Source organism: Arthrobacter sp. B6 (genome assembly GCF_001663775.1).
Lineage (GTDB): Bacteria > Actinomycetota > Actinomycetes > Actinomycetales > Micrococcaceae > Arthrobacter.
Genome location: NZ_KV467169.1, coordinates 589,569 through 635,000, shown reverse-complemented (window position 1 = coordinate 635,000; position 45,432 = coordinate 589,569). Strand labels below are relative to the sequence as shown.

The window sequence follows — 45,432 nt, the reverse complement described above, 5'->3', positions numbered from 1 at the left end:
AGGTATCCGTCGGTGCGCATGCCGTCTCCGGCGTAGAACCAGAGGCTTCCGTCGGCCTTTCGGCCTACGAGGTCGGCCTTTCCGTCGCTGTTGTTGTCTCCCGCGCCGACGATCTGGTCATAGATGGTCCAGCCGGTGCCGATCTGGCGTGCGGTGCGGTAGGTTCCGTTGCCCTCTCCGGCGTAGAACCAGAGGCTGCCGTGGGGGTGCCGTGCCAGGAGGTCGGGTTTGCCGTCGGAGTCGAAGTCACCGGTGCTGACGAACTGGTCGTAGATTTGCCAGCCTGTACCTATTTTTTGTCCCGTCTTGTAGCCGCCGGTTCCATCGCCGGCGTAGGACCACAGGCCGCCGTCGGGGTGGCGTGTCACCAGGTCCGGGACGCCGTCGCTGTTGGAGTCTCCGGCGCTGACGATGTGGTCGAAGATCTGCCATCCGCTGCCGACCTGGCGTGCGGATTCGTAGTTGCCTCTTCCGTCGCCGGCATAGAACCACAGGGTGCCGTCGGTGCGCCGGGCGAGGAGGTCCCTGCGTCCGTCGCGGTTGGAGTCGCCCACCCCGACGATCCTGTCGTAGATGTTCCAGCCGGTGCCGATGACGCGGCCTGTTTGGTAGCCGCCCGCACCGTTTCCGGCGTAGAACCACAAGGAACCGTCCGAGCGGTGGGTCACCAGATCCGGCTTGCCGTCACCGTCCGAGTCCCCTATCCAGGAAACTTTGAACGTCGATGACAGTGCCGGGGGCAGTACGGGCCTACTTGTGGCAAACGCCTTCAGCTGCGAATAGTCTCCATTCCATACATTCGAGTCGCCGGCGAATGGTCCGGTGCTGCTGTATTGCCAAATGCTGTAGGTGCTCCAGCTCCCAGTTGGAACCGAGCCTGCGTTGTTCGTCGGTGAACTGGGGTACGCCGCGACCCAGAGGGGGTAGTCGCCGAAGCCCGAAGGATTGCCCAGGCACTGATTCCACCAGTTGGTGTTGGTATAGATAACGGGAAGCCGGCCGGTCATCGACAGCATCGTGTTGCCGAAATCCCTTACCCAGGAGCCCAATTGTGCAGGAGACATGTTGTAGCACGTATTGCCGAAGTAGAAGCCGTTGATGGTGCGGCCCTCATAGGGGTTGAACTCGAAGTCCAATACCGGCGGCATCGTGTATCCGTCGGCTGACCAGCCCCCACCGTTTTGAACGAAGTACCGTGCCTGATCAGCGCCCGAAGACCAGTTGGGGATGGCGAAGTGATATGCGCCGCGGATCATACCGACGTTTCGCGAACCCTGGTACTGCGAGCTGTAGGACGGGTTGGTGTAGTAGTTGCCCTCGCTGGCCTTTACATATGCGAACCTGGCACCCATGTTCCACTGATGCTGCCAGTCGACGCTCGGCTGGTGGCCGCTCACGTCGAGCCCTTGAATCCCAAACGTCGGCATCCAGTTGCCTTCCGACGTGAGGGCTTCTGAGCTGAGCTTCTTGAAGCTGGTGCTTGAGGATGACGCAGCTACGCGAGCGGACCGTTGGCCCATTTCCGCCCCACCCACACCAACTGCCTCGGCCATGGATTCGTTGATGCTGGTTGGTACGGGACCGGCAGCGGGAGTCGCCGCCGCAGTCGGCGGGGCAGCGGTCGGAGGCGTAGAGGCAACGGGCGACGTTGTTTGCGTCGGAGCCGAACCGGGAACAGGTGTGGACGTCGCGGGGGAGGAACTCGAAGCAGGAGTCGAGTCAGGCGCCGGCCTGGGTTCGTCAGCGAAGGCGACCACTGCCAGCCCCGGACCGGCCACAAGGGCGGCAGCCAGGGCTGCTGCCCCCAAGGCTCGGAGGACTGGGCGACGGTGAGACTGGTTCCGCTTCATTTTGGCTCCGGAGACAAATGGTGCGCTCCCCAGCGAACACCATTAGGGTTGCAGTTCCCCGGGATCTGCACTGGAACCGGGGAACTAAGAATTTCGAGACTTAATGCGCTCACCCTAACACCGGCATGCTGGTGATACCAGTGGTTCTCTTGTTGCCAAAGTGAAAGATGCTTCACCGTTATCCACACCTGCGGCGATATGACTTGGCGGCATGGTGTACGGTCCTTAGGCTGTATCCCAGTTGCACTGCCTCCGCCGGGGGCGGCAGTTGTATGGGGGAACATATGGACGCTGTGCAAATCGTCGAGGACGAAGTCCGCGAGCTGATCCGACGCCGTGGCCTGGACCCCGCCCGCCAGGCAGGAGAGGTCCGGCGGCTGGTTGAAGCCGCCGTCAGCGACTACGACGAGCGGGCGCTCATGGGGCCGCTTCCTCCGATCGGTCCGCTTGAGGCCGCGCGCAGGTTTGTCTTCGACGCCGTCGCCGGTTTCGGTGTTCTTCAGCCATTGCTGGACGATCCAACGATCGAGGAAGTCTGGATCAACGCCCCGAGCGAGATCTACGTTGCCCGGAATGGGGAATCCGAACTCACGTCCCTGAGCCTTACCGAGCAACACGTCCGTGACCTGGTGGAACGGATGCTGAAGAGCTCTGGCCGTCGCCTGGACATGTCCTCGCCCTTTGTCGACGCCGCCTTGCCGGATGGATCAAGGCTTCACGTCGTCATTCCGGATGTCACGCGCCGGCATTGGGCTGTGAATATTCGGAAATTCGTTGTGAAGGCGAGCAGGCTCGAGCATCTGGTGGAGCTCGGCACGTTGACGCCGCAGTCTGCCCGGTTCCTGGGCGCGGCCGTTGCCAGCGGACTGAACATTCTGGTGTCAGGCGCAACCCAGGCCGGGAAGACCACGATGCTGAACTGCCTGGCCGCCAGTATCGGCAGCCGGGAACGGGTGATCACCGTAGAGGAGATCTTTGAACTGCAGTTTCCGTTGCGGGACGTAGTAGGCCTTCAATGCCGCCAACCCAATCTGGAAGGGGAGGGTGAAATCCCGTTGCGCCGGCTGGTAAAGGAAGCGCTCCGGATGCGGCCGGACCGCCTGGTGGTAGGGGAGGTCCGGGAAGCTGAGAGCCTGGACATGCTGATCGCCTTGAATTCCGGACTTCCCGGGATGTGTACGGTCCACGCAAACTCGGCCCATGACGCCGTGACCAAGATCTGCACGCTACCCCTGCTCGCCGGCGAGAACATCTCTTCAGCCTTCGTCGTACCTACGGTCGCCTCCTGCATCGACCTGGTAGTCCACTGCAGCCGCCAGGCCAACGGGCGCCGGCAGGTCACCGAGGTGCTTTCACTGGGGCGGAGAGTCGAGAATGGCATCATCGAGTCGTCGATGGTTTTCGCCGTGGAGGACGGGACACTGCAACCCCGCGCCAACTCCATGCCGGCTGCCGAAAAATTCGCGCGCGCCGGTTACGACGTCGCGGCGCTGCTGGAGCCGCGCTGATGGCACCGCTGATGGGGGTACTTGCGGGCACCGGGTTCTTCCTTATCTGGTGGTCTTGTTGGGAGAATCCCCAACCGGTCGACCGCCCGGTGCGGGAAAATTGGCTGGAAGACCTGCTGGCCTCCGCCGGGATAGAGAAGGTCTCGGCGGCAGGCCTCATTGCCAGTTGCCTGGGGCTTGGTCTCTTTGTGACACTCGTGTTCTTCGCGGTCAGCCGGTCGTGGCCGATGGCGGCATGCTTCGGCATCTTCGGTGCCTGGCTTCCTGTCAGTGTGGTCCGGTGGCGCGCCAGGAAGAGAACCTCGCTGCTTCGCCAGCTGTGGCCGGACGTCGTGGACCATCTCAGGTCCGCCATCCGTGCGGGCTTGTCGCTGCCGGAGGCACTTATCCAGCTGGGGGAAAAAGGGCCGGAGGAACTGCGGCATGTGTTCCGGGACTTCGGCTCGGACTATCGCGCTGGAGGCCAATTTGATGCCTCGCTGAACAAGCTAAAGGATCGGCTGGCCGATCCAGTGGCCGACCGGATAGTGGAAGCACTGAGGCTGACACGCGAAGTCGGAGGCTCGGACTTGGGAAAACTGCTGGGCACGCTCGCGGAGTTTTTGCGCGAAAATGCCCGCACGCGAAGCGAGCTTGAGGCCCGCCAGTCATGGACCATCAACGCAGCCAGGCTTGCCGTCGCCGCCCCCTGGATCGTCATGGTCCTTCTTGCAACGAGGCCGGAAGCGGTCCAGGCCTATAACACTGCGGTGGGCGCCGCTGTCTTGCTGGGCGGTCTGGTTCTGTCCCTCGTCTGCTACTCGGTAATGCTGCGGATCGGCGCCCTTCCCCCGGACGAAAGGGTACTCCGGTGACGGGTATGCATGCCGCAGCCGCTATCTGTGGGATTGTCCTCGGAGCCGGCCTCTGGCTGATCCTCGTCCGCTTACCCATGATGCGCGCCACCACCCTTGCCGAGCGCATCGAACCACAGCTGAAGTCACAGAACCTTGAGTCCAGGCTGTTGCGGGCAGGTGGCGCCCAGAACATCACGCCGTTCGGTCCGCTGGAACGCATTTTGAGGCCGATGATCCGCGACGGCCTCGCGGCCTTGGGCAGGTTGAACCTGGGATCCAAAGGCCTGGCGCGCAGGCTTGCCCAGGCCGGCATCCACAAGTCTCCGCTCGACTTCCGGGCGGAGCAGCTGCTCTGGGCCGCGGCGGCCTTCGCCGTCTCGTTGGCTTTTGTGGTCCTCGGCGCCCTTGCCGGCCGCTTCAGTCCATTGCTGGCCGTCATTGCAGTAATCGGTAGTGCCTTGGGCGGGTTCCTGTTCCGCGATTACTGGCTGAGTGCCCAGATCAGGAAACGGGAAGCCCGGATGATGGCTGAGTTTCCGAGCCTGGCTGAGCTGATGGCGCTTGCGGTCGGTGCCGGAGAAAGTGCCACGGGCGCGCTGGACCGCGTCTGCCGCAGTGCGCGGGGGGAACTGGCCAAAGAATTCTCACGGATCCTGGCCGAAACCAGGGCCGGCAAACCGCTCGTGGAGGCCCTTCAGGGTTTCTCCGCCCGGACAGACCTGGGCCCGCTGGTCCGGTTCGTTGACGGCATCATCGTCGCAGTGGAGCGGGGCACACCGCTGGCGGATGTGCTCCGGGCACAAGCCCAGGATGTCCGGGATACTGCCAAACGCAACCTGATGGAGTCAGCCGGCAGAAAAGAGATAGGGATGATGGTGCCGCTTGTCTTCGGTGTCCTCCCCTTGACGGTGGTCTTCGCTGTTTACCCGGGCATTGCAGCAATCAGCCTTGGCTTATAGCCGAAGGCGCGGCAACCACAACCAGCCGCACGGCAGACATCCAGAACGTGACTATAGATTGGGGACGGAAAATGAAGAACCTGGGAATACGCAGCGCTGTGCAGCTCTTGGGCCTGATCGCAGGCATCTGGTCAATCGCTGGGGGAAGCCAACGGCTCCAGGCCGCGCTGAGTGCCCGGCAGGGCAGCCAGGCTGCGGATCATCCGGAGCGGGGCGATGTTCCCGGCTGGGTCATGATCACCCTGATGTCGGCCGTCCTCGTGGCCGCTTTGCTGGCTTTGGCAGGCCCGGCGCTGGAGTCGATGTTCAACCAGGCCATGGACAAGGTCGGAAGCTGATCATGCCCCGGCGTCGCTGGCTGCGTGGCCTTCGCTACCGCAATCCCCGCGCTGTCAGAGGCCGCGTGACGGGCGCAGAAGCCGGGGAAGGCGGTTCGGCCGTGGTTGACTTCGTCATGGTGGGAAGCCTGGTCACCCTGTTCTTCCTGGCCGTAATCCAACTCCCCCTCGTTCTCCACGTCCGAAATACGCTGATCGACGCCGCCGCATCGGGTGCCCGCTACGGCACGTTGGCTGACCGGAGTGCTGCGGACGCCGAGCACCGCGCCGCGGCGCTGATCGGAATGGCACTCAACGCGGAGTTCGCCCAGGACATCAGCTCATCCGAAGTGACCTTCGAAGGACTCCGAACGTTGGAAGTGACCATCAGGGCGCCCATGCCGGTTATCGGGCTGATCGGGCCGCGGGACACGCTGGAGGTTAAAGGTCATGCCGCAGTCCAGCCGTGACGCCATTCAGGCGGCAATAGTCAGCAGGTACAGGGACGCTCTCTCCCTCCCGGCCGCGACGTCCCCGGCGCGGGATGAAAGCACTCCGGCCGTCCGGGAGCAGGGGAGCGCCGTGGTGGAATTTACGTTCCTCGCCCTGCTTCTGATGGTTCCCCTGGTCTATTTCATCATCACCATGGGCCAGATACAGGGCGGGTCCTTTGCCGTCGTAGGGGCGGCCGACCAGGCCGCGAAAGTATATGTCGCCCAGGTGGATGCGGAGTCTGCACACCGCGCGGCTGAGCAAGCGGCCCTTGTTGCGCTCGCGGATTACGGGCATCCTGCCGGCAACGCGCACATATCAATGAGTTGTGATCCGTCTGACTGCCAGTCGGCGGGCACGGCAGTGACGGTGACCGTCAGTCTGAGAGTGCTCTTGCCGTTCACACCCTTCGCCGACGGGTTCATGCTCAACGCCAGCGAAGTTGAGGCGTCTTCCACCCAGTTGGTTGGCAGGTTCCGGTGAAACCAGGAAAAGCTGAGGAGGATGGGCAGATGATTGTCCTGATCGTCGGCTACGTCCTGCTGGCGCTCCTGGTGGCCACTGTTGTCGTCGGCATTTCTAGCTTTTACCTTGAGCACAAGCGGCTCCTGTCCCTGGCAGACGGGGCGTCGCTGGCCGCAGCCGACAGCTTCACGTTGGGTGATGTGGGTTCCGACGGCGGCAGTCCCGCAGCAGTCCTCGGTTCCGAACGCGTCAGGAACGTTGCCAGCGACTTCATACGCAGGAATCCGGGAGCCCAGCGCTTCGACAGCCTGGAAGTCTCTACGGTGACAGGCAGTCCCGACGGCTCCACCGCCGTCGTTGTCCTCACAGCCGCGGTCCATCCACCCGTGGTGAACTTCCTGGTGCCCGACGGAATCAGGATCGAAGCCTCTTCGACGGCCCGTTCCCGGCTCACGCGGTGACCGCCGGGTGGGGAGTCGGGGCCTCCGGCCGGATAGCGTAGGCTTAAACAACCATGGCCAATATTGACTTTTCCGCAGAAATCCGCGCCCTCCGCGCCACCTACATCTCGATCGAGCAAGTCAGCGATGTTGAGGCACTGAAGGAGGACATCGCTGAACTCAGCGAGCGGGCGGGCGAGCCTAACCTGTGGGACGACCCCGCCGCTGCGCAGAAAATCACGTCGAGGCTGTCCCACCGCCAGTCGGAACTGGAGCGGCTCAATACCTTGGCCGCGCGGATTGACGACCTCGAAGTCCTGGTGGAGCTCGGCCAGGATGAGGACGACGCCGATTCCATGGGGGAAGCCGCCGCGGAACTGGAGTCCATCAGGGAGGCGCTGAAGCAGCTCGAAATTGTCACCCTGCTCTCCGGTGAATACGACGAACGTGAAGCAGTGGTGTCCATCCGTGCTGGTGCCGGCGGTGTTGACGCCGCCGACTTCGCCGAGATGCTGATGCGGATGTACCTGCGCTGGGCGGAACGACACGGTTACCCGACCACCGTCATGGACACCTCCTACGCCGAGGAAGCCGGCCTGAAATCCGCCACTTTTGAGGTCAAAGCGCCGTACGCTTTTGGAACGCTGAGCGTGGAAGCCGGCACGCATCGCCTCGTCCGGATCAGCCCTTTCGACAACCAGGGCCGGCGCCAAACCTCTTTCGCCGCCGTCGAAGTGATTCCGCTAATCGAACAGACGGACTCAATCGACATTCCTGACAACGAGATCCGCGTGGACGTATTCCGGTCGTCGGGCCCTGGCGGGCAGTCGGTCAACACTACGGACTCCGCCGTCCGCCTGACGCACATTCCCACCGGCACCGTGGTGTCGATGCAGAATGAGAAGTCCCAGCTGCAGAACCGCGCCGCGGCCATGCGGGTTCTCCAGTCCCGGCTCCTGCTCCTGAAGAAGGAGCAGGAGGACGCCGAAAAGAAGGCATTTGCCGGCGATGTAAAGGCATCCTGGGGCGACCAGATGCGCTCGTACGTCCTGAACCCCTACCAGATGGTCAAGGACCTGCGGACCGACCACGAAGTCGGCAACACCTCAGCGGTTTTCGACGGCGAGATCGATGACTTCATCGACGCCGGCATCCGCTGGCGGACTGACAACCGCAACGCCGACAAATAGCTGTCTGGAAGTTCCCGCGGGGACTGATCCCGCGACACGCCCCCGGAAGCTCATGTATACGGCATAGGCCCTGCGTATAGTCGAGGAGCCGGCGCTCTACTTCCCCCAAACAGAAGCCCGCGCACCGGCTGCAGATCTGGGCTGCGTAACGATCAGTCGTGCCTGCAGGGTACTTAGGGTCATGATCCGATTCGAAAATGTCACCAAGGTCTACGACCAGCAGGCACGGCCAGCGCTGGACGCTGTCAACCTTGAGATCGACCGTGGCGAGTTCGCCTTCCTCGTAGGCGCTTCCGGATCCGGAAAGTCGACCTTCCTGCGGCTCGTGCTGAAAGAGGACCGTGCATCATCCGGTACCGTCTACGTGGCCGGCCAGAACGTCGCCAAGATCTCCAGTTGGCGTGTGCCCCGGCTTCGCCGCGGCATCGGCGTGGTCTTCCAGGATTTCCGGCTCCTGCCGCAGAAAAACGTCTTCGCCAACGTCGCTTTCGCCATGCAGGTCATCGGCAAGAGCCGAAGCGTCATCCGCGACACAGTGCCCGAGGTGCTCAAGACGGTAGGGCTCGAAGGCAAGGAAAACCGGCTGCCGCACGAACTCTCCGGCGGTGAGCAGCAGCGTGTGGCCATTGCCCGCGCGGTGGTCAACCGGCCCGGCATCCTCCTGGCCGACGAACCGACGGGAAACCTGGATCCCACAACGTCTATGGGCATCATGGGTGTGCTGGACAAGATCAACCAGAATGGCACCACCGTTGTGATGGCCACCCACGATGACGACATCGTCAATGAAATGCGCAAGCGCGTGGTGGAGCTGAAGAACGGCGTGGTCATCCGCGACGAAGCCAAGGCCCTCTACACCTCCATGATTCCGATTGTTGGCCAGTCGCGGCGCCTCAAGGACGCCAGCGGCCGGGAGGAGATACCGCCTCCCAGCCCGGCAGCCTACAGCGATGATGCAGGGGAGGAGCAGCGATGAGGCTCGCTTTTATCCTCAGTGAGATCGGCAGTGGCCTGCGGCGGAATGTGACGATGGTCATTTCTGTCATCCTGGTGACCTTTGTGTCCCTGACCTTTGTTGGTGCCGCCGGGATGCTCCAGCTGCAGATTAACCAGATGAAGGGCTACTGGTACGACAAAGTCCAGGTAGCGATCTTCCTCTGCAGCGACGGCTCTACGGCGTCCGGGTGTGCAACCGGCCCGGTCACGCCGGAGCAGCAGGACAACCTGCAACGCCTCCTCGAATCACCGGCCGTGGCCCAGTACATCAACGACTTCCAGTTCGAGTCCAAGGATGAGGCCTACAAGCACTTCAAGGACCAGTTCTCCAATTCACCGATTGTTGACTCCGTCACGCCGGACCAGCTCCCGGCCTCCTTCAGGATCAACATGAAGGACCCGGAAAAGTACCAGATCATCAGTGAGACGTTTTCATCGCAGCCCGGCGTCGAAACCGTGATTGACCAGCGCCAGCTGCTGGAGCGGCTGTTCTCCGCCATGAACGCCGCTTCCCTCGTGGCTGTCAGCGTCGCCGGCGTCATGATTGTCTGTGCCATCCTCCTGATCGCAACCACGATCCGGCTCTCAGCGTTCAGCCGCCGACGGGAAACCGGCATCATGCGCCTTGTGGGCGCCTCCAAAACCGTCATTCAGCTGCCGTTCATCCTGGAAGGTGTCATTGCCGCTGTGGTCGGTGCGGCGCTCGCCTCCGGCACTCTGTGGGCAGTGGCGCATTTCTTCCTGGGTGAATACCTGTCCAAGCAGTACCCGGACACGGCCTTTATCTCGCCTGGGCAGACGCTCATTCTTGCGCCTGCCTTGCTAATCCTTGGCGGATCTTTGGCAGGAATTTCGTCGCTCTTGACCTTACGCAGATATCTGAGGGTCTAGGCTGTGCAGACCGAACAAGGAAAGCTTATGACTGGCATGAACCGAACTTCCCGCGTGCCCCGCAAAATCGGCAACCACCAGCCGCGCCGCGCGGGCATCATCAGCGGTGTCCTGGCCCTCGTCCTCGCGGCCAGCCTCTGCGCGTCGACGCCGGCGGCATTTGCCGATGAACTGGAAGACAAGCAGGCCGCCCTCGAAGCCGAGGCGGCCCGCGTCCAGCAGTCGCTCGAATTTGTGGATTCGAGGATTGCCAAAGCCGCCGGTGACCTGGTGATTTACCAGGGCCAGCTTCCCGGAGCCCAGCAGGCACTGCTGGAAGCCCAAGGCAGGGTTGCCAGTGCGGTCAAGGAAGTAGAGGCTCTGTCGGCGCGGGTGGACCTGGCGCAGCAGAACAAAGCAAAGATCACCCAGCAGCTGGAAACCGACCAGCAGAAGATCGCGGACACAAAGAAGCTGATCGGCCAGATCGCCACACAGGCATACAAATCCGGCGGTGTCCCCTCCAACCTGACGCTCTTTTTTGGATCCAACGCAGGTGGCAGCCTCACCGACACGATGGACCTCGCCGACCAGGCAATGCGCAGCCAGAACTCGGCCATGGACAAGCTGACGCAGCAGAACGCCACCAACGTCAACTCCCAGGCGCGGCTGGCGGCAGTTGAAGCGGAGATCCAGGACCTGAAAGCCAAGGCAGATGCTGCCCTCGAGCGTGAAAAGGCGGCCCGCGACGAAGCCGCCGCAAAGAAGGCGCAGGTTGACCAGCTGATCGCCGACACCACCCGCCTGGACGCCGAACTCCAGGCCGCGCGCCCAGGTATCCAGAGCCAGCTGGCAGCCGTTGAAGCCAGCCAAAATGCTGTCGCCAACGAGATCGCCGAGCGTGACCGCAGACTTCGCGAGGCATGGGAAGCAGAACAGCGGCGCCTTGCCGAGGCTGCGGCCGCAGCTGCCGCCGCTGCGGCGGCAGCCAGGGGCCAGGCCCCGCCGCCGCAGGCGCCCTACGTTCCTTCCACCGGATCGCCGTCGGCATTTGGCTTGCGGCACCCCTTTGACGGCAGCGTCCCGATCACCTCGGGCTTCGGCTGGCGGGCCACTCCGCCGGGGACCATCGACTTCTACGGCCAGGGCGGTTACCTGCACACGGGCATCGACTTCGGAGCAGCGTGCGGCACCCCCGTTTACGCCGCTGCTGCCGGTGAGGTTTTCTCCTCCGGCTGGAACTCTGCAGACGGCGGCGGGTTCCGGGTCAAGCTTTCCCATGGAGTGGTGCAGGGCAACTCGCTGACCACCATCTATTACCACAACGCCAGCATCGTCGTAGCCAACGGCCAAAGGGTCTCCCAAGGGCAACTGATCGCTTACTCCGGAAGCACCGGCAACTCCACCGGCTGCCATTCTCACTTCGAAACCTGGCTCAACGGCGCAGCGGTTGATCCGATGCGGCTGCTGTAACGCCGCTCCGCGCCTGCCGTACACTGGTATGACTTCGCGCCGGAACGGGCGGAGCCACTGACGATCCAAGAACCGAGGAGTTCCACCGTGCCCAAAGAAAGTGGCCGAAAAGTGGTGGCCACCAACCGTAAGGCCCGGCATGACTACCACGTGCTGGACACCTATGAGGCCGGCATCGCCCTCATGGGAACAGAGGTCAAATCGCTCCGCGAGGGCCACGCGTCCATGGTGGATGGCTTCTGCACCTTCTACAACGACGAGTTGTGGATGGAGGGCATCCATATCCCGGAGTACAACCAGGGAAGCTGGACAAACCATGCCGCCCGCAGGCGGCGGAAGCTGCTCCTCCACCGTGAGGAACTGATCAAGATCTCCCACAAGATCAGGGAATCCGGGTTCACCATTGTCCCGCTCCAGTTGTACTTCGTCGACGGCCGGGCCAAGGTGGAGATCGGCGTCGCCCGGGGTAAGCGGGAGTACGACAAGCGCCAGAGCCTGCGTGAGCAGCAGGACAACCGTGAGGCATTGCGCGAGATCCGGGAACGCAACCGGAGGTAGCGGACCGCGGGGGTGGAATGATTTCCGCCGGCCATGCGTTATGATTGGTAGTCCGGCAGGCGTGGGAGATCGAAAGCCTCTTCTGCCGGGTTTGATAACAAAATACGGGGATGATCGGTTTCGACGATGTTAGTCGCGACAGGTGAAGCGGGCCGAGGATGCAGAATTATCTCGTAAACGCTGTCTGCAAACCAATAAGTGCCGAATCTAAGCGCACTGACTTCGCTCTTGCTGCCTAAGCAGTAAGACAGTCCGTCAGCCCGAGGTTGCTATTGCCCCGGAACCTGGCGTCATTTAGATAGCCACTGCTGTTTGCCTCCGTCATCGGGGCAAACGGGACTCTTAGATGACTGGGCCCGGATCAGCCAGCTGTTTGCAGCATGGCTGGGGCCGAGAAAGTCCGACGCAAACTGCGCCCGGAGAAGCCCTGACAACACGACATCGGACGGGGGTTCAATTCCCCCCATCTCCACATTTTGCAGTGCCGCGAGGCACGCAGAACGGCCCGGACCACTGGTCCGGGCCGTTCTGTTTTAAAACTCTCCAGCAGCTGACGCCTCCATTCGTACTGTTCACCCACGGCGTAGCCTCCGGGGGAGTAGGACGGCTGGCGGAATGGTTGGTACAGATAAGGACCAGCAGCCAGTCCCTGGCCGGCAGGCTGCTACAGCACCAGGAGGTGGGGCATGGACCCGATGCGCAAGCCCGGTTCACCAGCGTCCGACGACGGGCCTCTGGACTCGTACTCGGAGACGGTCATGCGTGTGGCTGAGACGGTCACCCCGCACGTTGCCGCCATTGAAATGACAGGAAACCGCCGGAACGGACGTTTCCGTGTGGGCGCCGGATCGGCTGTGCTGTTTACGGGGGATGGCTACCTGCTGACAAACTCCCATGTGGTGGCGGGCACGCGCCGCGGCCACGCTGTCTTCGCAGACGGCAGCCGCACCGACCTGGAACTGGTGGGCGCTGATGCGCTCTCTGACCTTGCCGTCGTCCGCGGCCGTGCCCCGAAAGTTCCGCCTGCCGAATTTGGTGACGCGGAGTCCCTGCGCGTCGGTCAGCTCGTCGTCGCAGTCGGGAACCCGCTTGGGCTGGCCGGGTCGGTGACAGCCGGCGTGGTCAGCGGCCTGGGCAGGGCCATCCCGGTATGGGCCGGGGGTAACCGGCGTGTGATCGAGGATGTCATTCAGACCGATGCTGCCCTGAACGCCGGGAGCTCCGGCGGCGCGCTGGCGGATACCCACGGCCGGATTGTCGGCATCAATACGGCGGTTGCCGGGGCCGGGCTGGGGCTGGCGGTGCCCATTAACGCAACCACCCGGAGGATCATCGCCGCGCTGCTTGCTGACGGGCGCGTCCGCCGGGCCTACCTTGGCGTTGTCAGCACACCCATCCGCCTGAACGCGAGTGCCGTGGTCCGGACAGGCCAACGGGACGGTCTGCGCGTGGTGGAAGTCCTGGCAGGTTCGCCCGCGGACCGCGCAGGCCTGGTGGCAGGAGACATCATCCTGACGGCAGGAAGCCGTCCCGTCAGCAACGCCGAGAGCCTGCAAAAGCTGCTGTTTGCCGATGCTATCGGCCAGCCCCTGCGGATTGCGGTGCTGAGGGACGGCACAGAAACTGACCTTGTGGCCGTGCCTGAAGAAATGGCGACTAACGGGTGATGCCCGCTACCTGCGCTTCTTCAGGTGCGAAACAGGATCCGGTGCTCCGTCAACCGGGCCCTTGGCCTTCTTTTCGGCGCGCTTCTCCTTGATGGTTTTGACCGGCTTCTTGGACAGATTCTGGTGAGGTGATTTGTCAGGCATGGCGGGCTCCCTTATTAAGCGGGACGGCTTGCGTCCCACCTCGTAAATTACGCCTTATTCGCCCTTAATGTAATGCCCGGTCTCAGTCCGGAACAGCTACGTCCGCTATGCCCACAAAACGTGTCCCGACGCCGTCGAACTCGCTTCGGACAAAGCCCGGACGCGGGGGCGGCAGCTCACCGGGAGCATGGTGGCCGCAGCTGACATAGGTAAAGTCGGGCCACCATTTCTTGGGCCGCGCCGCTTCCTCATAGCCGCAGACAGCGCATTCCAAATGAACCCACACGGGACGCTTCCCCGTGCGGTTTGCCCGCGACTGCACGAGCCACGGCGGGGGGTTGTCCAGGATTTCGCCGAGGTCGGCTTCCGTCAGCCACTTGGGGATGCCGTGGCGTTGCGCCATTTCCAGGGGTACATCAAGGGCAATTGCCGCGTCACGTCTGCTAATCATCACAGTCAACGATACGGGACTGCGTCATGGGCCGCGCCCGCGGGGACGCCCGGGATCCGCTGGGGCACCCGAAACAGCATGACATGCGCGGGCCTAGGTCATGAGGGCGATGCCTGCCGCTGCGGCGGCAAATCCCGTGAGCAAGTTGACGGCCACGTTCAGGGCTGCCGCGGCAAACCGTGATTCGCTCAGCAGCCTGACCGTGGCGGTAGTCCATGAACTGAACGTGGTGAGGCCGCCGGCAAGGCCGGTGGCGACGGCGGTGTGCAGGTCCTCGGGGAGCCCGAGCCGTCCGGTGATCCCGACGGACAGGCCGATGATCAGGCACCCGATGGCGTTGACCAGCAGCGTGGCCCACGGCCAGTGTCGTGGCGCGCCGCGGGAGGCGCCGCGGACGACGCGCGGGCGGGAGATGGCGGCGGCTGACCGGTGTGCGAACCAACTGTCGACGGCGAAGCGCAGAAGCGCTCCGGCCACGCCGAAGACGCCCACCAGGACAGCGGCGTTCACGAGGCGGCTTCGGAACGGTCGGCCAGTATTTTGCCCGTTCTCCAACCGGCGGCCGCGGCGCCCAGTCCCAGCAGCAGAGACAGGCCAAGATAGGCGACCGACATCATATGGACGTTGGCCCGCCATGACTGTTCCACCGAGAACACCACCGCGGAAAACGTGGTGAAGGAACCCAGGAGCCCCGGGCCGAGCCCCGCCCGAAGCCAGAAAGCCGTATGCGGCCGCGCGATCCAGAGTGTGGTCAGGGCGGCGAGGACAAAGCTTCCCACGACGTTGATGCACAGCGTCGTCCAGGGCACCATTCCCGCAGCCTCAGGGAAAGCCAGGCCAAGGCCGTACCGCAGTTCCGACCCAACGAGTCCGCCGGCAGCCACCGCCACCCAGGCGCGCCAGTCCAGTGCCCCGGGCTTCGCCATTCATTCGCTTCCGAGGACGCAGCCGGTGTGCGGAGTGTCGCTGTGTACCCACAGGGCCGAGGTGACCTCATCAGCGAGGTCGTACTCCCGGGTCTTCCCTGCGGAACGGACCCGCACCACGAGGGCCCCGCCGAAGGGCTTGCGGCCCACCACTTCCACCTCGGAGTCGAGGTCGATTTCCTGGGCGGACAAGTATCGGAGCAAGTCAGGGTTCTCATCACTGATTCTTGTGATCCGGCCGGTGTGCCCCTGATCCAGTTCATTCATCAGGTGGGCGTGCGGCATCCGGACCGTGCCGTCGGCGCCGGGGATGGGGTCACCATGCGGATCCCGGAGCGGATTTCCCAGTTTTGCCGCCATCCGTTCAATGAAGGTGTCCGAGACGGCGTGTTCCAGCTGTTCGGCCTCATCATGGACCTCGTCCCAGCTGTAGCCAAGCTGCTGGACCAGGTAGGTTTCGATGAGTCGGTGCCGCCTGACCATGGAGAGTGCAAGCCGCACGCCGTCCCCGGTGAGGGTGATGGCGCTGTACGGCTTGTGGTCCACCAGTCCTTGGTCCTTGAGCTTGCGGACCATCTCCGATACGGATGAGTTGGCCACTCCCAGCCGCTGGGCCAGTTGGGAGGAAGTGATGGGTTTGTCCTGCCACTCCGTGAAGGAGTAGATGACCTTGACGTAGTCCTCGATAGAGGAGGAGGGCGCGCTGGTCTTCACGACATTAAGCCTACCCGGTGAGCGGAGGGCATCATGCCTTTACAGCCCGCCACGTCAGGGTCAGGTAGGGCAGCCCAACGCTGGCACCGGGGGTGTATCTCAGATGCTCATGAAGGTACCAGTCCAGGTTGGTGAGGACCTTGGCCCGGGTGGTTTCACCGGAACGCAGGTAGTAGCTCCGCGACTTGGCAAGCTCCATGATTTCTGCAGTGGTGAGCGTGTCTTCCCAGTGCGTTACGTGGCTTTCCAGCCCCTGGAACTCCGGTCCCAGGGGCGGCCGGAAGTGCGGCCGGTAGACGTCCCCCGCGTGCATGATGCGCGAAAGCCGATGAACCCATGGAACGGAAGTATCCAACTGGTTCCAGATCAGCCCCAGTATTCCACCGGGGCGGAGGACCCGTGCAAGCTCCGTACTTGCGGCCAGGGAATCGCACCAGTGCCACGCCTGGGCCACGCTGACGACGTCGAAGGAGGAGTCACCGAAACCCGTCGCCTCGGCCGTCCCAACAGTTGCTGAAACGCCGGGGTGCAGGCTCCGCAGCTGGTCGAGCATGTCCGCGGAAGGGTCGACCGCGGACACGGCCAACCCCCGGTCGATCAGCAGGGCGGTGAACTTACCGGTGCCGGCACCCACATCCAGGGCATCGCGGGCCCCGGCGGGAATAAGCCAGTCAGCTGAATCGTCAGGGTACCCGGGACGAACGCGTTCATAGTGTTCGCCGCCATCCTGAAAGCTTTGTCCAAGCTCCTGACGGCGCCGGTGGTCAAGTCTGGGGCCACCCCGTGCCACGTTCGGTCTCCTTCGCCAGATGCCCTTGGGTATCCTTCGAATTTACCGCATGGGCCGGGTCACCGGGATCAGTCGTCGACGCAGGGGGCAGCGCCGGCAGTGCCCGGCGTATTGGGTGCCCAATCCGGATAGATCCGGGTGTCGTTGGCGGGAACCCAGCGGCCAGAGTCCACCACATAGTCCCAGCCCAAGCCTGTGCGGCGGAGTTCCTCGATGCCGGCCAGGAGCCGCTGTGCGTCCTCGAGCCGGGAGCCCAGGCCGAAGCTCGCCCGCAGGGAGCCCGACGGAAGGCCCAGCCGCTTCAGCAGCGGATGGGCGCAGAAACGGCCGTCGCGAAGGCCCACGCCGTGTTCGGCTGACAGGTAGGCGGCCACCAGCCCGGCGTCGTAGCCCTCGACGGAGAAGTTCACTACGCCGATGGTGTCGGTGTCCGGATCAGTGTCTTTGAAGATCTGGTGTACGGTGACGCCGTCGATCTTCTGCAGCCCCTCCACAAGGAAAGAACGGATGGCCGACTCGTGGGCGTGCCAGCGCTCCTGGTCCAGCGCGGCGATGACCTGGGTGGCGCGGGCCAGCGTGGCCGCACCCAGGACATTGGGCGAGCCGCCCTCGTGCCGGGCAGGACCGGTGGCCCAGCTGACGCCGTCGAGCCTGGCCTCCCGGACTGCCCCGCCGCCGGCAAGGTGCGGTGTGCCGGCGTCGAGCCAGTCCGCCCGGCCTACCAGGACTCCGGCGCCGAAAGGCGCATACAGCTTGTGGCCGGAGAACGCGAGGTAGTCGACGTCGTCGGCGCCGATGTTGATGCGGCGGTGCGGCGCGAGCTGCGCGGCATCGACGACGATTCGGGCGCCGTGCTCGTGTGCCAGGGCGGCGAGGGCGCGGACGGGCAGGATCTCGCCGGTCACGTTGGAAGCACCCGTGACGGCGAGCAGGCTGACTCCACCCTGTTCCAGTTCGGCTCGGAGGGCCTCAATGGTGCCGGACAGCGTGTCGGCGGCGACCACGCTGCGGTGCGGAACGCCCTGCCACGGCAGGAGGTTCGCGTGGTGCTCGATGTCGAGGTACAGAACGTCCCCGGCGGGGCGGCCGTTCGCGGACGGAAGGCAGCCAGCGAGGAGGTTAAGGGAGTCCGTGGTGTTCCTTGTGAAAATAACGGAGTCGCTGGCCCGTCCGCCCACAAAGTCACGCACGATGTTACGAGCGTTCTCGTAGACGGAGGTGCTGATCTGGGATGCGTAACCTGCGCCGCGGTGGACGCTGGCATAGAACGGCAGGATCTCGTTGAGGTAGGCGGAGACAACCGAGAGGGCCGGGGTTGAGGCGCCGTAGTCCAGGTTGGCGTAGCGCGCGTGGCCGCCCTGGATCAGCGGGGCCTGGATTTCAGCACCGGTGACGGCGGACAGGGGCCGGCCGGCAACGGCAAGCCGCTCGCTGAACAGGGCCGCGCCTGCAGCCTGCGGGCGGACTGCGGTGTTGGGGGAGACGGTGGCTGTTGTCACAGAGACCTCACTTCAGGGGGACTCCCTGTCCCGGGAATCCGCGCTTGCCGGGTCCGTTCCGGACCGGCCTGGTCGTCACCCGGGGCACCCCACCGCGAATGGAGGGTTGCCGGCCAGCAAACCGGGGTTTCGCGCTGGCACTCGTGACCTGTTAAAAGCGTAGAACATGGGCGGGGCGGGCACGAAGCCGGTCCAAATGTTAAGGCTTTTATTACGGCGGGGTTGGAGAAGTGCTGTTTATCCGAAGATACGACGGCGGACGCCCCCTTTTGAAGGCGTCCGTCGTGGATAATTCGGTCCTCGTCCTGTCAGAGCAGGTCGTCCAGGTCGGGGTTGAGCCGTTTGAGGACTTCCGAATGCAGGATGGAGTTGGTGGCCAGCGCGTTGCCGCCGAAGGGGCCGTCCTCTCCTTCGAGGGACGTGAACCGGCCGCCTGCCTCCACCACGATCGGGACAAGCGCCGCCATGTCGTAGAGATTGAGTTCCGGTTCGCAGGCGATGTCCACGGAGCCCTCGGCCACCATGCAGTAGGACCAAAAATCGCCGTAGGCGCGTGTGCGCCAGACGTCCTCCGTCAGGCCGAGGAAGTCATCCAGGTTTCCGCGATCCTTCCACCCGCTGAGGCTGGAGTAGGAGAGGGACGCGTCCGAGAGCTTTGACACATCGGAGACCTTCAGCCGGGTGGCGGCGGCGAGCGACCGGCCCATGTACGCGCCGGCACCTTTGGCGGCCCACCAGCGTTTGCCCAGAGCGGGGGCGCTGACCACGCCGACCACGGGCTCGCCTTCATCAACGAGGGCAATCAGTGTTGCCCAGACCGGTACTCCACGGACAAAATTCTTTGTGCCGTCGATGGGGTCGATAATCCAGCGGCGGGAGCCATGGCCTGAACTGCCGAATTCCTCACCCAGGACGGCGTCGCGGGGGCGGGAACGGGACAGTTGGCCGCGAATGGCTTCCTCTGCAGCCTTGTCCGCGTCGGTGACCGGCGTCAGGTCCGGCTTGGTCTCGATATGAAGGTCCAGGGCCTTGAAGCGGCTCATGGTCTGGTCGTCCACGGAATCCGCCAGCACGTGGGCCAGGCGCAGGTCATCGTTGTAGCTCGAAGCGGGTTGGATCATGGTTCCAAACTACCGTCTAAGCCCCGTGTGGTTGGGGACCCCGGCATTTTGCGAACCGTCCCGAATGGGACAGCCGCTGTTACAACACGCCGGGAACCCGTCAATTCACGTTGCCCAGTTCCTTGGTCTCCTGCCCCTCCATCCGCGGATCAGTGCCCAGGAGGCGCCGCAGGGATCCGAGCCTTGCGGCTCCGGTTGGTCCCGCGTGGCCTTCAGCCACCCAGGAGTCGAGGCCGCAGTTGACTGCGCTGGAAGTGTGTTTGCAGCCGCGCTCGCAGGCATCCGTGCCCGGTTCCAAGTCCGGGAAGGAACGAAGGATGCGGTCGGGGTCGACATGCGCCAGGCCGAAGGACCGGATGCCGGGGGTGTCGATGATCCAGCTTCCTGCCGGGGCATCGGCCAGTTTCAGGGCGAGGGCCGAGGATGACGTGTGGCGTCCCCGGCCGGTCACCGCGTTGACGCCACCCGTGGCCCGCTCGGCGCCCGTCAGGGCGTTTACCATGGTGGACTTACCCACTCCCGAGTGTCCCAACATGACTGTCACCTTGCCGTCGAGGTACGCCCGGAGTTGGGCGACCGCGTCGCCGTCCAGGCGGGCCGAGAGCCCGTCGTCGGAGCGGGCGTCGATGCCGGAGGCCGCAGAGTCGGCAGTCCGGCTGATGATGACCGGGAAATCAAGGTGCTCATAGTTCGACAGGAGGTCGGCAGGGTCCTTGACGTCCGCCTTGGTGACCAAAAGGATCGGCTCAATGCCGGCGTCGTATGCGGCCACGAGCGCGCGGTCGATGAAGCCGGTGCGTGGCTCGGGGTTGGCGGCAGCAACCACCACAACCAGCTGGTCCGCGTTGGCTACGACGGCCCGCTCCACCGGGTCGGTGTCGTCCGCGCTGCGCCGCAGGAGCGTCCGGCGGTCCTGGATCCGGACCAGCCGGGCCAGTGTGTCCGGTTCTCCGGAGACGTCGCCCACCAGCGAGACGAAGTCGCCGGCGACTACGGGGGAGCGGCGGAGTTCCCGTGCCCTTGCGGCGATGATGATGCGTTCTTCGCCCGAGTCTTCGCCAACAACGGCCGTGTACCGGCCGCGGTCCACGGTGATGATCCGCCCCGTCACTGCGTCGTCGTGGCTGGGACGGTCTTTGGTGCGGGGGCGGGAGCCCTTCTTGCTGGGGCGGATCCGGACGTCGGATTCATCCCAGGAATCAGTGCTGCGTGCCACTATGCGGCACCAGCGGGTTCATGGGTAGCGGGTTCCTGGCCCTGTGCGATCATGTCTGCCCACAGCCCTGGAAAATCCGGGATGGTCTTGGCGGTTGTGGCGATGTCCTCCACTTCGATGCCTTCCACTGCCAGGCCCAGGATTGCGCCCGCCGTTGCCATCCGGTGGTCCGCGTAGCTGCGGACGACGCCGGCGTGCAGCTTAGCCGGGCGGATCACCAGTCCGTCGCTGGTTTCCTCGGCGTCGCCGCCCAGCCGGTTGATCTCGGTGACCAGGGCGGCAAGCCGGTCAGTCTCGTGGCCGCGAAGGTGGGCAATACCGCTGAGCCGGGAGGGCCCGCTGGCGAGGGCGCAGAGTGCAGCAACAGTGGGGGCGAGCTCGCTGGTTTCAGCAAAGTCGCCACCTTTGATCTCCGCCCCGCCGGTGACCGTGAGGACGCCGTCGGCCAGGCTGACCATGGCGCCCATGTCCGCAAGGATGGTGCGCCAGAGGTCACCGACCTGGGTGGTCTCGGTGGGCCAGCCCGGAATCCGGACCGTTCCGCCGGACGCGAGGGCGGCGGCGAGGAAGGGGCCGGCGTTGGACAGGTCCTGCTCGATGCGCTGGTCGAACGCCTGGATGGTTCCCGGCTCCACGACCCAGTGGTTGGGGACGGAATCGTCCACCGAGACCCCCACGTCGCGAAGGACGGCCACTGTCATGTTGATGTGGTCAAGGCTTGGTACCGGCTTTCCCACATGCTCCAGGTGGAGCCCCTCCGTGAACCGTGCACCCACCAGCAGCAACGCGGAGACGAACTGCGACGATGCGCTGGCATCGATGACCAGATGACCGCCCCGGACCTCCCCCGTTCCGGAAACCTCAAACGGGAGGGACGCAGGGGTGCCACCGTCCTCCGCCGTAACCGCCACCCCGAGCGCCTTCAGCGACTCGATGATGGTCCCCATGGGACGCTTCCTGGCGTGCGGATCGCCGTCGAAAACGCTGATGCCGTTCCGGAGCGCAGCCAGCGGGGGAACAAAGCGCATGACCGTTCCGGCAAGGCCGCAATCGATCCGGGCCAGCGACGCCGGCGAGTCCTGCGGGAGCGGGACGACTTCAAGGTCAGGACCGAATGCACCGTCGCCGGGAACTTCAGTGATGGCCGCACCCAGTTGCCGCAGAGCCTCGATCATCAGGGCGGAGTCCCTGGAATGCAGCGGAGCGCGTAGTCGGGATGGGCCGTCAGCCAGCGCCGCCAGGACAAGGAACCGGTTGGTCAGGGATTTCGAACCCGGCACGGTGACGGTGGCATTGATGGGCCGGGTGGCGAACGGTGCGGGCCAGTGCGGGAGTGCTTCGGCCGCGTCAGGCTGCGAAACGGCTGTGGGGGATCCGGTCATGCGTCCTTAGGCCCCTTTTGCCTGGTCCACCGCACGCCGCACGGCTTTGTCGGCCTTGTGGAGTTTCTTGCCGGTGGTCTTGCGGGCGTCCGCCGCCAGGTGTGAAGCGCCCTTCCGGGCGTCGGCGGCAAGGTGTTCCGCCCGCCAGGCCAATCCGGGCTTGCCTACGGTGTCCACCGAAGCGAGCAGGGCCCCGCCGGCCAAGGAGAGGTTCTTCAGGAGCTGGTTACGCCGTGCCACGCGTGCTTCTTTGGTGCTGATGTCGGCGCTGCGCCACTCCACGAACGTATTCAGAGCAGAAATGACGGTGAGGAGCGTTGCCGAGAACCGCGCGAACTTGCCGAGGCCGAACAGCACTCCGGCGCCCACCTGCACTCCGCCGATGACCCGCGCCAGTGTCTTCTCCTCCGTACGGAAAGGCAGTGAGGCGGTGGCTTTGCGCAGGAGCGGCGACAGCTGCTGGGCAGTGTCATCCGCGTTCTTGAGCTTCTCCACCCCAGCGAGTACGAAGCTGGATGCCAGCATGGGCCGGGCGAGAGTACGGACAAAGGACATGGATTTCCTCCTGGGTGGACGAACCGCGTCGAATGCGGCGGAGTCGGTTCTAGTCTTGCACTTTTGGGGAATATTTGCCCGCCGCGAAAGGTTATGGATTGCGGGTCCGGCAGTATCGGACGAATGCGGCGCACAGCGCGCCACCCATGCACAGCGGGCGGGATGCAGGTCCGTGTGCGTGGAACGGTACAGGGAACGGAGTTGGCCTTTGGGGTTGGTGAAGGACGGTATGGACGTGACAGGCCCCGTGGCGATGGAAGCCTTGGGATCCGCCGCCCCGGAGTATGGGTCGCCGCGTGCCCGGGGCGTCGCAGTAGACTTGAGGGCAATGAGCACCCTGGATCCGGCCCTCGAGGCCATGTATGAGGCCTCCGGACGCGAAGCCAAGACCGCCGACGGGCAACTGGACTCAGGCGGCACGCTTGCTTCCGGGCCGGTGCCGACTGAGTCTACGGGCGCAGAAGCCGAAGCCGCAGGCCAGGCAGTGGACGTTGCCACGGAAAGCACGGAGGAGCGCCGGATCCGCTTTGAGCGCGATGCCATGCAATATGTGGACCAGCTCTACTCAGCGGCCATGCGGATGGCGCGGAACCCTGCTGATGCCGAAGACCTTGTGCAGGAGGCCTACACCAAGGCGTTTTCGGCATTTCACCAGTACAAGCCCGGGACCAACCTCAAAGCGTGGCTTTACCGCATCCTGACCAATACGTACATCAACCTGTACCGCAAGCGGCAGCGCGAGCCGCTGCAGTCCAATTCGGACACCATCGAGGACTGGCAACTCGCCAGGGCAGAGTCCCATACGTCCAGCGGGCTAAGGTCGGCCGAAGCAGAGGCGTTGGACCACCTCCCTGACACTGACGTCAAGAGGGCGCTGCAGGCCATTCCCGAAGAGTTCCGGCTCGCCGTGTATTTCGCGGACGTGGAGGGCTTCGCCTACAAGGAGATCTCAGACATCATGAACACGCCCATCGGCACCGTGATGTCCCGGCTACACCGCGGCCGGAAAATGTTGCGGGACATGCTGGCGGAGTATGCCGCCGACCGGGGATTCAAAACCGCCGTCGATCCTCAGGACACGGCCGGAAGCACACAACAGGAGAACAGGAAATGAGCGACTGCCAGGGATTGGGCGACTGCGACGACGCCCGGATGCAACGCATCTACGAATATCTTGATGGGGCATTGACCCGTGAAGACATCACAGACATTAAGGATCACCTTGACGACTGCCCGGAATGCTCCCAGCAGTACGACCTGGAGTGCGTCATCCGCAACATGGTCAAGCGCTCCTGTACTGAAGCTGCTCCGGAGAACCTGAAAAACGCCATCCTGGACCGCATCCACTCGATCCGTCCAGTCGAGGCCTGAGGGCAACCGGCACCAGCCACTCGCCGTAAGAGACGAAGAACCCCGGAAGCCATGTGACTTCCGGGGTTCTTCGCTTGAACCGTCATACCAAGCTTTTGCTTAGGTGTTGGGGCGCTTGCCGTGGTTCGCGCCGCCACGCTTACGGTCACGACGTTTACGTGCACGCTTGCTCATAGCTGGCCTCCTTAATGTTGGTACTCAAAAGAGCTGCCCTCAAGTCTCCCACATGATGGCACAGGCCGCGAACCGGAACCGACCGTGAAGCAGCGCCTCAGCCGGGCAGGGAATTCCGGATGGAAATGCGGGCTTGGTCCAGTACCGTGCGGACCGTTTCAAGCGCTTCAGGGCTCAGCGGCTGCCTGCTGGCCTGCAGCCGCAGCTCGACGCGAAGGTCGTCCCGGAACGCCTGAAGCAGCATCTCGGCTTCCTTGAGCGTGCGTTGTCCCTCTGGGGAGTGCCGCGTTGCCGCTGCAGTGAAATCACCGGTGCGGACCGAGGCCCTCGCTGCCTCGGCCGTTGCGGCCAGGTCTGCCCTCAGCCCACGCATGTTGGCACGGATATCGTCGCGGAGATTGTCCGCCAACCGCCGGACGGAGGCTGAGATGTCATTTTCGACGCCGGCAAGCTCGTCCCTGCGTGTGTTCAGCTCAGCGAGGCCCGCAGCCGTGATGTGGTAATTGGTGCGGCGGCCTTCTGATTCCGTGGCGACAAGCCCCTCCTCTTCGAGCTTCCCCAGCCGCGGGTAAATCGTGCCCGCGCTGGGGGAATAGGTGCCGCCGAACCGTTCATTGAGCGCCTTAATGAGCTCATATCCGTGCTTCGGGCCGGACTCCAGGAGGGCAAGGAGGTAGAGCCGCAGCGCTCCGTGGGCGAAGACAGGAGGCATCAGAGCCCTGTTTCCGGGGTCCCGGCTGGCTGGCTGTGGAAGATCGACGTCTTGCCGGAGACGGAGTTCGTACGGACAATCATGAGCTTGCCGTCCGGGCCTGCGATTGTTTCCACTTTGCCACCCGGCTGGGAGTACTGCTGGTTGTCGATGACCAGGGTGCCGCTGGCCGACTTGGCCACGATGTCCACACCGACGTCGTGCGGAAGGCGGATGGTCAGGTCTCCGGAGACCGAGTTGGCACCAAAGTCCTGCGTGAACCCCAGGAGGTCGAAGCTCATGTCGCCGCTGACTGTGTTTGCCCGGATGTGGCTGAATTTGCCCGATGCGGTGACTTCGCCGGACACGCTCTTGGCGGTCAGGACGCCGTCGTGGTGGCGTGCGATGACTTCGCCGCTGACGGTGTTGACGTGGAGGTCACCAGCAGTTTCATCCGCCATGACCGAGCCCGACACGGTGTTCAGCCTGGTGTGTCCGCTGATCCCGGACACCAGCCCGTCACCGCTGACGGTGCCGGCCTCGACGGCAACTCCATCCGGCAGGGCGATGCTGATGACAGCGGAATTGTTGCTGTTGTGGTTGATCGTTCCCATGAGGTTCTTGAACCACCCCTGCGGCCCGTCGAGCTGGTGCCGGACCTCCAGCCGGCCGTCCACGAGGCTGATGGCTACGGGGTCGCCCTGGACCTCTGAAACCTCAATGCGCGCGACGGCGTCGGCGTGGGAAACGATGTCGAACCGTCCGCTGACCATGCCCAGCTTCAGCGACGTGACTCCGTCCACATCGATGGTCCGGGGGTCGGTGACGGTCCAGCTGGTCTCTGCCATGGATCCTCCAAGATCGCGATATATCGTGATTGATACTTCACGGTATACCCGGCCGGGAGGCCAGGTCAAGATATATCGCGAATTGGCGGAGGTGGACTATGCCGGGGCGTCCATTCCCAGCCACTGGAACCAGCCACGGTGCAGGACCAGCCACGCCATGAGGCCGTAGCCGGACTGACCAGGTGTCCCGCCGTTCGCGGCAAGATCCTGGCGCCACTGTTCGTGGTTCAGCAACGGCGAGAAGGTGTCCACGTAAAGGTGCTTACGCCGGGTGGTGACATCGGCGAAGGCGGTGTTGAGCTCACCCAGCCGGCGGTTCTGGCCGGGATCCAGTGTTGGTGGCGGGCCGACGACAAAAACCTCGATCCGGTTCTGCGACGCTGAATCCAGGATGTTGGCCAGGTTCAGCCGGCTGCGGGCGGTGGAGAGGCCGAACTCAATGTCGCGGCCGGAGAGACCGATGACCAGCCGGTTTTCATGGAGGTCGCTGAAACGCCGGCCGGCTTCCTCCAGCCAGCGTGCGGCCAGCCCTTCGGTTCCTTCCTGCGGGCAGGGGAGGGCATAACTTTCCAGTGCCATGCCGTCCTGCGGAGTGCGGGCCAGAACGCGGCCCAGCCAGCCGAGGGCCCTGGGGTCGCCCAGCCCGGCCAGCAGTTCATCTCCAACAGCTGCGATGCGCAGCTTCCTGTCTTCCACAAGTTCCTCTTTACTTCCGTACTGAATGGCGCCCGCGCCGGCAGCGCGGGGACGGGCCGGGCAGACGCACCCTTTGCTGCCCTTGCACCCCATTAAACAGAACTGCCCGGCCGGAGTCTGGTATTTCGACGTCCGGCCGGGCAGCCACCGTATTTACTTACGTGCAAATGCCTGCTTCAGGAGAGTGTCCTGCTCGGCTGCGTGCCGCTTCATGGAGCCGGCGGCCGTGGACGCCGACGCCGGGCGGGACACGAGACGGACCTTGCGGTCGAGCGCGCCCGGGAGGTGGAGGCCCATAAACGGCCACGGTCCCTGGTTGGCGGGCTCATCCTGCGCCCAGACAACCTCGGCATTGGGGTATTTGGCCAGCTCCGCGGAAATTTCCGCCTCGGGCAGCGGGTAGAGCTGCTCAACACGGACGATTGCCGTCGTCTTGTCCTCGGTCTTCTGTCGCGTTGACAGGAGGTCGTAGTACAGCCGGCCGGACACCAAGAGCACGCGTTCGACGGCGTCCGCCGCCAGCTGCTCGTGGTCCCCGATGACCGGGCGGAAGCTGCCCGTGGTGAAGTCCTCGACCGACGACGCGGCTCCCTTGAGGCGGAGCAGCTGCTTCGGGGTGAAGATGATCAGCGGCTTACGCGGCCGGCTGTAGGCCTGCCGGCGCAGCAAGTGGAAGTGCGATGCGGCCGTCGTGGGGTTGGCAACAATCATGTTTTCTTCCGCGCACATTTGCAGGAAACGTTCGATGCGGGCTGAAGAGTGGTCCGGCCCCTGGCCTTCGTAGCCGTGCGGCAGCATCAGCACGAGGGATGAACGCTGGCCCCACTTCTGCTCAGCCGAGGAAATGAACTCGTCAATGATGGTCTGCGCGCCGTTGACGAAGTCGCCGAACTGCGCTTCCCACAGAACGAGGGCGTCCGGACGCTCCACGGAGTAGCCGTATTCGAAGCCCATGGCCGCGTATTCGGACAGCAGGGAGTCGTAGATCCACAGCTTCGCCTGCTTGTCCGAGAGGTTCCCCAGCGGCAGCCACTCGTTTCCGTTGGAGCGGTCGTGGAACACGGCATGGCGCTGCACAAAGGTTCCACGGCGCGAATCCTGGCCGGCGAGGCGGACGGGAACGCCTTCCATGATGAGTGAGCCGAAGGCTGCGATCTCACCGAAGCCCCAGTCGATGCCGCCTTCGCGGGACATCTGCTCGCGCTTCTCAAGCAGCTGCTTGAGCTTGGAGTGGACGGTGAAACCCTCGGGAATTTCGATGTGCGCCTTGCCGATCCGGGCCAGGGTCTCCGGGGAGATGGCCGTGGACGCCGGGGCGTTGGTGCCGAAATCGGACTGCTGTGCGATGGGACGCTCGATGTCCGAGACCGCGGCGGAGTCCGCCGTGATGATCGGGATCGGGGAGGTTTGGGCGGCGTGAGTCTCCGCGAAGACCCGCTCCAGGCGCTCCTGGTAGTCGCGAAGCAGCTGCTCTGCTTCTTCCTCGGTGATGTCCCCGCGGCCGATCAGCGACTCGGTGTACAGCTTGCGGACGGAGCGCTTGGCTTCGATCAGGTTGTACATCAGCGGCTGGGTCATCGAGGGATCGTCGCCCTCGTTGTGGCCGCGGCGGCGGTAGCACACCATGTCGATCACAACGTCCTTGTGGAAACGCTGGCGGAACTCATAGGCGAGCTGGCCGACGCGGACCACAGCCTCAGGGTCGTCACCGTTCACATGGAACACGGGGGCCTGGATCATCTTGGCAACATCCGTGGAGTACGTGGATGAGCGCGAGGACGACGGAGCCGTGGTGAAGCCAACCTGGTTGTTGACCACAACGTGGATGGTGCCACCGGTACGGTAGCCACGGAGCTGAGACAGGTTCAGGGTCTCAGCGACCACACCCTGGCCCGCGAAGGCGGCGTCGCCATGGACCATGATGGGGAGGACGGGGAAGGCCTCGCCCTGGTCCAGACGGTCCTGCTTGGCGCGGACGATGCCTTCCAGCACGGAGTCCACGGCTTCAAGGTGGGAGGGGTTGGCAGCGAGGTAGACCTTGGTCTCGTTGCCGTTGTCCGAGGTAAAGGTGCCTTCCGTGCCAAGGTGGTACTTCACGTCGCCGGAGCCCTGCACGGAGCGGGGGTCCTGGGTGCCTTCAAACTCCCGGAAAACCTGGGCATAAGTCTTGCCGGCGATGTTCGTCAGCACGTTCAGGCGGCCACGGTGGGCCATGCCGATGGCTACCTCGTCCAGGCCGTCATCAGCGGCGTCGGACATGATGGCATCGAGCAGCGGGATGAGGGACTCGCCGCCTTCCAGGGAGAAGCGCTTCTGGCCCACGAATTTGGTCTGCAGGAACGTCTCAAAGGCCTCGGCGGCATTCAGCTTGGAAACGATGCGCAGCTGTTCTTCACGGGTGGGCTTTGAGTAGGGGTGCTCCAGCTGGTCCTGGAACCACTTGCGCTCCTCCGGTTCCTGGATGTGCATGTATTCGATGCCCGTGGTGCGGCAGTACGCGTCACGGAGCACTGCCAGGATGTCGCGGAACTTGAGCTGGGGCTTGCCGCCGAAACCGCCGGTGGGCCACTCACGGTCCAGGTCCCACAGGGTCAGGCCATAGGTCAGGACGTCAAGGTCCGGGTGCTTGCGCTGGACATACTCAAGGGGGTCCGTGTCAGCCATGAGGTGGCCGCGCACACGGTAGGAGTGGATCAGCTGCTGGATCCGCGCAACCTTGTTGATCTGGTCTGACGGGTCAACCTGCAGGTCGGGGCTCCAGCGCACGGGCTCGTACGGGATGCGCAGGGCCTCGAAGATTTCGTCGTAGAAGTTCTGGGCACCGAGCAGGAGCTGGTGGACCAGCTTCAGGAACTCGCCGCTGCCGGCGCCCTGGATGACACGGTGGTCATACGTGGAGGTAAGCGTCAGTACCTTGCTGATCGCGTTGTGCGCGATGATTTTTTCGCTCGCACCCTGGAACTCGGCGGGGTAGTCCAGTGCGCCGACGCCGATGATGGCGGCCTGGCCCTTGGAAAGACGCGGCACGGAGTGGACCGTGCCGATCCCGCCGGGGTTGGTCAGGGAAACGGTGGTGCCTTGGTGGTCGTCAGCAGTCAGCTTGCCGCTTCGGGCACGCTTGATGAGGTCCTCGTAGGTGTGCCAGAACTCGGAGAAGTTGAGTGTCTCCGCCTTCTTGATGTTCGGAACCATGAGCAGGCGGGTTCCGTCGGGCTTGGGCATGTCGATGGCGATGCCGAAGTTCACGTGGGCCGGCTGGACAGCAACGGGCTTGCCGTCCACCTCGTCGTAGTACACGTTCATGGACGGGAACTGCGACAGGGCCCGGATGACGGCGTAGCCGATCAGGTGCGTGAAGGAGACCTTCCCGCCGCGGGCACGTGCCAGGTTGGAGTTGATGACCACGCGGTTGTCGATCAGGAGCTTGGCCGGGATCGCGCGGACGCTTGTGGCGGTGGGAACCTCAAGGCTCGTCACCATGTTGGTGGCTATGGCCTTGGCCGGGCCGCGAAGGACGGAGATGACGTCTTCCTCGGGCGCTGTGGGTGCCTTGACATTCTTGGGGAGCTGGGCAGGGATCGGTTGGGATCCGGTGCCCGGCTCGGTCTTCTTCGCGCCGTCGCGCGCCACAGTGGCTGGTGCTTTCTTACCGGACGCGGGCGCCGCTGGAGCAGCGGGGGCGGGTGCGGGTGCAGGTGCAGCCCGCTGCGCTTCCGGCGACGGTGCCGGAGTTGCGGGGGCCGGGGTCTGCCCTACAACGGGCATTTCGCGGGTTGCGGGATGGGCGACGGCAAGGGCCGAGTTCCCGTTGGAGGAAGAACCGCTGCCCGAGTCGAAGGATTCGAACAGGGGCCACCACTTGGCATCCACTGCGTTTTTGTCCTTCTGGTACTGCTCGTACAGTTCGTCAACGAGCCACTCATTTCCGCCAAATTCCTCTGGTAGACGGTGGCTAGGCTGCTCTGGCACTTGAAATACGCCTCTTCCATGAGTTTGATTTCTCTCTGGCCGCCACGGTGCCTCAGCACAACATCCGAACCAGTCTCTGCGTCCTCTGAACCCAGACCTTTGCCAGTCTAATGAGCATTCTGTATTAACTGCCAATAAGGGTGACCCAAATCATGAAGTGACGCGGAGATTGGCAAATATGGCGGCGGCGGACCATCCGAGGCCGGCGCCGGGGTCCGGCTGGGGACCCTTCAGAACGCTTCAAAACGCGGGGATTTGCTCCTGTAGACTGAGATTCTTATGGACAGTAAATCTAGGTGCCGGCCTGGGGGCTGTCAGCGGAGCATGAAGAACAGCACCGCGCAGCTGACCCGCCGAGCCGGCAAACCCCGAACACGAGCCCATCATTCTTCGTCGCTCCGCGCCTCCGGAGCCATCAAGGAGCCAGCGTCCGCTTCGGCGGACCATCCTCCTCCGGGCAGTTTTTTCCGGACCCATCCTGCAACAGTTACCTACGCCGCCCCGCCCCAGCGTCACCGGGCGGGATGCTGAATGGAATGGTTGCTCCTCGCGGCAGGACTCCTGCTGATCGCCGGCACCGGGTTCTTCGTCGCCGTCGAATTTTCCCTTATTGCGCTGGACCAGGCGACTGTCCAGCGCGCGATCGACAATGGTGACACCCGGGCCGTTCCGCTGCTCAAGTGCCTGAAGTCCCTTTCCACCCAGCTCTCCAGCTGCCAGCTCGGCATCACACTGACCACCCTCCTGACCGGTTACGTAATGGAACCGTCGGTCGGGAAACTCCTCGAGGGGCCCCTCACCGCCGTCGGGATTCCAGAGGTCGCGGCCGCGTCCGTGTCCCTGGTCATCGCGATGGTGCTCGCCACCCTGTTGTCCATGCTGCTGGGTGAACTGGTGCCCAAGAACATGGCGATCGCCCTGTCCTTTCCGGTAGGCCGCGCCCTTGCGAGGCCGCAGCTGATGTTCACGGCCATCTTCAAGCCGGCCATCATGGTCCTTAACGGGTTCTCCAACAAGGTGCTCAACGTCTTCGGCCTCGAAGCCAAGGAAGAGATTTCGGGCGCCCGGACCCCTGCCGAGCTCGCATCCCTCGTGCGGCGATCAGCTGCCATGGGAACGCTCGACGCCGGCACTGCCAACTTCGTGGCCCGGACGCTGAACTTCTCGGCCCGGACGGCAGCTGACGTGATGACGCCGCGGATCCGGGTCGAAACCATCGACGCCGATCAGCCCGTCTCGGACATCGTGGATGCGGCGCGCCGCACGGGATACTCCCGGTTCCCGGTCATCGGGGAGTCAGCCGATGACATCAGGGGCCTGGTGCACGTCAAGAAGGCGGTGGCCGTTCCTTCGGAGCGCCGCCCCAACCTCGAAGCCGGTGCCATCATGACCGACGTCCTTCGGGTCCCTGAGACCATCCACCTGGATGCCCTCCTGGCGGAACTGCGCGAAGGAAACCTCCAGCTTGCCGTTGTCCTCGATGAGTACGGTGGCACCGCCGGAATCGCCACGCTGGAAGACCTCGTGGAGGAAATCGTGGGTGAGGTGGCAGACGAACATGACAAAGTCAGGCCCGGGCTGCTCCAGAGCGCGTCGGGTGACTGGTACTTCCCCGGGCTGCTGCGTCCGGATGAACTTTCCGAACAGATTCCAGGCCTGACGGTTCCCGACGAGGCGGCCTACGAGACAGTGGGGGGCTATGTCATGAGTGAACTGGGCCGGATCGCTGCAGTCGGAGATACCGTGGCGGTGGGCGGTGGAACGTTGAGCGTGACCAGGATGGACGGGCGCAGGATCGACAGGATCTGCTTCCGGCCGGTGCTGCCTGACGTGGAACCTGCCCAACCAGACAGGACCGAACGATGAGTGACTGGGCTGGAATACTCTGGCTGGTTGTGCTCCTGATGGGCAACGCGTTTTTTGTTGCTGCAGAGTTCGCGGTGATGTCGGCCAGGCGCAGCCAGATCGAACCACTCGCGGACGCCGGGTCCAAGCGCGCGCAGACCACCCTGCGGGCCATGGAGAACGTGTCGCTGATGCTGGCCTGCGCCCAGCTCGGCATCACCGTCTGTTCCCTGCTGATCCTGTTGGTCGCCGAGCCGGCCATCCACCACCTGCTGGCCGCGCCGCTGGAAGCTGTGGGACTGCCAATGGAGATTGCCGACGTGGCGGCATTCGGCGTAGCGCTGATGGTTGTTACCTTCCTCCACGTGACATTCGGGGAGATGGTGCCAAAGAACATCTCGGTATCGGTGGCTGACAAGGCCGCACTTTTGCTGGCACCGCCGCTGATGTTTGTTGCCCGCCTGGTCAAACCGGTGATTGTTGCTCTGAACTGGTCGGCCAACCACATCCTGAAGCTCCTCCGGATCGAACCTAAGGATGAGGTCAACTCATCGTTCACCCTTGAGGAAGTCCAGTCGATCGTTCAGGAATCAACCCGGCACGGGCTTGTGGATGACGAGGCTGGGCTGATCACCGGTGCGCTGGAATTTTCCGAGCACACGGCCTCGGACATCATGGTGCCCCTGGACAACCTGGTCATGCTGAAGGCCGCCACCACCCCGGTGGAATTTGAGAAGGCAGTCAGCAGAACCGGTTTTTCGCGGTTTCCGATGCTGGACGATGACGACCTGCTCTACGGCTATCTGCATGTCAAGGACGTCCTGTCCATCCCCGACGCGGATTATCAGCACCCGATTGCGGAGAGCCGGATCCGCTCGCTGGCCAACCTCGCCCTGGGTGACGAGATCGAAACGGCCATGTCGGTGATGCAGCGCACCGGTTCTCACCTTGCCCGGGTCATCGGTCCGGACGGCCAGACGCAAGGTGTGCTGTTCCTGGAAGACGTGATCGAGCAGCTTGTCGGCGAAATCCGGGACGCCACGCAGGCCACCGGCATCCGGAGGCTCGGCCAGCCGAACGGCGACTGACGCCAAGCGTGGAAAACCCTGTGGGCTCTTATAAATAGGAATCATTCCCATCTAGGGCTAGACTTTGGGGGTTGCTTTGCTCCATCCTGAACTGATTTGAGGTTTCCGTGCGCCGTCCTGCCGCCCTCCGTACATCCCTGGCCGCCCTCGCCGGCCTTGGCTTGCTGCTCTCTGCCTGCTCCGCAGAGGGCGCGCCATCCGGCGTCTCTTCGGCTGCCGAAGGAATCAATGTGGTTGCCTCCACGAACGTCTACGGGGATATTGCAAAGGCCATCGGCGGCGACAAGGTCAACGTCACGGCGATCATCAACAAGACCAGCCAGGACCCGCACTCCTACGAGGCCACGGCCCAGGACAGGCTGGTGGTGTCCAAGGCTGACCTGGTCATTGAGAATGGCGGCGGGTACGACGGGTTCATCCACACGCTGGCAGATGACAGCAACATCCCGCACAGCAGGTTTGTCAGCGCCGTCGAAGTATCAGGGCTGGCGCCGGAGGAGGAACCTGCCGAGTCCGCCGGTGCCGAAGCCAGCGAACCCGCCGATGAGCACGGCCACGCCCACGGGCACGGCGAATTCAACGAGCACGTGTGGTACAGCCTGGACGCGATGCGGAAACTCGCCGATGAGCTGGCCGCCAAGCTCGGCGAGGCTGAGCCGGGGTCAGCGGCCACGTTCGAGGCGAACGCTGCCACGTTCAAGTCCGGCCTGGACGGGCTCACCGGCAAGCTGGCAGCATTGTCGGCGGCCGGGGCTGGAGCTCCCGTTGCGGTCACCGAGCCCGTCCCGCTGTACCTGCTTGAGGCGGCGGGGCTGGAGAACCGGACGCCGGAGGACTACACTGCTGCGATCGAAGAAGGCACAGACGTGCCGCCGGCCGTGCTGAAGGCGGCCACAGACCTTGCCGGCTCCAAGGACCTGACTTTCCTTGCCTACAACCTGCAGACCGAAGGTCCCCAGACCGAGGCTCTGAAAAAGGCGGCAGAGTCAGCCGGTGTTCCGGTGGTCGACTTCAGCGAAACCTTGCCGGAGGGCAAGACGTACCTGCAGTGGATGACGGACAATGTGGAGAACATCAGCAAAGTTTTGGAGAAAAAATAGTTGAAACCTGTTGTGAGCCTCCGCGGGGCGTCCCTGCAGTTCGGCAGGAGGGCGTTGTGGGAGGCTCTCGACCTGGACATCAGGCCCGGTGAGTTCTTCGCCGTGCTTGGTCCCAACGGAAGCGGCAAAACCAGCTTCCTGAAAGTGCTGCTCGGCCTGCAGCAGCTGCACGCCGGCACTGCCAGCCTCGGAGCCCATCCGGTGGAACGGGGGAGCCGGATGATCGGCTACATCCCGCAGCAGAAGTCGTTTTCCCTGGACACCCCGATGCGTGCCAGGGACCTCGTGGGCCTAGGCGTCGATGGCCACCGGTGGGGCATGCGCCTCGGGGTTGGCAGGGCGAACCACCGGATCGATGAGCTCCTGGAACTCGTCGGTGCCACCGACTATGCCAAGGTTCCGGTGGGGCAGCTCTCCGGCGGTGAACAGCAGCGCCTCCGGGTCGCCCAGGCATTGGCGACGAACCCGTTGGTCCTGCTGTGCGACGAACCGCTCCTGTCCCTGGACCTCCACCACCAGCAGGCCGTCAGTGCCCTGATCAACAAGCAGTGCCGTGAACAGAACAGTGCCGTGGTGTTTGTCACCCATGAAATCAATCCGATCATCGATTACGTTGACCGCGTGCTGTACCTGGCCGGAGGCCGTTTCCGGGTAGGGACGCCGGAGGAGGTCATGACCACCGAGGTTCTTTCGGACCTCTACGGCAGCCACGTGGAGGTCATCCACACAAACGGGCGCATCGTCGTCGTCGGTCTCCCGGACGCCACCACGCACCACCACGCGGATGTCCACGCTACTGCCGGCGAGGTGGCGTAATGGACGCGGACAGCATCATCGGCTCAATCTTCAGCTTCGAAAACTACGGCGAACTCCTCGTCCTGGTCCAGAACTCCATCTGGGCAGGGGCTGTCCTGGGACTGCTGGGCGGCCTCGTGGGGACGTTTGTGATGAAGCGCGACCTTGCGTTCGCCGTTCACGGCATCTCGGAACTCTCCTTTGCCGGGGCGGCCTTTGCGCTGCTCATCGGCGCGGACATCGTCTTCGGCTCTCTCGTCGGTTCCGTGGCCGCTGCGCTGCTCCTCGGGCTGATGGGCGTGCGGGCCAGGGACAAGAATTCAATTATTGGCGTGATCATGCCGTTCGGGCTGGGGCTGGGGATCCTGTTCCTGTCCCTTTACGAAGGGCGGGCCGCTAATAAGTTTGGCCTGCTGACGGGCCAGATCGTTTCTGTTGACACTGTCCAGCTGCAGGCCCTTGCGGGAACGGCAGTGGTTGTCATGGTGGCCTTGGTGATCATCTGGCGGCCGCTGAACTTTGCCAGCGTCGACCCCGAACTTGCGGAAGCCCGGGGCGTTCCCGTGCGGACACTTGCCCTGATCTTCATGGTTTTGCTGGGCGTGAGCGTCGCGCTGTCCATCCAGGTGGTTGGTGCCCTCCTGGTCCTTGCCCTGCTGATTACGCCCGCCGCAGCCGCCCTGCGCGTAACGTCCTCACCGGTCGCGGTGGTGCTGCTAAGCGTGGCATTCGCGATGATCGCAACCGTGGGGGGAATTCTGCTGGCCCTGGGCGGCCGCATCCCGATCAGCCCATACGTCACCACACTGTCATTCCTGATTTACGTGGTGTGCCGGATCATTGGAACGGTCCGCGCCAGGCGGGGGCTCAACGGCAGACTGCTGCACGCAGCCTGACTGGGCGTCGCGCGGACTTCGGGCCCCCGCGTTCAACGACGGGCCCGGTCAGAGGAGGCCAGCAGCCTTACGTGCCGTGCAGCCGGGGCACAGGCCAAAGATTTCCACAGTATGGGCCACCTCGGTGTAGCCGTGGTCCTTGGCTGTCCGGGCAGCCCACGTTTCGACTGCCGGAGCTTCGACTTCAACGGCTTTACCGCAACTCCGGCACAGGAGGTGGTGATGGTGGCCGGTCACCGCGCAGCGGCGGTAGACGGCCTCGCCCTCGCCGTTGCGGAGCACATCCACTAGGCCGTCGTCGGCCAGCGACTGCAGGATCCGGTAGGCCGTCGCGAGGGAGACGGACACACCCTGGTTCTGCAGGATACGGTAGAGCTCCTGCGTGCTCACGAAGTCATCCAGTTCGTCCAGGGCAGCGCTGATGGCCAGTCGCTGCTTGGTGACGCGCTGCTCTTTGCCCACACCGGCGCCTGAACCCGGCGCGGGAGTTGATGGACTGGATTCGTCAGCCTTGGTGCCAAACGGCATGGATGGACTCGCTTCCCTGAGGGACAGTGGCAAAGATCAAGATTACCAGCCGGACCTTGGCGGGCAGGAGTTCCGTGGACACCTGCCCGGACCGAGCCCTAGGCTGGCGCCATGAAGCTGACTAAATACACCCACGCCTGCGTCCGGCTCGAAGAAGACGGGCGCGTCCTGGTCCTTGACCCCGGCACGTTCTCCGAAGCGAAGGAAGCGCTGGACGGTGCGCAGGCGGTGCTGGTCACGCACGAGCACGGCGACCACGTCGATGTTCCTGCCCTGGTCAACGCCCTGCGGGGTGACAGTGGTCTGGCTGTGTTCGCGCCGTTGGGGGTGGCGGGCCATTTGCGCGAAGAGGCACCGCAAGCCGCAGACCGGATCAATACGGTCGAACCCGGGACATCCTTTGCCGCGGCAGGGTTCGGCGTCCGTAGCTTCGGTGGCCAGCATGCCCTGATCCATCCCCAGGTTCCGGTGGTGGCGAACATCGGCTACCTCATTAACGAAAACGTCTATCACCCCGGCGACTCCTTCATCGTCCCGGACGGCATTAGCGTAAAGACCCTGCTGGTTCCGATCCATGCACCGTGGAACAAGGCCAGCGAAGTGGTCGACTTTGTTATTGGTGTCCGGGCGCCGCAAGCCTTCCAGATCCACGACGGGCTCCTCAACGAGTTGGGCCTGAAGATGGTGGAGTCGCATGTGACCCGGATCGGGGCTAAGTATGGCACCGAATTCACCCACTTGGCGGTCCGCGAAACGGTCGATGTCTAGGGTGCCCAGACGCCGGTTTCGAAGAACCGGCCGATGACTGCCTCGTGCGGTTCGGGGTCAAGTCCCTGCCCGGCAAGCCACGCAGGATTGTAGTAGTTGCCCGCATAGCGGTCACCGCCGTCGCACATCAGGGACACAATGCTGCCGCGCTGGCCTTTGGCGACCATCTCCGCGACCAACTGCCAGACGCCCCACAGGTTGGTGCCGGTGGACGGCCCGGCGTGCAAGTCGGTGAGTTCCCGAAGGTGCCGCATGGCGGCGATGGATGCGGCATCGGGGACCTGGATCATGCGGTCGATGACGGACGGGACAAAGCTGGGTTCCATCCTCGGCCGTCCGATGCCTTCGATCCGTGACGGCATCCCGGTGGTGAATTCCGCCACGCCGTCCCGCCAGCCGGGGTAGAAAGCGGAGTTCTCCGGGTCAACCACTGCCAGGGCCGTGTCATGGGAGTGGTACCTGAGGTAGCGGCCGATGGTTGCGCTGGTTCCGCCGGTGCCTGCACCCACCACGATCCAGCGGGGGACGGGATGCTCTTCCATGGCCAGCTGCTCGAAGATGGACTCGGCGATGTTGTTGTTGCCCCGCCAGTCCGTGGCCCGCTCCGCGTACGTGAACTGGTCCATGTAGTGACCGTTGCTGGTGGCTGCGATCTCCTCCGCTGCCGCGTAGACCTCGGACGCATGGTCCACCAGGAGGCACGCGCCGCCGAACTGTTCGATCAGGGCGATCTTTTCCGGGCTGGTGGTCCGTGCCATCACAGCAACGAAGGGCAAGCCCAGGAGCTGCGCGAAATAGGCTTCGGAGACGGCGGTGCTGCCGCTGGACGCCTCCACTATGGTGGTGTCTTCCCGGATCCAGCCGTTGACCAGGCCAAAGAGGAAAAGGGAGCGGGCCAGCCGGTGCTTGAGGCTGCCGGAGCGGTGGGTCGATTCGTCCTTGAGATACAGCTGGACTCCCCAGTGCTCCGCGAGCGGCACCGAATACAGGTGCGTGTCCGCGGACCGGTTGTTTTCTGCGGTGATTTTCCTGATGGCCTGGTCAGCCCATGCCCTGTCCGCGCGCGCGTTCTTCACCGGACCAGCGTACCCGCGGTGATCTCCGGGCCGGGGCTAGAGTGGACAGGTCAAAGCCCGATCAATACCTACCACCAGGAGCCTCATGGGACCCCTTATGGATGTGGCGGCGTTGCGCGCCCGAATCCAGGCCGGCCAGCGCACCGTACTGCTGGACGTCCGGTGGAAACTGGGCGATCCGCACGGCCGGGATCACTACCTTGAGGCACACCTGCCTGGAGCCGTCTTTGTGGACTTGGCCACCGAACTGGCTGCTCCCGCCCAGCCGGAACGGGGCAGGCATCCCCTTCCGCCCCTTGAGCAGTTCCAGGGATCGGCACGGCGGTGGGGAATCAACGACGGCGACGTTGTGGTGGCCTACGACGACAGCGGAAACATGGCAGCGGCGCGGCTTTGGTGGATGCTGCGCCACGCCGGCGTCGTGGAGGTGTACCTGCTCGACGGCGGCCTGGCCGCCTGGCGCGCCGCCGGACTGCCCGTGGAAGGCGGCGACGCGCCGACCGTCCCAGGCAATGTCACCCTTCGCGAGGGACTAATGCCCGCCATCGATGCGGAGGCTGCCGGGACCTGGGCCCGCACCGGAATACTCCTCGACGCCCGGGCCGGCGAAAGGTACCGCGGGGAATTCGAACCCGTGGATCCGCGTGCAGGCCACATCCCGGGCGCCGTCAGCGCGCCGACGACGGAGAATGTCGACCAATCAGGGCGGTTCCTCCCCGCCGACGAACTGCGGCGGCGCTTCAGCGCGCTGGGAATCTCCGGGGACGCAGCCGTGGCGGTCTACTGCGGTTCCGGTGTCACGGCCGCCCACGAGGTCGTGGCGTTGGAACTCGCCGGCATCCCGGCGTCGCTCTACCCGGGCTCGTTCTCCGAATGGTCCAACAACCCGGAACGGCCTGTGGTGGCGGGCGGCCAGCCAGGGTGACGGGTGCCGGGTGGAAACCCCCGAGTGGAAATATCCGGCAACGCAGGGGTAGCGTCGCTGTATGAGCCCTGGACGACCCGTACCGCCTGCCTTTGCCCGCCCGGTCCTGCCTGCCGAAAGCCACGGAAACGACAGCCGTGAAAACGACCGCCTGGCGGCTGCCTATGGCGCCACTTCCGGGGAAAGCGGACTGGTGCCGCTGACCGTAGCCAGGCGGGCACCCAAAGCGGACGACGTCGAGATCGCCATTGACTTCTGCGGCCTCTGCCACTCGGACGTTCATGCAACCCGGGGCGAATGGGGCAGCCAGCAGTACCCCCTGGTCCCCGGGCACGAAATCGTCGGCAGGGTCAGCGCTGTCGGGTCGGCTGTGGATGACTTCATGCCGGGAGACCTGGTGGGGGTAGGGTGCATCGTTGATTCCTGCCGGGAATGCGGAAGCTGCCGGGACGGCCAGGAACAGTACTGTGAAAACGGCATGACCGGAACGTACGGGGCAAAGGACGCCCGCAACGGCGGAGCAGTCACCCAGGGCGGCTATTCGACGTCCGTGGTGGTGGACCGCCGGTACGTGGTCCGGGTCCCGCAAAACCTTGATCCGGCGGCCGTGGCGCCGCTGCTCTGCGCCGGGGTCACCACGTTTTCGCCGCTCCGGCACTTCGGTGTCAGGAAAGGCGCCACCGTGGGCGTCGTGGGACTCGGCGGCCTGGGGCACATGGCGGTGAAACTGGCCAAGGCCATGGGCGCGCGGGTAGTGGTCTTCACGACCTCCGATTCAAAGGTCCCCGCCGCGCTTGAGTTGGGTGCGGACGAGGTGGTTCTTTCCCGGGACGCGGAGGCCATGGAAGCTGCCAACCGCAGCATCGACGTCATCATCGACACTGTGGCCGCCCCGCATGACCTCAACCCGTTCTTCCGCACCCTCCGCCGGGACGGGGCACTGTTCCAGCTCGGGTTGCCGTCGGGCACAATGCCCCCCGTGAATCCGGGGGCCCTGATCCGACGGCGGATCGCGTACACAGGTTCACTGATCGGCGGCATTGCCGAGACCCAGGAGATGCTTGATTTCTGCGCTGCGCATTCAGTGGTGGCGGACATCGAGCTGGTGCGGGCTGACCAGCTGAACGAGGCCTACGACCGCATGGTGGCAGGCGATGTCAAATACCGGTTTGTGCTGGACGCCAGCACCCTGCAGGCTTCGGCCAAGGAGGCAGACGCATGAGTACCCTGTTCACCAAAATCCTTAACGGCGAGATCCCGGGACGCTTCGTCTGGCGCGAGCCGGACGTCGCGGCCTTCCTCACCACCGGGCCCCTGGCCGATGGACATACCCTGGTAGTGCCCACTGAGGAAGTGGACCGCTGGACAGACGCATCGCCGGAAACGCTCGCCAAGGTGATGGAAGTGGCGCGCCGCATCGGTGCCGTGCAGCTGGAAATTTTCCCGGCGGAACGGGCGGGTCTGATCGTTGCCGGGTACGAAATCGACCACTTCCACGTCCACGTGTGGCCGTCCCGGAGCATGGCCGACTTCGATTTTGCCTCGGCTGACCACCACCCCGATCCGGCCGTCCTTGACGCCAACGCCGAGAAGCTGCGCGAGGGGCTGCGGGCCGCCGGTTACGCGGAGTTCGTACCCGGCAGCGCCTAGACCCGGGCCTAGGCCGGCGCGAGGGCCTTGTTGAGCACGGCGCGGATACGTTTCTCGGACACGGAGTATGCAGTCCCCAGTTCGACGGCGAAGAGGCTCACCCTGAGCTCCTCAATCATCCAGCGCACCTGTGCCAGCTCCGCACCGGCGCGGCGTCCGGGCAGCAGGGCCGACACGGCGTCGTCGTAGTCGTCTTCCAGGCGCTGGACGGCGGCCATGCCGAGGGCGTCGCGCTGGACATTGCCCGGCAGGCGTTCGAGCCGTTTTTCGATGGCCGCCAGGTAGCGCGGCAGCTGACTCAGCTGGGCGTAGCCGGTGCGCGCCACAAAGCCCGGGAAAACCAGCTGCTCCAGCTGGCTCCTGATGTCGTTCAGGGCGCTGATCAGGGCAAGGCTTGTGGTGCCCTTCAGTTGCTTCTCGATGCGCCGGGTGCTGGCCAGGATGCGCTCCACTACGGCCGTGACGCTGAAGACGGTGTCGATGAGTTCGGCGCGGACCTGTTCGTACAGGGCATCAAAGGACGCCTGGTCCCAGGGGAGCTCGGCGGGGGTCAGTTTGTCGATGGCGGCGAGGGCGCAGTCTGCGATGAGGGCGGACACTGAACCGTGCGGGTTTTGGCTGAAGGTCAGCTTTTCCGTGTTGTTGAGGTGCTCCAGTACGTAGCGGTCCGGTGCCGGAACCCGGAGGGCCAGGAGCCGGATCACACCGCCCCGCATGGCTTCCAGCTGCTCCGATGATGTCTGGAAGACCCGCAGCGCCACGGAGGCCCCTTCGTCCACCAGCGCAGGGTAGCCCGTCACGGTGTGGCCCTTGACGGTGTTGCTCACCTGCCGCTGCACCGTGCCGAAGGTCCAGGCTGTCAGGCCGCTTTGCTCCCGGAAACCCGGGGTCGATCCGTTGGCGCCGCCTGCTTCCGACGCCGCGGCGCGGGCTCCGGAGGCCTTTCCTGCCAGCTTCGGAACAGTAGTGCCGGGAGTCGCCCCGAGCGATTCGGCAATGGCGCGGCGCGTTGCCGGCGCCAGCCGTTCCTGCAGGGCGGCCAGGTCCTTGCCCTCGTCCAGCACCTTTCCCTTGCTGTCCACCACTTTGAAGCTCACCCGCAGATGGGAGGGCACAGCGTCCCAGTTCCAGGAGCCGGGCGGGATGATGTGGCCGCGGATCCGGCGCAGGGCCAGTTCCAGTGACGCTTCCAGTTCGTCGACGGCGGGGTCGAAGTCCGCTTCCAGCGCAGCCACAGCCTGCCGTGCCACGTCCGGGGCGGGAACAAAGTTCTTCCGGATCTGCTTGGGGAGGGACTTGATGAGCGCCGCGACCAGCTCGGCGCGCTGTCCCGGAATCAGCCACCGGAAAGCGGCATCATCGAGCTGGTTCAGGAAGAGCACCGGCACTTCGGCCGTGACGCCGTCGGACGGGTTCGGTGGTGAACCGGGCGCCACCGGGTGGAATTCGTAGCTGAGCGGCAGCTCGAAGCCCTTATGCAGCAGGGTCTTTGGATATGCGGCCTCGTCCAGGTCATCGGCGTCGTCATTGAGCAGCAGCGACTTGTCGTAGTCCAGGAGGTCAGGGTTTTTCTGCCTGGCGTCCTTCCACCACTTGTCGAAATGCCGCTCGGACACAACCTCGGGGCCGATCCGTGCGTCGTAGAACTCGAACAGCGTTTCGTCGTCCACCAGAAGGTCGCGGCGGCGCATCCTGGCTTCGAGCTCTTCGACCTCCAGGAGGAGGGCGCGGTTCCGGTGGAAGAACTTATGGTGTGTTTTCCAGTCGCCTTCCACCAGCGCGTGCCGGATGAACAGCTCGCGGGCCAGCACCGGATCCACCCGGCTGTAGTTGACCCGGCGTTGGGGGATGATCGGAACGCCGTACAGCGTGACCTTCTCATACGCCATCACCGCGCCCATCTTCGTGGACCAATGTGGCTCGCTGTACGTGCGTTTGACGAGGTCGGGCGCCACCTGTTCGGCCCAGACGGGATCGAACTTCGCCGCCACCCTTGCCCACAGGCGGCTGGTCTCCACCAGTTCCGCCGCCATCACAAATGTGGGGGACTTCTTGAACAGCGCAGAGCCGGGGAAGATTGCGAAGCGGCTGCCGCGGGCGCCCATGTACTCGCGCTTGCGTTCGTCAAGGATGCCGATGTGGCTGAGCAACCCTGACAGCAGGCTGATGTGGATGCCCTCGTGGTTGCCCACGGGATCGGCCAGCCTTTTGTTGTCCAGGCTGATTCCGAGTGGCCGGGCCAGCTGCCGGAGCTGGGCGAACAGGTCCTGCCATTCCCTGACCCGCAGGTAGTTGATGAATTCGTTCCGGCACAGGCGCCGGAACTGGGTGGACGAGAGTTCCTGCTGTTTCTCCTGCAGGTAGTTCCACAGGTTCAGGAAGCCCGTGAAGTCCGAGTTCTCGTCGCGGAAGCGGGCGTGCTTCTCCGCGGCGAGCTGTTGTTTGTCGGTCGGACGCTCGCGCGGGTCCTGGATGGTCAGGGCCGCGGCAAGGATCATCACTTCGCGGACACAGCCGCGCTTGCCGGCTTCCACGATCATCCGGCCGAGCCGGGGATCGACGGGGAGCTGGGCGAGCTTATGGCCGACGGCGGTCAGCCCGCCGCCCTTGCCGGGCGACCGGTCCGCATCCTTGGCGCCGGCACCCGGGCGCCGGGCGCCGTCGGCCGCTGTCTTGTCTCCGTTGTCCTGGGTGCGGGCGGCACTCAAGGCGCCAAGCTCGCGGAGGAGGGTGACGCCGTCGTTGATTGCCCGCGAGTCCGGCGGCTCCACAAAGGGGAAGTTCTCCACGTCCTTGGGACCGCGGGCTACGCCCATGGCTGTCATCTGCAGGATGACGGCCGCCAGGTTGGTGCGCAGGATCTCGGGATCCGTGAACTGCGGCCTGGACTCGTAGTCCTCTTCGGAATAGAGCCGAATGGCGATGCCGTCGGAGACTCGGCCACACCGGCCGGAGCGCTGGTTGGCCGAAGCCTGCGAAACCCGTTCGATCGGCAGCCGCTGGACCTTGGTGCGGTGCGAGTAGCGGGAGATGCGGGCGGTGCCTGTATCGATGACGTACTTGATGCCGGGAACCGTCAGGGACGTTTCGGCCACGTTGGTGGCCAGCACAATGCGCCGCTTGCTGCCCGGGTGGAACACCTTGTGCTGTTCCTGCAGGCTCAGGCGGGCGAAGAGCGGCAGGACCTCGGTGCCGGCCAGACGGCGGTTGGACTGGATCCTTGCGTTGAGTGCCTCGGCTGCGTCACGGATTTCGCGCTCGCCGGAAAAGAAGATGAGGATGTCACCCGGAGCCTCGCCGGCGAGTTCGTCCACAGCGTCGCAGACGGCGTCGAGCGGATCGCGGTCCTCTTCGAGTTCGTCGTCGGAGGCGTCAGCGTCTTCGCTGTCGGCGGGCCCGCCTGCAGGCTGCGACAGCGGCCGGTACCGGATTTCCACCGGGAACGTCCGTCCGGACACCTCGATGATGGGGGAGGGCTCGTCATCGCTGCCGAAGTGCTTGGCGAAACGCTCCGGGTCGATGGTGGCCGACGTAATGATGATCTTGAGGTCCGGCCGCTGCGGCAGGATCCGCTTGAGGTACCCGAGGATGAAGTCGATGTTGAGGCTTCGCTCGTGGGCCTCGTCAATGATGATGGCGTTGTATTTGCGCAGCAGCTTGTCGCGCTGGATTTCCGCCAGGAGGATGCCGTCCGTCATGAGCTTGACCTTGGTGGAACGGCTGACTTCGCCGGTGAACCGGACCTGGAACCCCACCTCCTGGCCGATCTCGACGCCGAGCTCCTCCGCGATGCGCTCGGCTACCGTCCGCGCTGCAAGCCGCCGCGGTTGGGTGTGCCCAATGAGGCCGTTGTCGCCCAAGCCCAGTTCCAGGCACATCTTGGGGATCTGGGTGGTCTTACCGGAGCCGGTCTCGCCGGCGATGATGGTCACCTGGTTGGCGGCGATGGCGGCCATCAGGTCCTCGCGGCGCTCGGAAACCGGCAGCTCTGCGGGGTAGGAGATGTGAAAAGTCATGGCTTGAACCAGTCTACTGTGGGCCGCGGGGGCCCTTGTGACGGGCGTTGTACAACGGGGGGCCGCGACGGGCAACCGCGGCGGGCGTTGTGCCGCGCGCCCAGGTGCGGACGACGCCGTCGTACCTCAGCTTGTGATCCGCCGCCCGGACACCACCGGCTGGCTCCCACCGCCGCACACAGAAGGACCCGGCCCTGACGAGCCGGGTCCTTGCAAGTTGAAGGGGACGTGGGCGGGTGCGGCGGTCAGAATATGCGCAGCGTGTAGCTGGTGCTGGGCAGGTCCAGGGCGGACCAGGCCTGGTCGGACGTGACAGGCGGGGTGTGGCCGAGGCCGTCACGCAGGAGCGCAGATGCGGTGGCGGCGAGGACGAGGAGGAGCAGTACAACGATGATGATTCCGAAGATTTCCATGACTCAATGCTGCTCCGGTGCGCATTCAACAAACAGTGGCAGAAATGCCCAAAAAGCTATAATTTCTGCCACAATGGATTCATGCTCAAATCAGTGGCAGTCATCGTGGTTCCCAACTTCTCCATCTTCGAATTCGCTACCGCGTGCGAGGTTTTCGGCATCGA

The 45,432-nt window shown here is 64.4% G+C and carries 47 protein-coding genes, 1 other RNA gene and 1 riboswitch (1 of these 49 cut by a window edge); of the genes, 27 read left to right on the top strand and 21 right to left on the bottom strand.

What is annotated here, in order from left to right; all coding sequences use genetic code 11:
• A partial coding sequence (locus AU175_RS21860) for a GH25 family lysozyme (protein ID WP_231938643.1) occupies positions 1 to 1,397 on the bottom strand: 1,397 nt, incomplete at its 3' end.
• 166 nt (positions 1,398 to 1,563) lie between these two features.
• Between AU175_RS21860 and AU175_RS22470 the strand changes: the two genes are divergently transcribed.
• From AU175_RS22470 to AU175_RS17535, 15 genes are all read left to right on the top strand, one after another.
• Positions 1,564 to 1,833 carry a hypothetical protein gene (locus AU175_RS22470; protein WP_231938642.1) on the top strand — a complete coding sequence of 90 codons (270 nt, stop codon included), beginning with the start codon at positions 1,564 to 1,566 and terminating at the stop codon, positions 1,831 to 1,833.
• Between the two features lie 301 nt (positions 1,834 to 2,134).
• Entirely contained in the window at positions 2,135 to 3,358 is a 1,224-nt protein-coding gene (locus AU175_RS17600) for a CpaF family protein (protein WP_066292678.1), read from the top strand.
• Positions 3,358 to 4,212 carry a type II secretion system F family protein gene (locus AU175_RS17595; protein ID WP_066292672.1) on the top strand — a complete coding sequence of 285 codons (855 nt, stop codon included), beginning with the start codon at positions 3,358 to 3,360 and terminating at the stop codon, positions 4,210 to 4,212. The genes AU175_RS17600 and AU175_RS17595 overlap by 1 nt, the downstream gene beginning before the upstream one ends.
• Positions 4,213 to 4,217: 5 nt before the next feature.
• The gene (locus tag AU175_RS17590; RefSeq protein ID WP_442855363.1) at positions 4,218 to 5,153 is read left to right on the top strand and encodes a type II secretion system F family protein; all 936 of its coding nucleotides are present in this window, start codon (positions 4,218 to 4,220) and stop codon (positions 5,151 to 5,153) included.
• A 71-nt stretch (positions 5,154 to 5,224) separates the two neighbouring features.
• Positions 5,225 to 5,491 carry a hypothetical protein gene (locus AU175_RS17585; RefSeq protein WP_066292666.1) on the top strand — a complete coding sequence of 89 codons (267 nt, stop codon included), beginning with the start codon at positions 5,225 to 5,227 and terminating at the stop codon, positions 5,489 to 5,491.
• Between the two features lie 65 nt (positions 5,492 to 5,556).
• On the top strand, positions 5,557 to 5,940 hold the full coding sequence (locus AU175_RS17580; RefSeq protein ID WP_066294411.1) for a TadE family protein: 384 nt from the start codon (positions 5,557 to 5,559) through the stop codon (positions 5,938 to 5,940).
• Entirely contained in the window at positions 5,921 to 6,445 is a 525-nt protein-coding gene (locus tag AU175_RS17575; RefSeq protein ID WP_066292663.1) for a hypothetical protein, read from the top strand. The genes AU175_RS17580 and AU175_RS17575 overlap by 20 nt, the downstream gene beginning before the upstream one ends.
• Before the next feature lie 29 nt (positions 6,446 to 6,474).
• On the top strand, positions 6,475 to 6,888 hold the full coding sequence (locus tag AU175_RS17570) for a pilus assembly protein TadG-related protein (protein ID WP_066292658.1): 414 nt from the start codon (positions 6,475 to 6,477) through the stop codon (positions 6,886 to 6,888).
• A gap of 53 nt (positions 6,889 to 6,941) precedes the next feature.
• Entirely contained in the window at positions 6,942 to 8,057 is a 1,116-nt protein-coding gene (gene prfB, locus AU175_RS17565; RefSeq protein ID WP_066292652.1) for a peptide chain release factor 2, read from the top strand.
• Positions 8,058 to 8,238: 181 nt separating this feature from the next.
• Complete coding sequence (ftsE, locus tag AU175_RS17560) at positions 8,239 to 9,033, top strand: cell division ATP-binding protein FtsE (protein WP_066292649.1); 795 nt, start codon at positions 8,239 to 8,241, stop codon at positions 9,031 to 9,033.
• Complete coding sequence (ftsX, locus tag AU175_RS17555; RefSeq protein ID WP_066292647.1) at positions 9,030 to 9,944, top strand: permease-like cell division protein FtsX; 915 nt, start codon at positions 9,030 to 9,032, stop codon at positions 9,942 to 9,944. Before ftsE ends, ftsX begins: the two co-directional genes overlap by 4 nt.
• A gap of 36 nt (positions 9,945 to 9,980) precedes the next feature.
• On the top strand, positions 9,981 to 11,396 hold the full coding sequence (locus AU175_RS17550) for a M23 family metallopeptidase (protein WP_082979331.1): 1,416 nt from the start codon (positions 9,981 to 9,983) through the stop codon (positions 11,394 to 11,396).
• 87 nt (positions 11,397 to 11,483) lie between these two features.
• Positions 11,484 to 11,954 (top strand): SsrA-binding protein SmpB, encoded by a 471-nt coding sequence (gene smpB, locus AU175_RS17545; protein WP_066292645.1) that lies wholly within the window; start codon positions 11,484 to 11,486, stop codon positions 11,952 to 11,954.
• Positions 11,955 to 12,060: 106 nt separating this feature from the next.
• Positions 12,061 to 12,429, top strand: a transfer-messenger RNA (tmRNA) gene (gene ssrA / locus AU175_RS17540).
• A 211-nt stretch (positions 12,430 to 12,640) separates the two neighbouring features.
• Complete coding sequence (locus AU175_RS17535; protein WP_066292641.1) at positions 12,641 to 13,621, top strand: S1C family serine protease; 981 nt, start codon at positions 12,641 to 12,643, stop codon at positions 13,619 to 13,621.
• A 6-nt stretch (positions 13,622 to 13,627) separates the two neighbouring features.
• Here the strand turns inward: AU175_RS17535 and AU175_RS22065 are convergent, their stop codons facing one another.
• The 11 genes from AU175_RS22065 to AU175_RS17485 form a co-directional block, all read right to left on the bottom strand.
• Positions 13,628 to 13,765: a hypothetical protein gene (locus AU175_RS22065; RefSeq protein WP_197497171.1), complete on the bottom strand. Its 138-nt coding sequence runs from the start codon at positions 13,763 to 13,765 to the stop codon at positions 13,628 to 13,630.
• 82 nt (positions 13,766 to 13,847) lie between these two features.
• Positions 13,848 to 14,216, bottom strand: coding sequence for a hypothetical protein (locus AU175_RS17530; RefSeq protein WP_066292631.1), 369 nt, complete (start codon positions 14,214 to 14,216; stop codon positions 13,848 to 13,850).
• A gap of 93 nt (positions 14,217 to 14,309) precedes the next feature.
• The gene (locus AU175_RS17525; protein WP_066292627.1) at positions 14,310 to 14,726 is read right to left on the bottom strand and encodes a fluoride efflux transporter FluC; all 417 of its coding nucleotides are present in this window, start codon (positions 14,724 to 14,726) and stop codon (positions 14,310 to 14,312) included.
• Positions 14,723 to 15,142 carry a fluoride efflux transporter FluC gene (locus AU175_RS17520; RefSeq protein WP_066292626.1) on the bottom strand — a complete coding sequence of 140 codons (420 nt, stop codon included), beginning with the start codon at positions 15,140 to 15,142 and terminating at the stop codon, positions 14,723 to 14,725. The genes AU175_RS17525 and AU175_RS17520 overlap by 4 nt, the downstream gene beginning before the upstream one ends.
• Positions 15,143 to 15,856, bottom strand: coding sequence for a metal-dependent transcriptional regulator (locus AU175_RS17515; protein ID WP_066292622.1), 714 nt, complete (start codon positions 15,854 to 15,856; stop codon positions 15,143 to 15,145).
• Between the two features lie 31 nt (positions 15,857 to 15,887).
• Positions 15,888 to 16,646 (bottom strand): class I SAM-dependent methyltransferase, encoded by a 759-nt coding sequence (locus AU175_RS17510; protein ID WP_066292619.1) that lies wholly within the window; start codon positions 16,644 to 16,646, stop codon positions 15,888 to 15,890.
• A gap of 68 nt (positions 16,647 to 16,714) precedes the next feature.
• Positions 16,715 to 18,145 (bottom strand): aminotransferase class V-fold PLP-dependent enzyme, encoded by a 1,431-nt coding sequence (locus AU175_RS17505; protein ID WP_066292617.1) that lies wholly within the window; start codon positions 18,143 to 18,145, stop codon positions 16,715 to 16,717.
• 35 nt (positions 18,146 to 18,180) lie between these two features.
• Positions 18,181 to 18,294: riboswitch (SAM riboswitch) on the bottom strand.
• Positions 18,295 to 18,453: 159 nt separating this feature from the next.
• The gene (gene hisN / locus AU175_RS17500; RefSeq protein WP_066292608.1) at positions 18,454 to 19,266 is read right to left on the bottom strand and encodes a histidinol-phosphatase; all 813 of its coding nucleotides are present in this window, start codon (positions 19,264 to 19,266) and stop codon (positions 18,454 to 18,456) included.
• Between the two features lie 100 nt (positions 19,267 to 19,366).
• Entirely contained in the window at positions 19,367 to 20,482 is a 1,116-nt protein-coding gene (gene rsgA, locus AU175_RS17495) for a ribosome small subunit-dependent GTPase A (protein ID WP_066292603.1), read from the bottom strand.
• Entirely contained in the window at positions 20,482 to 21,864 is a 1,383-nt protein-coding gene (gene aroA / locus AU175_RS17490; RefSeq protein WP_066292600.1) for a 3-phosphoshikimate 1-carboxyvinyltransferase, read from the bottom strand. Before aroA ends, rsgA begins: the two co-directional genes overlap by 1 nt.
• A 6-nt stretch (positions 21,865 to 21,870) precedes the next feature.
• Positions 21,871 to 22,419 carry a DoxX family protein gene (locus tag AU175_RS17485; RefSeq protein WP_066292579.1) on the bottom strand — a complete coding sequence of 183 codons (549 nt, stop codon included), beginning with the start codon at positions 22,417 to 22,419 and terminating at the stop codon, positions 21,871 to 21,873.
• Positions 22,420 to 22,747: 328 nt separating this feature from the next.
• On the opposite strand from AU175_RS17485, the gene AU175_RS17480 reads away from it, so the two are divergent.
• Positions 22,748 to 23,533: a sigma-70 family RNA polymerase sigma factor gene (locus AU175_RS17480; RefSeq protein WP_231938641.1), complete on the top strand. Its 786-nt coding sequence runs from the start codon at positions 22,748 to 22,750 to the stop codon at positions 23,531 to 23,533.
• Positions 23,530 to 23,790: a mycothiol system anti-sigma-R factor gene (gene rsrA / locus AU175_RS17475; protein WP_066292574.1), complete on the top strand. Its 261-nt coding sequence runs from the start codon at positions 23,530 to 23,532 to the stop codon at positions 23,788 to 23,790. The genes AU175_RS17480 and rsrA overlap by 4 nt, the downstream gene beginning before the upstream one ends.
• A gap of 99 nt (positions 23,791 to 23,889) precedes the next feature.
• Here the strand turns inward: rsrA and AU175_RS22830 are convergent, their stop codons facing one another.
• The 5 genes from AU175_RS22830 to AU175_RS17455 all read right to left on the bottom strand — a co-directional run bounded on the left by AU175_RS22830 (position 23,890) and on the right by AU175_RS17455 (position 30,168).
• Complete coding sequence (locus AU175_RS22830) at positions 23,890 to 23,964, bottom strand: 50S ribosomal protein bL37 (RefSeq protein ID WP_369299106.1); 75 nt, start codon at positions 23,962 to 23,964, stop codon at positions 23,890 to 23,892.
• A 97-nt stretch (positions 23,965 to 24,061) separates the two neighbouring features.
• Positions 24,062 to 24,676, bottom strand: a complete 615-nt coding sequence (locus tag AU175_RS17470) for a PadR family transcriptional regulator (protein WP_066292562.1) — start codon at positions 24,674 to 24,676, stop codon at positions 24,062 to 24,064.
• Positions 24,676 to 25,503 (bottom strand): DUF4097 family beta strand repeat-containing protein, encoded by an 828-nt coding sequence (locus AU175_RS17465; protein ID WP_066292559.1) that lies wholly within the window; start codon positions 25,501 to 25,503, stop codon positions 24,676 to 24,678. The genes AU175_RS17470 and AU175_RS17465 overlap by 1 nt, the downstream gene beginning before the upstream one ends.
• A gap of 96 nt (positions 25,504 to 25,599) precedes the next feature.
• Positions 25,600 to 26,199 (bottom strand): GDSL-type esterase/lipase family protein, encoded by a 600-nt coding sequence (locus AU175_RS17460; protein WP_066292557.1) that lies wholly within the window; start codon positions 26,197 to 26,199, stop codon positions 25,600 to 25,602.
• A gap of 153 nt (positions 26,200 to 26,352) precedes the next feature.
• Positions 26,353 to 30,168 (bottom strand): multifunctional oxoglutarate decarboxylase/oxoglutarate dehydrogenase thiamine pyrophosphate-binding subunit/dihydrolipoyllysine-residue succinyltransferase subunit, encoded by a 3,816-nt coding sequence (locus tag AU175_RS17455; RefSeq protein ID WP_066292550.1) that lies wholly within the window; start codon positions 30,166 to 30,168, stop codon positions 26,353 to 26,355.
• Between the two features lie 531 nt (positions 30,169 to 30,699).
• Here AU175_RS17455 and AU175_RS17450 point away from each other — a divergent pair.
• From AU175_RS17450 to AU175_RS17430, 5 genes are all read left to right on the top strand, one after another.
• Positions 30,700 to 32,034, top strand: coding sequence for a hemolysin family protein (locus tag AU175_RS17450; protein ID WP_066292547.1), 1,335 nt, complete (start codon positions 30,700 to 30,702; stop codon positions 32,032 to 32,034).
• Positions 32,031 to 33,101 (top strand): hemolysin family protein, encoded by a 1,071-nt coding sequence (locus AU175_RS17445; protein WP_066292544.1) that lies wholly within the window; start codon positions 32,031 to 32,033, stop codon positions 33,099 to 33,101. The genes AU175_RS17450 and AU175_RS17445 overlap by 4 nt, the downstream gene beginning before the upstream one ends.
• Positions 33,102 to 33,208: 107 nt before the next feature.
• Positions 33,209 to 34,201, top strand: coding sequence for a metal ABC transporter solute-binding protein, Zn/Mn family (locus AU175_RS17440; RefSeq protein WP_066292542.1), 993 nt, complete (start codon positions 33,209 to 33,211; stop codon positions 34,199 to 34,201).
• Positions 34,202 to 35,017, top strand: a complete 816-nt coding sequence (locus AU175_RS17435; protein ID WP_197497170.1) for a metal ABC transporter ATP-binding protein — start codon at positions 34,202 to 34,204, stop codon at positions 35,015 to 35,017.
• Entirely contained in the window at positions 35,017 to 35,892 is an 876-nt protein-coding gene (locus AU175_RS17430) for a metal ABC transporter permease (protein ID WP_066292539.1), read from the top strand. The genes AU175_RS17435 and AU175_RS17430 overlap by 1 nt, the downstream gene beginning before the upstream one ends.
• A gap of 48 nt (positions 35,893 to 35,940) precedes the next feature.
• Here the strand turns inward: AU175_RS17430 and AU175_RS17425 are convergent, their stop codons facing one another.
• Entirely contained in the window at positions 35,941 to 36,420 is a 480-nt protein-coding gene (locus tag AU175_RS17425; RefSeq protein ID WP_066292537.1) for a Fur family transcriptional regulator, read from the bottom strand.
• A gap of 111 nt (positions 36,421 to 36,531) precedes the next feature.
• On the opposite strand from AU175_RS17425, the gene AU175_RS17420 reads away from it, so the two are divergent.
• Positions 36,532 to 37,188 carry an MBL fold metallo-hydrolase gene (locus AU175_RS17420; protein ID WP_066292535.1) on the top strand — a complete coding sequence of 219 codons (657 nt, stop codon included), beginning with the start codon at positions 36,532 to 36,534 and terminating at the stop codon, positions 37,186 to 37,188.
• Here the strand turns inward: AU175_RS17420 and AU175_RS17415 are convergent.
• Positions 37,185 to 38,264 carry a PLP-dependent cysteine synthase family protein gene (locus tag AU175_RS17415; protein WP_066292532.1) on the bottom strand — a complete coding sequence of 360 codons (1,080 nt, stop codon included), beginning with the start codon at positions 38,262 to 38,264 and terminating at the stop codon, positions 37,185 to 37,187. The two genes, AU175_RS17420 and AU175_RS17415, sit on opposite strands and share 4 nt — an antisense overlap.
• 85 nt (positions 38,265 to 38,349) lie before the next feature.
• On the opposite strand from AU175_RS17415, the gene AU175_RS17410 reads away from it, so the two are divergent.
• From AU175_RS17410 to AU175_RS17400, 3 genes are all read left to right on the top strand, one after another.
• On the top strand, positions 38,350 to 39,189 hold the full coding sequence (locus tag AU175_RS17410) for a sulfurtransferase (RefSeq protein ID WP_066292527.1): 840 nt from the start codon (positions 38,350 to 38,352) through the stop codon (positions 39,187 to 39,189).
• A gap of 61 nt (positions 39,190 to 39,250) precedes the next feature.
• Positions 39,251 to 40,411: an NAD(P)-dependent alcohol dehydrogenase gene (locus AU175_RS17405; protein ID WP_066292525.1), complete on the top strand. Its 1,161-nt coding sequence runs from the start codon at positions 39,251 to 39,253 to the stop codon at positions 40,409 to 40,411.
• A complete protein-coding gene (locus tag AU175_RS17400; RefSeq protein ID WP_066292523.1) occupies positions 40,408 to 40,839 on the top strand; it encodes an HIT family protein in 432 nt (143 codons plus the stop codon). Before AU175_RS17405 ends, AU175_RS17400 begins: the two co-directional genes overlap by 4 nt.
• 8 nt (positions 40,840 to 40,847) lie before the next feature.
• On the opposite strand, the gene hrpA is transcribed toward AU175_RS17400, so the two are convergent.
• On the bottom strand, positions 40,848 to 44,855 hold the full coding sequence (gene hrpA, locus AU175_RS17395; protein WP_066292522.1) for an ATP-dependent RNA helicase HrpA: 4,008 nt from the start codon (positions 44,853 to 44,855) through the stop codon (positions 40,848 to 40,850).
• Positions 44,856 to 45,100: 245 nt separating this feature from the next.
• Complete coding sequence (locus AU175_RS22060; protein WP_197497169.1) at positions 45,101 to 45,268, bottom strand: hypothetical protein; 168 nt, start codon at positions 45,266 to 45,268, stop codon at positions 45,101 to 45,103.
• An 81-nt stretch (positions 45,269 to 45,349) separates the two neighbouring features.
• Between AU175_RS22060 and AU175_RS17390 the strand changes: the two genes are divergently transcribed.
• Positions 45,350 to 45,432, top strand: the 5' portion of a protein-coding gene (locus tag AU175_RS17390) for a GlxA family transcriptional regulator (RefSeq protein WP_066292520.1). Its footprint extends 886 nt past the window's final position; 83 of the gene's 969 nt are visible here — the first part of the coding sequence; its start codon is at positions 45,350 to 45,352; the stop codon falls past the right edge of the window.

Bases quoted from the DNA above. Each gene is read 5' to 3' on its own strand.
- AU175_RS22060 (WP_197497169.1), bottom strand. From the start codon at position 45,268: ATGGAAATCTTCGGAATCATCATCGTTGTACTGCTCCTCCTCGTCCTC.
- AU175_RS17530 (WP_066292631.1), bottom strand. From the start codon at position 14,216: ATGATTAGCAGACGTGACGCGGCAATTGCCCTTGATGTACCCCTGGAA.
- AU175_RS17585 (WP_066292666.1), top strand. From the start codon at position 5,225: ATGAAGAACCTGGGAATACGCAGCGCTGTGCAGCTCTTGGGCCTGATC.
- AU175_RS17420 (WP_066292535.1), top strand. From the start codon at position 36,532: ATGAAGCTGACTAAATACACCCACGCCTGCGTCCGGCTCGAAGAAGAC.
- AU175_RS17480 (WP_231938641.1), top strand. From the start codon at position 22,748: ATGAGCACCCTGGATCCGGCCCTCGAGGCCATGTATGAGGCCTCCGGA.
- AU175_RS17600 (WP_066292678.1), top strand. From the start codon at position 2,135: ATGGACGCTGTGCAAATCGTCGAGGACGAAGTCCGCGAGCTGATCCGA.
- AU175_RS17430 (WP_066292539.1), top strand. From the start codon at position 35,017: ATGGACGCGGACAGCATCATCGGCTCAATCTTCAGCTTCGAAAACTAC.
- prfB (WP_066292652.1), top strand. From the start codon at position 6,942: ATGGCCAATATTGACTTTTCCGCAGAAATCCGCGCCCTCCGCGCCACC.
- AU175_RS17400 (WP_066292523.1), top strand. From the start codon at position 40,408: ATGAGTACCCTGTTCACCAAAATCCTTAACGGCGAGATCCCGGGACGC.
- AU175_RS22470 (WP_231938642.1), top strand. From the start codon at position 1,564: ATGCTGGTTGGTACGGGACCGGCAGCGGGAGTCGCCGCCGCAGTCGGC.
- hisN (WP_066292608.1), bottom strand. From the start codon at position 19,266: ATGATCCAACCCGCTTCGAGCTACAACGATGACCTGCGCCTGGCCCAC.
- AU175_RS17520 (WP_066292626.1), bottom strand. From the start codon at position 15,142: ATGGCGAAGCCCGGGGCACTGGACTGGCGCGCCTGGGTGGCGGTGGCT.
- AU175_RS17470 (WP_066292562.1), bottom strand. From the start codon at position 24,676: ATGCCTCCTGTCTTCGCCCACGGAGCGCTGCGGCTCTACCTCCTTGCC.
- AU175_RS17590 (WP_442855363.1), top strand. From the start codon at position 4,218: ATGCATGCCGCAGCCGCTATCTGTGGGATTGTCCTCGGAGCCGGCCTC.
- AU175_RS17535 (WP_066292641.1), top strand. From the start codon at position 12,641: ATGGACCCGATGCGCAAGCCCGGTTCACCAGCGTCCGACGACGGGCCT.
- AU175_RS17570 (WP_066292658.1), top strand. From the start codon at position 6,475: ATGATTGTCCTGATCGTCGGCTACGTCCTGCTGGCGCTCCTGGTGGCC.
- AU175_RS17425 (WP_066292537.1), bottom strand. From the start codon at position 36,420: ATGCCGTTTGGCACCAAGGCTGACGAATCCAGTCCATCAACTCCCGCG.
- AU175_RS17550 (WP_082979331.1), top strand. From the start codon at position 9,981: ATGAACCGAACTTCCCGCGTGCCCCGCAAAATCGGCAACCACCAGCCG.
- AU175_RS17575 (WP_066292663.1), top strand. From the start codon at position 5,921: ATGCCGCAGTCCAGCCGTGACGCCATTCAGGCGGCAATAGTCAGCAGG.
- aroA (WP_066292600.1), bottom strand. From the start codon at position 21,864: ATGACCGGATCCCCCACAGCCGTTTCGCAGCCTGACGCGGCCGAAGCA.
- rsrA (WP_066292574.1), top strand. From the start codon at position 23,530: ATGAGCGACTGCCAGGGATTGGGCGACTGCGACGACGCCCGGATGCAA.
- ftsE (WP_066292649.1), top strand. From the start codon at position 8,239: ATGATCCGATTCGAAAATGTCACCAAGGTCTACGACCAGCAGGCACGG.
- AU175_RS17445 (WP_066292544.1), top strand. From the start codon at position 32,031: ATGAGTGACTGGGCTGGAATACTCTGGCTGGTTGTGCTCCTGATGGGC.
- ftsX (WP_066292647.1), top strand. From the start codon at position 9,030: ATGAGGCTCGCTTTTATCCTCAGTGAGATCGGCAGTGGCCTGCGGCGG.
- AU175_RS17405 (WP_066292525.1), top strand. From the start codon at position 39,251: ATGAGCCCTGGACGACCCGTACCGCCTGCCTTTGCCCGCCCGGTCCTG.
- AU175_RS17450 (WP_066292547.1), top strand. From the start codon at position 30,700: ATGGAATGGTTGCTCCTCGCGGCAGGACTCCTGCTGATCGCCGGCACC.
- AU175_RS17485 (WP_066292579.1), bottom strand. From the start codon at position 22,419: ATGTCCTTTGTCCGTACTCTCGCCCGGCCCATGCTGGCATCCAGCTTC.
- AU175_RS17465 (WP_066292559.1), bottom strand. From the start codon at position 25,503: ATGGCAGAGACCAGCTGGACCGTCACCGACCCCCGGACCATCGATGTG.
- hrpA (WP_066292522.1), bottom strand. From the start codon at position 44,855: ATGACTTTTCACATCTCCTACCCCGCAGAGCTGCCGGTTTCCGAGCGC.
- AU175_RS17595 (WP_066292672.1), top strand. From the start codon at position 3,358: ATGGCACCGCTGATGGGGGTACTTGCGGGCACCGGGTTCTTCCTTATC.
- AU175_RS17410 (WP_066292527.1), top strand. From the start codon at position 38,350: ATGGGACCCCTTATGGATGTGGCGGCGTTGCGCGCCCGAATCCAGGCC.
- AU175_RS22065 (WP_197497171.1), bottom strand. From the start codon at position 13,765: ATGCCTGACAAATCACCTCACCAGAATCTGTCCAAGAAGCCGGTCAAA.